This is a genomic window from Segatella intestinalis (genome assembly GCF_029348455.1).
Classification (GTDB): domain Bacteria; phylum Bacteroidota; class Bacteroidia; order Bacteroidales; family Bacteroidaceae; genus Prevotella.
In genome coordinates this window covers 1-48,088 of record NZ_JARJVV010000022.1, presented here as the reverse complement: position 1 = coordinate 48,088, position 48,088 = coordinate 1, and the positions used below count along the sequence as shown (strand labels likewise).

35 protein-coding genes and 1 pseudogene are annotated in these 48,088 nt (G+C 43.9%); 10 read left to right on the top strand and 26 right to left on the bottom strand.

What is annotated here, in order from left to right; all coding sequences use genetic code 11:
• Positions 1-230 precede the first annotated feature (230 nt).
• From P3T48_RS13150 to P3T48_RS13125, 6 genes are all read left to right on the top strand, one after another.
• Entirely contained in the window at positions 231-542 is a 312-nt protein-coding gene (locus P3T48_RS13150) for a hypothetical protein (RefSeq protein ID WP_276506980.1), read from the top strand.
• A 13-nt stretch (positions 543-555) separates the two neighbouring features.
• Entirely contained in the window at positions 556-1,035 is a 480-nt protein-coding gene (locus P3T48_RS13145; RefSeq protein ID WP_117678570.1) for a DUF3408 domain-containing protein, read from the top strand.
• Positions 1,036-1,219: 184 nt separating this feature from the next.
• Positions 1,220-1,633, top strand: a complete 414-nt coding sequence (locus P3T48_RS13140; protein WP_276506979.1) for a plasmid mobilization protein — start codon at positions 1,220-1,222, stop codon at positions 1,631-1,633.
• The gene (locus tag P3T48_RS13135) at positions 1,630-2,580 is read left to right on the top strand and encodes a relaxase/mobilization nuclease domain-containing protein (RefSeq protein WP_276506978.1); all 951 of its coding nucleotides are present in this window, start codon (positions 1,630-1,632) and stop codon (positions 2,578-2,580) included. The genes P3T48_RS13140 and P3T48_RS13135 overlap by 4 nt, the downstream gene beginning before the upstream one ends.
• Positions 2,581-2,612: 32 nt before the next feature.
• Positions 2,613-3,359, top strand: coding sequence for a hypothetical protein (locus tag P3T48_RS13130; RefSeq protein ID WP_276506977.1), 747 nt, complete (start codon positions 2,613-2,615; stop codon positions 3,357-3,359).
• A 204-nt stretch (positions 3,360-3,563) separates the two neighbouring features.
• A complete protein-coding gene (locus tag P3T48_RS13125) occupies positions 3,564-4,097 on the top strand; it encodes a copper resistance protein NlpE N-terminal domain-containing protein (RefSeq protein WP_276506976.1) in 534 nt (177 codons plus the stop codon).
• A 47-nt stretch (positions 4,098-4,144) separates the two neighbouring features.
• Here the strand turns inward: P3T48_RS13125 and P3T48_RS13120 are convergent, their stop codons facing one another.
• The 6 genes and pseudogenes from P3T48_RS13120 to P3T48_RS13095 all read right to left on the bottom strand — a co-directional run bounded on the left by P3T48_RS13120 (position 4,145) and on the right by P3T48_RS13095 (position 19,125).
• Entirely contained in the window at positions 4,145-4,975 is an 831-nt protein-coding gene (locus tag P3T48_RS13120) for a hypothetical protein (protein ID WP_153114141.1), read from the bottom strand.
• Positions 4,972-14,085 (bottom strand): toxin TcdB middle/N-terminal domain-containing protein, encoded by a 9,114-nt coding sequence (locus P3T48_RS13115; protein WP_276506975.1) that lies wholly within the window; start codon positions 14,083-14,085, stop codon positions 4,972-4,974. Before P3T48_RS13115 ends, P3T48_RS13120 begins: the two co-directional genes overlap by 4 nt.
• 17 nt (positions 14,086-14,102) lie before the next feature.
• A complete protein-coding gene (locus P3T48_RS13110; RefSeq protein WP_276506974.1) occupies positions 14,103-17,072 on the bottom strand; it encodes a T9SS type A sorting domain-containing protein in 2,970 nt (989 codons plus the stop codon).
• A gap of 745 nt (positions 17,073-17,817) precedes the next feature.
• Positions 17,818-17,928: pseudogene (locus P3T48_RS13105) on the bottom strand (DpnII family type II restriction endonuclease); the annotation flags it as partial.
• A gap of 6 nt (positions 17,929-17,934) precedes the next feature.
• Entirely contained in the window at positions 17,935-18,909 is a 975-nt protein-coding gene (locus tag P3T48_RS13100; protein ID WP_276506973.1) for a DNA adenine methylase, read from the bottom strand.
• A gap of 12 nt (positions 18,910-18,921) precedes the next feature.
• Entirely contained in the window at positions 18,922-19,125 is a 204-nt protein-coding gene (locus tag P3T48_RS13095) for a helix-turn-helix transcriptional regulator (protein ID WP_276506972.1), read from the bottom strand.
• A gap of 430 nt (positions 19,126-19,555) precedes the next feature.
• Here P3T48_RS13095 and P3T48_RS13090 point away from each other — a divergent pair, with 430 nt between their 5' ends.
• Positions 19,556-19,858 carry an ADP-ribosylglycohydrolase family protein gene (locus P3T48_RS13090; protein WP_346429602.1) on the top strand — a complete coding sequence of 101 codons (303 nt, stop codon included), beginning with the start codon at positions 19,556-19,558 and terminating at the stop codon, positions 19,856-19,858.
• 1,060 nt (positions 19,859-20,918) lie between these two features.
• On the opposite strand, the gene P3T48_RS13085 is transcribed toward P3T48_RS13090, so the two are convergent.
• From P3T48_RS13085 to P3T48_RS13055, 7 genes are all read right to left on the bottom strand, one after another.
• Positions 20,919-22,787, bottom strand: coding sequence for a 4-hydroxy-3-methylbut-2-en-1-yl diphosphate synthase (locus P3T48_RS13085; protein WP_276506971.1), 1,869 nt, complete (start codon positions 22,785-22,787; stop codon positions 20,919-20,921).
• Between the two features lie 5 nt (positions 22,788-22,792).
• Positions 22,793-23,128 (bottom strand): hypothetical protein, encoded by a 336-nt coding sequence (locus P3T48_RS13080; protein ID WP_276506970.1) that lies wholly within the window; start codon positions 23,126-23,128, stop codon positions 22,793-22,795.
• Between the two features lie 3 nt (positions 23,129-23,131).
• Positions 23,132-23,638, bottom strand: coding sequence for a 5-(carboxyamino)imidazole ribonucleotide mutase (gene purE, locus P3T48_RS13075; RefSeq protein WP_276506969.1), 507 nt, complete (start codon positions 23,636-23,638; stop codon positions 23,132-23,134).
• A gap of 65 nt (positions 23,639-23,703) precedes the next feature.
• Complete coding sequence (locus tag P3T48_RS13070; RefSeq protein WP_022252358.1) at positions 23,704-24,312, bottom strand: phosphatase PAP2 family protein; 609 nt, start codon at positions 24,310-24,312, stop codon at positions 23,704-23,706.
• 30 nt (positions 24,313-24,342) lie between these two features.
• A complete protein-coding gene (gene rpoN, locus P3T48_RS13065; RefSeq protein WP_276506968.1) occupies positions 24,343-25,866 on the bottom strand; it encodes an RNA polymerase factor sigma-54 in 1,524 nt (507 codons plus the stop codon).
• 22 nt (positions 25,867-25,888) lie between these two features.
• A complete protein-coding gene (locus P3T48_RS13060) occupies positions 25,889-26,539 on the bottom strand; it encodes a hypothetical protein (RefSeq protein ID WP_276506967.1) in 651 nt (216 codons plus the stop codon).
• Between the two features lie 456 nt (positions 26,540-26,995).
• Positions 26,996-28,048 carry a C1 family peptidase gene (locus P3T48_RS13055; RefSeq protein WP_276506966.1) on the bottom strand — a complete coding sequence of 351 codons (1,053 nt, stop codon included), beginning with the start codon at positions 28,046-28,048 and terminating at the stop codon, positions 26,996-26,998.
• Between the two features lie 138 nt (positions 28,049-28,186).
• On the opposite strand from P3T48_RS13055, the gene ychF reads away from it, so the two are divergent.
• Positions 28,187-29,290, top strand: coding sequence for a redox-regulated ATPase YchF (gene ychF / locus P3T48_RS13050; RefSeq protein WP_022251595.1), 1,104 nt, complete (start codon positions 28,187-28,189; stop codon positions 29,288-29,290).
• Positions 29,291-29,357: 67 nt separating this feature from the next.
• On the top strand, positions 29,358-30,212 hold the full coding sequence (gene lgt / locus P3T48_RS13045; protein ID WP_276506965.1) for a prolipoprotein diacylglyceryl transferase: 855 nt from the start codon (positions 29,358-29,360) through the stop codon (positions 30,210-30,212).
• A gap of 20 nt (positions 30,213-30,232) precedes the next feature.
• Here the strand turns inward: lgt and P3T48_RS13040 are convergent, their stop codons facing one another.
• Genes P3T48_RS13040 through P3T48_RS13030 form a run of 3 tightly spaced genes read right to left on the bottom strand, consistent with a single transcriptional unit; the run spans position 30,233 to position 33,309 of the window.
• A complete protein-coding gene (locus P3T48_RS13040; protein ID WP_276506981.1) occupies positions 30,233-31,336 on the bottom strand; it encodes a glycosyltransferase family protein in 1,104 nt (367 codons plus the stop codon).
• 13 nt (positions 31,337-31,349) lie between these two features.
• Positions 31,350-32,318: a glycosyltransferase gene (locus tag P3T48_RS13035; RefSeq protein ID WP_276506964.1), complete on the bottom strand. Its 969-nt coding sequence runs from the start codon at positions 32,316-32,318 to the stop codon at positions 31,350-31,352.
• Between the two features lies 1 nt (position 32,319).
• Positions 32,320-33,309 (bottom strand): glycosyltransferase family 2 protein, encoded by a 990-nt coding sequence (locus tag P3T48_RS13030; RefSeq protein ID WP_276506963.1) that lies wholly within the window; start codon positions 33,307-33,309, stop codon positions 32,320-32,322.
• 112 nt (positions 33,310-33,421) lie between these two features.
• Here P3T48_RS13030 and P3T48_RS13025 point away from each other — a divergent pair, with 112 nt between their 5' ends.
• Positions 33,422-35,200, top strand: a complete 1,779-nt coding sequence (locus P3T48_RS13025; protein ID WP_276506962.1) for a phosphoethanolamine transferase — start codon at positions 33,422-33,424, stop codon at positions 35,198-35,200.
• A 104-nt stretch (positions 35,201-35,304) separates the two neighbouring features.
• Here P3T48_RS13025 and P3T48_RS13020 read toward each other — a convergent pair whose 3' ends face one another.
• The 10 genes from P3T48_RS13020 to P3T48_RS12975 all read right to left on the bottom strand — a co-directional run.
• A complete protein-coding gene (locus P3T48_RS13020) occupies positions 35,305-36,366 on the bottom strand; it encodes an acyltransferase family protein (RefSeq protein WP_276506961.1) in 1,062 nt (353 codons plus the stop codon).
• A gap of 28 nt (positions 36,367-36,394) precedes the next feature.
• Complete coding sequence (locus P3T48_RS13015; protein WP_276506960.1) at positions 36,395-37,387, bottom strand: acyltransferase family protein; 993 nt, start codon at positions 37,385-37,387, stop codon at positions 36,395-36,397.
• Positions 37,388-37,402: 15 nt separating this feature from the next.
• Entirely contained in the window at positions 37,403-39,415 is a 2,013-nt protein-coding gene (gene porZ, locus P3T48_RS13010) for a type IX secretion system anionic LPS delivery protein PorZ (protein ID WP_276506959.1), read from the bottom strand.
• Positions 39,416-39,448: 33 nt separating this feature from the next.
• The gene (locus P3T48_RS13005; protein ID WP_276506958.1) at positions 39,449-40,348 is read right to left on the bottom strand and encodes a glycosyltransferase family 2 protein; all 900 of its coding nucleotides are present in this window, start codon (positions 40,346-40,348) and stop codon (positions 39,449-39,451) included.
• Positions 40,345-41,412, bottom strand: a complete 1,068-nt coding sequence (locus P3T48_RS13000; protein ID WP_276506957.1) for an acyltransferase family protein — start codon at positions 41,410-41,412, stop codon at positions 40,345-40,347. The genes P3T48_RS13005 and P3T48_RS13000 overlap by 4 nt, the downstream gene beginning before the upstream one ends.
• A gap of 40 nt (positions 41,413-41,452) precedes the next feature.
• On the bottom strand, positions 41,453-42,064 hold the full coding sequence (locus P3T48_RS12995; protein WP_276506956.1) for a non-canonical purine NTP diphosphatase: 612 nt from the start codon (positions 42,062-42,064) through the stop codon (positions 41,453-41,455).
• Between the two features lie 81 nt (positions 42,065-42,145).
• A complete protein-coding gene (locus P3T48_RS12990; RefSeq protein ID WP_158463813.1) occupies positions 42,146-43,099 on the bottom strand; it encodes a YitT family protein in 954 nt (317 codons plus the stop codon).
• A 1-nt stretch (position 43,100) separates the two neighbouring features.
• Complete coding sequence (gene leuS, locus P3T48_RS12985; protein WP_276506955.1) at positions 43,101-45,962, bottom strand: leucine--tRNA ligase; 2,862 nt, start codon at positions 45,960-45,962, stop codon at positions 43,101-43,103.
• Positions 45,963-46,167: 205 nt separating this feature from the next.
• Entirely contained in the window at positions 46,168-47,130 is a 963-nt protein-coding gene (locus P3T48_RS12980; RefSeq protein ID WP_158463815.1) for an aldo/keto reductase, read from the bottom strand.
• A 738-nt stretch (positions 47,131-47,868) separates the two neighbouring features.
• Positions 47,869-48,088, bottom strand: a 220-nt coding sequence (locus P3T48_RS12975; protein ID WP_276506954.1) for a hypothetical protein, incomplete at its 5' end; no start/stop codon positions are given.

The window sequence follows — 48,088 nt, the reverse complement described above, 5'->3', positions numbered from 1 at the left end:
GCAGATGTTGAGCGTCTGACACACGTCCTGCGTGTCGAGCCACTTGTTCATGGTCTTGTCCTCACTGCGCTCACGGATTCTGTCCATGCGCTTCACGAAGTTCTCCAACTGGGCATCAAGATTGTTGAATGCTTCTTCCTCGAATACGATGAATCCCATACTTTTCTTTTTCTAAGTTAATACTATGTTATATGTCGCAAAGCTCCACGCATATGCTGTGCTCCACGTTTGTGAGTGCAAAGATAAGGCACGGCAATCTAAAAACAAGCGTTTTCAATTTCTGTGGCAGTATGTTGCCGGGGTTTGCCGACTTCAACGCCAAAATCAACAAGAAAAACTTGCACGACTGCAACGAATACATGAACAATGATGAGTTGAGAAATACGTTGAAGTTCTCACAGCTATCTCGGTATGCAAATAAGCAAGCCACAACTAAATTGCCACGTTACACCCAATCAGTTGCATGGCTGCACTCAGTACACTTACTTTGCACCCGACAATCGGTCAATGGTGCAAACCGTGACCACTATACTAACAAATAAAACAGCATAAGCTATGGCAAGAACAAAAGAAACGAAAATGTCTCCTGAACAGCAGGAGAAAATGACACAGGAGGTGGTGGCTTCGCTTCAATCATCCACTTATGGTAAAGACTATGCCCAAGAACATAGCTCTTTCTTTGAAGAGGTGGAGAACTCCGATTTAGAAGTTGTGACAGAGAATGTGGCTGCAACAACCTCCTGTATGGAGGACGAGCTAACGAACGAAGCTCTATCGCCACCGAATCCGCAGAAGCGCATCAGTGGCAAGCAGCGCAAGGCGACATTAGAGGAGTATCAGCAGACCTTCCTCCAAGTTCCAAGGATTGACGACCGCAAGCCAGTCTTCGTCAGTTCTGATGTACGAGACCGTCTTGATCGTGTCGTCCGCATCCTCGGAGGGAGACGCATGAGCGTATCGGGCATCATCGAGAACATCGTGCGCCACCACCTAAGCCTTTATGAAGAGGACTTCGAGGCTTGGCGCAAATTGTGAGAATTAAGGTCTGCGACCTTGGACGTGGATAGCTGAAAGGCTGTAGTTCCAACTAACGTGTTCTGAGAGGGAGCGAGGTTATGTTTTGGGAACCCCAAAACGCCTCGCTCCACCATGAGGGCGGAGGAATTTTGCTCCCGACGGTCGCAGAAAGTGAGTGTACCAACTGTAAACAGTGTATAGAATGACAAGCATACATGAACAGGACAAGAAAAAGGGCGGAAGACCGCCCACAGGCAGGGTTCGCAAGCTGTCGAAGTCTGTCACGGTGAAGTTCTCGAAGCCAAGCTACGAGGCTTTGAAACTGAGGGCAAGAAAAGCTAACCGCAAGTTGGCGGAGTACATCCGTGAGTCCGCCTTGAACGGCGAGGTGGTCAGCGGACACAACGCAGAGACGGTAGCCATCGCTAAGAGTCTCATAGGCATGGCGAACAACCTCAACCAACTTACCAAGCTGTCGCATCAGAGAGGCTTCCACGAAACCCATGTGTATGTGGTGGACTTGTTGAGAAGATTGAAAGCCATCCTTGGCGAGTATCGCCAAGCAAGTTATAAACCGAAGCCAAGCAGTATGGGCAGAAAGGAGGATGCCACATGATAGGCAAGCTAAAGAAGGGCAGCTCATTTGCTGGTTGCATCCGCTATGTTACAGGCAAGGACGAGGCGAAAATCCTTGCATCCGATGGAGTGTTACTCGGCACGAATGCCGAGATAGTACAAAGTTTTGAGCTGCAAAGACAGCTAAATCCAAGGATTAAGAAGCCTGTGGGACACATTGCACTCAGTTTCAAGCCCGAGGACAAGCCACGTTTGACGGATGAATTCATGGCTAAGATAGCCCTTGAATACATGCAGATGATGGGGATAAAAGATACTCAATTCATCATCGTAAGGCATCACAACACCGACAATCCACATTGCCATATTGTGTACAACCGCATCAATAACGAGGGCAAGCTCATATCAGACAGGAATGATTACAGGCGTAATGAGCAAGTGACCAAGGCTCTTAAATCCAAGTATGGGCTTACTTACGGAACTGACAAGAGCAAGACTAACACTCGCAAATTACGCAATGCTGAGCGTGCCAAATATGAGATTCACAATGCCGTCAAGGATGCCTTGAAAGGCGCTGATAGTTGGCATAAGTTCAAGAATGAACTTGCAAAGCGAGGTGTTCACTTGGAGTTAGTCTATAAGGACAAGGAGAGAACCAAGGTGCAAGGCATCCGATTCTGCAAGGACGGATATAGTTTCAAGGGTACGCAGATTTGCAGAGAATGCAGCTTTGGCAAGTTGGATGCAAGACTTGGCACAGAGCATAATCGTGTATCGCCAAGAGCCGAATCTATGCAGGGAGGACAACCAAGTTGTCACCAAGTAGAACAGACTCAACCAACGGCAGAACATACCCAAGACCCTTGGAGTGGTATTTCTTCCATCGGCTTGTTCGCTCCGTCTAATGCCCAAACTTATGAGTCATTCCCAGAGGATGAATCCGCCAAGAAGAAAAAGAGGAAACGCAGAAAGGGCTTCAGCCTTTGATGCAAGTTACAAACTTAAAATTAGAATCGAACATGAAAGAAGAACTATTGGAAGCCATCTATGGCACAGTTGAGAGATTGGAGCAGAAAGTCGATAAACTTTCTGCCTCCACAAATAACGCAGGAGCGGAAACCGTTCCTGCAAGTAATGACATAACCAAGTTGGATAAGTCAATCAATGCGATGTTTATCAAAGAAGAGGAAGTCAGAGGTAAAATATCCAAATTAAGAGATGCCATTGTCGTTTTTGCTGACCTTATTAAGGTTGAACTTGGCAAAAATGAGCAGCGAAGCAAGTTCTTGGTTGATGCAGTTAAGCAGATGATACAAGGGAATGATGTTTCCTCGAAGGCATTGCAGGACAAACTTGAAGTACTGAACAAATCACCTCAAAAGAAGGTTGTCACCCACCGCTTTGAGCCAACTTCAAAGTATGTTCTTCTTTTCATTGTTGGCATGGTTCTGTCACTTGTCATATCCATTTGGGGCAATCTTACCCAATGGCGAGAGCACCAAGATTGGGAGGAGGCAGACTTGAAGTATCGGGCATTGAAGATGGTTCTTCCATCTGACGACCCCAATGTTCGATACATCGAAATGAACTTCTCTGTATGCCCTAATAAAGAAGTTATTGAGAATGTGAGAACTCATGTAAATACTTACGAGGACTCAATTCGCTACCATAACGAAATGATACAGATGGCAGCAATTAAAGATAGCATTGCTAATAGCCTATTTAAAGAGGCGAATGAAATTAAAAAGAAAATTAATGAGAAATAATAGACAACGGCCATCGGCTACAAGTGCATCCTTCGCTTCGATAAAGTAAAGACGAACGGACTCCGTATCATGTTCGATGATGCAAGAGGCGTTCCATGCATCAGCAATGTAGCAGCATATTAACTTTTCATTAACTCAACTATTCATTCGTGTCCGTGATGCCATTCGCTTGACATTGCGGACACTTTTTCTTTTATGATGGTTATGAAGAAGAAATTGATAATTATAGCAGTTTTGGTTATCTCACTTGTCACTTCTTATATTTTATGTGATACGAAACAGAATGATGCCGATATTGACCCTGTTAAAGTCGAAGAATATACGGCAATCTTAGAAAACAGTATTGACTTGGATTCCATTGCAGGAATATATTGCGGCGTGTTGCCACCTAATGTTGAAACAACACTCACGCTAAATGCAGATGGTACTTATCGTTTGAAGAAGAAATCTCTAAACGATTCGGATAGTTGCGAAGTGTTGAATGGTGTCTTCAAAGTGCTTGACGGCAGCATTCTGATGCTTGAACATCCGAAAAGTGGTGACAATATATTTTATAATGTGAAGAATGACAGCAGCATTATTCTGATAGACTCGTTTGGGAATGAACCTAAAAGAATGGATGCAAAACACTATGTTCTGAAAAAGAATGTTTTAAAAACCGTGGATTTTCCCTTGGGTAATCCACGGATTTTTAAAACTTATACATTTTGTGATATGTTGCTCAAAATATACCTATAATGTCAAGGACTGAAAATTATAGGAAATTTCCTCCGATTATAGTATTTCTATATAGCGAATCCTTCCGAAAGGGATAGTTCCTTAACGTCTCCATTTGGAAGTATTTCTAATTTCATAGGGTAAGGATAATTCCATTCATCTATAGTTCTATATTTAAAATTTGGTATTCCTAACTTGCTCTTTTTTATCCATGTTTTATCTAATAAATTTTCAGATGCCTCAATTCCGTATATAACTATCAAGTGTCCATCTCGAAGAAAATATCCATCATATTTATTTTTATCATAATATATCATAGAACGTATTATTGCATAGTGTTTACCATTCATTTTTTTAAAACGTAATTCATATAACACATCTATATTATTATAAATATAGGAATTAACAAATTCATTCAATTGCTTGTTAATGACAACATTGTTTCCTTTTATTTTATTCTTTCTGTATAAAGTCTTTTCTGGTCTTTTTAACAATGCTAATTTGCTGTCCTTCATAATTTCATACACATTCAGTCTTGGCTCTGAAGTGACGTTGGAAGAATATATACAATTATAACTAAGTTTTTCCCCTTCATATTTATGCAAAAAATTAGAGTCTATTATATTAGACCGATCGGTTTCGTCAGTTTGGAAATATGTAACCAATTTATTCTTGTATATATAATAACCCTCAATCATTTTAGGATTATAATTGTAAAGACAAGTGATGAAAAGTAATTCATGTCCTTCCAATTTGGATGCCTGAATTTGGATAACATTGTATTCTGGATTTTCATTAATTATCCCATCAAGAACCATAGCCAAGGATGGTGAGAATGGTCCATCCTTAGCTATGCAACTTGTCAATAGAATAAAAAATATAAAAAAAATCTTTTTCATTTCTTATAAATTCTATTTTTTATTTGTTCGTAAGTTGGTGTGAAAAGTGGATTAAATCTTGCACATTTCAAATTATATTCATACAATTGGCTTCTTTGTTTTTTGTCACCAGAGTAGTATATATAAGCTCTTGGATAGTTTTCAAACCTTTTATTAGGATTTGCCTTATGATATTCATTGTAAATATCATTCAGAGTCCAAACATCACCATCTGTATAATAATTGCTAATTGCCCTTCCCGAAGACACCCGATTGTATTCATTATAATTTCCTGATGCTTTAGTCCCATTCGAATTCGTATTCCAAGGATGGCTATGTAGATGGAACAACATGTTTTTTGCATCACTCATGTCGTTAGAAACAGAACCTGTACTAAAGTTTGTACTCAATTTAAATTGAGTACCGGAACTATTTCTAATACCAACTAATCGCCATTCAACCTTAGTATGTTTTGCTGCAAAAGTGAAGAACTTAAAGGCATCATCACCATTTGCCGTTACAGCAAAAGAACCTTGATTACCCTTGTTTTTTACCAACTGATTTACGAGATTTCGCCCAACGACAATACTTGCTTTTCCTATAAATACGCGATGTGTAGATTTTGCATTAGTTCGTCTCCAAAAAACTAAATATCCACTTGCATTCATCTTATAATCATCTTTGCCATCTGGGTCAATGATAACTATTGGACTATTATGACAATATGTATAAGAACTTATGTCTGGATATTTTTCTTTTGAAGGATCTACGCTTATCCACAGACTCAACCTTGGCTCATAATACCTCGCCCCATAGTAATACAATCCCGTCTCCTCATCGAATTCCTTCGCATTGAAAAGATAAGGTGTATTCCAGATGTTGTTGCGTTCCTCTATGAAAATCTCTCCGAAAGGCACATACTCGATATGCTGCACCACCTCACCGTCAAGGTTAGTGATGTAACTACTGCTACCCAAGTGGTCTGGGTGGTAGTAGAACTGCATCTTCTCGTATGTATCGCCTTCTTGGAAGTTGTTCTTTGCAGCTCTCGCTAAAGCTCGTGTCTGAGCAGCCTCCAAGCTGCCGTCATTGCAGCAGAAACCCTTGCCATCGACATAGTCGTTGTTGTCCTCGCCATTGTACGGCACTGCAAAGGTTGCATAATTATCCTTGATAACCTGCAACTGCTGGACATATTTTTGCTTATAGTCAACAGAAAGTCCATCAGTCTCACTACCTGCATACTGGATGCGGCGTGGATCTGAGCCGTAAGAGTCGAAGTCACCAATCTTGGAAACGACACGCTGACTACCTATATAGATATGCTTTGTATAGCGTCCGCCTTGGTTGGCAACGAGATAAGGTGATACATAGAGTGAGAACTTGGCGGTGTTCGTGCGACCTCCTGCAAACTCAGAGTTCACATAAACTTGGTCACTCTCGCCTGATGTCTTCACCGTACGCTCACCGTCTGCATCATACCAATAGTTGGTCACAAAGCCGTTATCGTCAGAAGCAAGGAGACGGTTCTCCTCATCCCATTTGAGTTTGCGCTCTGCGGTCTTCTCGTCAGCCACACCGTCCTTCTTGGTACGGCTTGTGTTGACATAAACAAGATTACCGTTGGCATCATACTCATAGGCATGATTGTTGCTCACATTCTTGCTCTCCGAAGGCGTCTCCTCTGTGCGGTAGTTCACATCCTTCACATTGGCGAGTTGGAACTTCTTGCCAGTCTCTGTTCCATAGGTGTATGACAAATCATAACCTGCATTCAATGTACCGTTGAACTGCACGTTGTTCTGCGTGAGAATCTGACGCTTCGAAGTGATACGGTGCATATTGTCGTAACCCATCGCAAGAGTGTAGCTTGCGGTCTTGTTGTCAGCACCAGTATAAGTGCCAGTTGCGCTGACAATACGATAGAGGGCATCGTATGTATAGGCATGAGCCATCTGTCCGCCAGCCTTTCCACTCTGTGGAACTGACGCACCGTTTACCACGCTGAGCACATTGCTCACCGCATCGTATGTATAGGCATTGTCCATAATGGTGTTGCCACCACTATTCACCGTGAGGTTCTGCAATCTGCGACGCTGTGGGTCGTAAGTGTAGAAGGTCTCAGCACCGTTGCAATACTTCAAGTATGTGCGCTGCTCAAACTTGTCATAGCCTATCTTGCTCACATAGTCGTAGCCGTATGACTTGTAGCCATGAACCTTTTCAAGCTGACCACCGAGATTGTAAGAATAGGTTATTTTCTCCTCATCAGGATAAATCATCTCCAACAGACGGTTGTGGCTGTCATAAGTCCATTGCGTCACGTAGGTTGCTATCGCCTGGTTAGGCACAATCAACGTGCGGCGGGTCTTGGTGACTTCGCCCATCTTGCCATAGAAGTATTCAATGGCACCTGTTCCGTCCTCGCGGAGCATCAAGCGACCGATACGGTTCTGAGAGGCATTGCGACCACCATAGTAATACTTCACGTTGTTCTCCGGATGATCTGGGTAGTTGATACCTGTCAGACGCTGATAGTCGTAATCGTAGGTGATGAACTTGCCTTCCTTGGCAAGGTTGGCAGTCTGCTTAGTCTGCACATTGCCGAGCGCATCGTATGTGAAACTTGTGATGCCGCTTGCAGGATGGTTCACCTCAGTACGGCGGTCACCCATGTCGTAAGTAGAGGTCGTTACATTGCCCTCCGTGTCGGTTACACGAACAAGGCGCTGTATGCCGTCATACTCAAACGAGGTGGTAATCTCACCGTCAGGACCGCTCTTCTGGATGGTCTTCAAGGTCTTGCCACTGCCATTGGTATGGGTAGCCTGCACATTATGGAGTGCGTCTGTTACGGTTGTAACAAGTGCATGAGTGCCGTTGTCAACAGTATATGCCGTAGTTGTCGTAGAGTTGTCCGGCAATGTCACTGAGGTAGCACGGTCGAGCACGTCATAAACAGTAACCGTTGGAGATACATTGTCAAATGACTTGTTGAATGTGGACTTCGATCCGGTTCCTTCCGTTGTAGGATAGAAGGCCTTTGCCACACGTCCGAAAGCATCATACATGTTTCTTCCGCTGACTATCATCACGTTCTCATCCTTGGCAGAGTTGCCCTTTGCAGCACTTGTCACAATACCGTCCTTCTTCACCTGCACGGCTCTTCCGAAACCGTCAACGAAAGTAACGGTCTCCAAGTCGTCGTTAGGGTGCTGGATGTCGTAGTGCTTGGTCACTGCGTATGCAGGAGCGGTAATGCCACTCTCATTGAATGTAGCCAATGGCTGATACTCAAAGGCGATGGCATAAGGCACGCCTGTAGCCAACTCGTTAGGACCACGCACGCCAGTGATGCGACCGAGGTCGTCAACATCAGTCTCGTAGTAGAAGTTGTTGAGGTCACGATGCTCCTTGGCAATGCCATAGCGATAGTCAAAATTGCCTTGCTCGCTGCGGTAGCCCCACGCATCGTCAATACGCTCCACATACATGTTCATTTCCGGCTCATAGCGGTACTTGTACCACATGCGCTGTCCCTTGCTGTTGGCAGGGAGGGTCTTCTGGATGATGTTGCCGTAAGAGTCGTACTTGTAATCAGTAACTGCCGCACCGTCATTCAACTGCTGTGTAATCTGCGTGATGTGGTTGGCGTAGTTGGTATTATACTTCGCCGTCACATGGTGATAGAGTGAGCCGTCACCGCCTGTAACAGTCACATCAACAGGAAGTCCGAAGATGTGCTTGCTTGCATTGTCGGTATATTTGATAGCAGTCGCATAATCGAACTTGCCGTTTCCGTCCTCGCCAAGACTGCCCTTGTCGCTGTACTTGTAGGACTTCAACTCACCATGATAGCCATTGAGGTAGTACTCATTCCATGCCTCGGATGTAACCACACCGTTTGCCGCTCCCTCATACTGCAAGTTTGCCGTATAGCGGAGAGGTACGAATGCAGATGCACGGTCACTCCAAAGGTTCACGTCACGCTTTGCGAATGTGTACTTGTCACCGTCGGCAGTCATATAATAACTGTCGTAACGGTTCTTTGTCTCCGTGTACTTGTTGCCGTTGGCATCCTCTACGGATGTGGCGGTAACATTGCCCTGCGTGTAGTAGTTGGCTACATCGTAGTTCTCAACAGCCTGTCTGTAAACAGAATTGCCATTCTCCGTGTCGAGGTTCTTGGTGATAACCTCACCGAAACCGAGGAACTCACGTTCATGGCGGTCACGCTTGCCGTCCTTATACTCAAAGGCGGTTGTCATGACAGGACCATCGTCATGGATACCATCATCAACGGTAAGGGCAGACATTACCCACTTGCCACCAGGAAGTCCGTAGGTAGGAGTGGTATGCGCATAGTCGAGTGTGAAAGTGCCGCCCAAGGAGTTGGTGACAGACTTCAACATGTTTGTCCTGCCAATGGCAGAGCGTGTAACCTTCAACTCGCTTTCCTTCTCAGACTCAACGATGTCAAGATAGCCGTCACCGTCCACATCCTGCAAAGAATATGTAGGGCGGTTGATGCTATGAGAGGTAGAAGCACCAGGGTTGGTTGAAATCTTGATGCTTATAACAGGTATGTTGATGGTCAGGGTGAACGCTGCATTTGCAGACTCTGAAGTAGATGCCGATTCGCTGAGCGCACTCACACCCTTCCAACTGATAGGCTCGTCAAAGCCGTTACCAGTGTTGAGGGCAACAATGATACCATGGTCGCTCTTCCATACCTTGTCTGGAAGGCCATCGGAGTTGATGTCGATAAGATTGTATTCCTCCTCACTTTCAGAGGTTACGATGCCAAAGCCTGCTGAGAAACTGCCGGAGGCCTTGTTTATAGACTGCTTTGTGCTCTTATTTTGGGTAGTTCCCCAACCAAAATCTTCCCCTGCACCTGCACCAAAATTATAGGAAAGAGACTTACCGCCTTGGATGCGGTCCAGCACCCAGTCAACAGGCTCAGTGAAGGCATAGCCAAGGTTCAGTTTTACTTTCTTGTCTGAAAGAATCTTGTCGGGAAGTCCATCGCCATTGATGTCAATGAAAGATTCAACTGCCTCATCCGTATTCTTTGGCGCACTGCCAGAAATGGAGAATTGAGCCAGCCATGCAGTCTGCTGGTTCAGTATGGTTGCCTTGCCCTTGGAGATTAGATTTGTGATGCTTGACGCTGAAGCCACAGGGTTACCGCCATATCCCCATGCCTGTGAAGCATTGTCGGAGTTGCTGGAGCCGATGCCCTTATAGATTTCGCCGCTCAGTCCACCAAGAGAGTTGGTGTATTGAATCGTACCACCAGCGATGATGTCCGGGAAACCATCACCATTCATGTCCATCATGGTGACCTCTGTCTTGGCACTACCGCTCGCATCGTTGTGTGTGATACCAAGCGCACCGCCTTGCACTACCGTGCTCTTGCTGGACATCACTTGGCTTACTGCCGCAGCACCAGTACCTTGCAAATACTCACCTGCAAGTCCTGCTACCTCGGTATCGTTCTCCAACGGATTGGAGAGAAGAACATCCTGCTCGGTCAGTCGGGCTGTGCTTGCCTCGGTTGCAGTAAGATAGATGTCCTGTCGCTGACCGACCCACTTGTCCATAGAAGTCTGGTCTGTACCCAATGGAGTGAATGCCATCGTGAGAGGGTCAACCTTGTCGTTCTCGTTTTCAGGCAATTTCAGCAATGACTCGTCAATAGGCTTTGCATATCTGCCCTCTGCCGAGTTATAGACAAAACCTCCCCAGCCACGGTAAAGTATACCGAAGCCAAGATTGTCATTCTCTGCATAGAATCCTGCAAGCACATTCTCTGTTACGAGACCTGCCGCATCTTTCAGAATGGAAACAGAGGCTGAAGTAACAGTTTCATTAGAGATTGCTGCCGGATAGCTGTATTCAAACCAGATGTTCTTTCCTGCAGTAGTTGCAAATCGCAGAGTATCGGCTTTCAAGATGCCATTCTCGATATTGAAAGACTTCTTGCCGATGAGTGCATCCTCTGTCTTGGCGGTCAAAGTAACCTGTCCATTGATGGAATTGTCAGAAAGGGTAAGCACTGGCGACACAACCAGAATTGTATCAGTCGCTGTGGTCAAGTATGGCTTGCCCTCTGCCAAGGCTTTTGCGAAAGTCTTGTAATGTGCAGGAACTGCCATGGTATGCTCAACATTGGCAGAATCCTTGTAAGTTACGGACGCTTGCCAACCTATATTCTTCCAATCAACATTTGAGGTGGATGAAATCTCAAAGCTGAAATTGGTCAGTTTTTCTGTATTCTCCAGACTGATGTTGAGTGAATCGCCATTGAAAGTCTCATTAGCCTTCAGTGTACGAGCAAAGACAGTCTTCTCGATATAGTTCGGGTTGTCGTTTCCGGCACTGTCTTTCTTGTCGTTGCTGCCAATGATGCTGAGAACAACATCGTCGGTTGTTACAGGCTTGTGGAAGGCACTGTGAACTTCCACGCTTGAACCATTCTCCACATTGGCGGAGGTGTTCACATCGTAGATGGCACCATCCTCAGGTTTGTACTCTGTTGAAGAAAGCCCGTTAGGCAAGATATTTGACTCGCCAACGTAAGTAATGGTAGGTGACCAATTCACCTTATCAAATGAGCCGTTGCTTGTTTCCTCAGAGCCAGACTGGACACGGAAATAGATTCTGTCACCACGCTTGACGGCAACAGATGATACGGCTGCGCTGTATGGACTGTTGTCACCCTTGGCTATCGTCTTGTTCCAAAGTTCATTGCCTCCCTTTTGGATGGCAATTCTTACGCCGTCTGCCTTCTGATACTCGTCAGCATCATAGTCATCTGTTGGTGCAATGAGGCTAACTTGACCAGTTACGCTGACAGTTCCGTCCTTTGGAGCCTGCCATACACGCACTATGTCCTCCATCGGTGAGTTCTTGATGGCTTCCGCCTGCTCATCCTTACTGACCTCCATGACGGAAGTGTCAACCTTGCCACCATAGATAATTGGGCTTGGCGTGTCGGCACTGCTCAATGTAAATGTAGGCACGGCATTGCCAGATCCGTCAAACTCCAAGTGGTTGAAATAGACCTTGCCATTGGAAACGAGGTCAACAAGTCCGTCACCATTGATGTCGCTGAAATACTGAGTGGTCTTGGTCTTAGTGGTTGACTTGTCCGTTCCGACAACGGCAGTCAGGACATCCCAACCGACAACGGCATTCGCACCGAAAGTGTTGGTAGAACTTTTGGTTGTCGAGAAGTTACTGATGCCCTTTACCTTGATAGGCTCACCATATACGACTTCTCCGTTGTTTGTCTTAATCTGTGGACGATAATAAACAGAACCACCGGACTTGTACACCTTGTCAGGAAGTCCGTCACCGTTCAAGTCAACGAGTGCGGAAAGTCCCTTGCTCGTGTCGCTTGAATAGCTGTAAGAGCCACCCACGGTATTGCTTTTCCAAGGACTTCCGTCCACGACACCCACACCTGCATAGAACGAACCGCTCACGGAAGAGCTTGTCGTTCCGCCAAGTGCAGTTGGCTTGTCGCTGAAACGCTTGCTGACAGCCTTTAACGGATTGATGAACCCTGCGTCAAGTCCATCATCATGGGTGTTCCATTTTTCGGAATCATCCTTGAAAGGAACATAGCCCTTGTCTGCCTGTACGTCATCATAGTAGTCGAAGTTTTGGAAGGAGACCTCCTTGCCGTTGTTGTCATACTGTCTGACACCAGTGAGCATTTCCTTGTGGAATGCACCTTCCTTATAGTCGAAGGCATAGCTGCGCAATGTCTCGCCCTGGAAATTCACGGTCACTTTCTCCAGCAGCTTGTTGGAGGAGGCGAGGAATCCATAGCGGGCATTGTTGGTCTTTACCTGCTTTACCTTGTTGCCATCAAAGAGTACAACGGTGTGCGGTTCCTGTCCTGCATTACCTGCATGAACCTCCTTCAGATATGCAGCCTTGGCCTTCAAGCCGCCACGCACATCCTCATCCACGATGTCATACACATATTCTATATAGTCACCGTGGAGTTCCTCGACACGTTTCAGCTTCCATTCGGCAATCACCTCACGGGTATTGCCAGAAGCATCGGTGACATTGCCCTTTACAACAGCTCCGTCACCGCCATAGATGTACTTGACACCCTGCTTGTCTGTAACCTCCCAATAATAGTTGGCAGGACTGTCACCCTTGCGGATGATACGGCTGAAATCACCGCCTTGGCGGGTGTAGAACTGGCGGTCAGCCTTTCTGTTCATCTTCTCGCCACGGTGTGCGACTCCCATCTGTCCGTTGTCATCCATAGTGGAGAGCATTGAACCGGACAAAAGATAAGTCTCCGTTTCTTTTGATAGGTCATAACGAGGCACGCCCCACCGGGTGTCAAGCGTTATGCTTGGCACGCTGACGTTCCAACCCTCGCCGAGCCAACCGCTACCGCCCTCGCTGCTGTACTGCAAGCCAAGGCTTGGCTGCATACCGTTTCGTGCTGGCGGCATCTCGAACGGATATTGCAGGTTGGCAGAGCCACGGTTGTTTGCGCTTGGAGGCGCAATGACATTTATCTTCGCCGTCGGGTCTGCCGCCTTGATGTCGTTCATCATCGTCGGGGCAAAGCCTTCGGTCTGCGGAGACTCCGGTGCCTGTATCACACCGTTGATCATGTCTGTGAAGTGGGTCGTCTTTGAAACGACACACTCTTCCTTCTTGTCCACACGCACACGTTCCAACGCAACCCAATGCTTCTCGGCCGGGTCATAGTAATAGGTACGGATGTCGTCCTCGGTATAGCCGCTTGGTATTCTCGTGCGGTCATACTTTATCTTGACAGTCGCGCCCTCGCCTGTGAAATGGGTTCCGTGAGGGAGAAAACGGTAGCCATGTCCTCCAGCCGTGACATTGGTCATGGCAAAGTCAAGCTCAGGAACATTCTCCTCTCCGATAGAGTTCACGGAAAGGCTTCTGTTCCGAATGAGGTCTTTCTGAAGAACGACCAGTTTGCTACCTCCTACGGAGATACTGTCAGAGACACCCTTCTTGAAGAGTTTTCTCACGGCTGTCCCGTCCTTTGCCGAAAGGGACAGTGTGGCGGCAAGCAGTAAAACCAATGCCCACGCCACCTTCTGTATATAATTCTTCATGCGTATCTTCCTTTAAGTTACTTTACTGAGATTTTCCTTGTATGCTCCCCATTCTCGGAGATTGCCTTCACGACATACACACCCGATGCGGGAACCTTGAAGTCGGCTTGCTTGACGCTTTCGCCTGTCATTTGGCGTGACACTACCAGTTTGCCTGATACGTCAAACACCATCAATGTGGCTGCAGCAGGCTTGTCCTGTGTGAGTTTAGCCTCGTAGATGCCTGTCGTAGAACCGTTGCCCTTGACAGTGAAATCCTCGTCTTCTCCAGAAATGAAGGTATTGTCAGCCTGTCTGTCCGAGCTGCCCACATGGTTCTCCCTTGCCTGTGTTCCGTTAGGCATACTTGCATCACACTCGCTGCCGACATAGACGGTCATCGTTGTCGTACACTTCTTGGGTGTTTCTATCTGCACGTTGCCCCTTGTGGTGAATGAGGTTACAGGCGTACCGTTTACGGTAAGGTCTGTGATATGCGTCTCGCCCTTTCCGTACTTGATGCAGAACCGCCATGCACGAAGTGACCAGACATATTCATGATGCACGGTCTGTCCGTTCAACTTGTATGTGACCTGCATATTGCGGACTGTAACACTGAGCACATCGCCCGGCTTGATGGTGACATATTTGGTTAGGCTTGTATATCCACCGGTTATGATATGCGCCTTGTCGCCCCGCACGTCGAAGCCATATTGGGTGATCTCGTCCGTGAGGCTTGGCTCCAATCCCACACGGTAGTTTGATTTTGTATCGTTCACCGTCCATGAGATGTCGCCAGACAGATAGGTCCTGGTGTCATGTGAGTATGAGGTGTAGAGTGCGTTGCCAGTGGCATAAATCTCGTTGCCTCCACCTTGGGATACGGACAGCGCATAGGCGCCGGGGGCAAGATTCGTGATTCTATGCGTGTCACCGAAGAATGTTCCTCTGGCAATGGTTTCTCCTTTTACTTTTCCTGCAACGGTGTCAACGCTGAGCACATAGGAATAGACAGGTGTACCGATGTTGATGCCGATGTCGATATACCCGTCATTGCGTGGAACTCCATTCTCGCAACTTGACGGCGTAGGAGTGGCATCATAGGAAATGCCGTCATAATAGGCGAATGTGAACACATCGCTTCCGCTTCCGTCTGCATCCCATAGGATATTGCGGAATATGGTCTTGCCCCTCGTCATATCAGGCTTGGAGCATCTTATGTTGCTATTGCTGTTGATGTCGAAATCACCTTCACCGCTTGGGTCTATGAGCATGACGGTACGCTTGCGGCAATAGTCCGAGAACTCCCTGTCCGGTGTGAGGTCATAGCTCAACTCTGCCATATAACCGACATCATCTATTCCTCCTGTCCTCAAGCCTGCCATGTTCAAGGCGGACTCTGCTCCTTCCGTTCGGATAATGCCCACATTTGTGTCTGTGTCAGTTGCATCCGAAATGGATATGGTTCTTGCCGCACTTCCTGTTCCGTCAACACGCAGATAGATGTTTTTGCCTTCCTTGCGGATGGAAATGTCCGTTCCGTCAACATCCGTGGCGATGTATGAATTTGAGACCGCTCCGTTGATGATCGGATAAACAACTCCAGCATTGGTGAACCGGAATCCATACTTGCATGTGCTGCCACCGATGCTTCCGAAGCCAACGTCAAAAGTCGGGTGACTTGTCGGACAGGTGAACTCAAAGGCACCGCCACCTCCAACAAGGGCTGGGGTCGTGGCATAAGCTCCGGAAGCGGCTTTCTCTTGGATGATATTGTCAGTAAAGCCATTCCTTGACACTTCAAATCCTTGCGCAGTCCATCTTGCCACTGTACTGTCGGGCTTTGACGGCACGTTGGTCTTGACCATCCATGTACGTTTCATGACATGCCACAGGGAATCTGTAGGTGAGGTATATGTTGCAAGTGCCACATCATCGTCGCCCCAGAAAGTAAAGCCTCTGTCCGGCATCGGATTGCCGTTTTCACGTCCCATGACAAGCAGACGGGAAGCGGATGAAGGGTTGTATGGATTTGCGTCATGGTAAGTTCCGTTCTCCTTCAAGGCCGCATATACCGGACTTTCCTCATATGATGTTGCGGAAAGCGGTTGGGAGAGACTTCCTGCCGTGTCGGTTCCAACAGCTGTGACCCTATGGTGGTAGGCTTGGTTCTCCGCCATGTCCCAAGTCAGGTTTCCGTCGCTGTCAAGATACGAGCCTTTGAGGGTGATGCCGTACTTTACCGCAAGATAGCTCTCCACTTTTCTGCGCTCATCGGGTGTAAGCATCCTGCTGAACACAATAAGCTCAGGGGCATATCCACGGATGGAAGCATTACCGAAGAGCGAGGTCGGGAAATCCGTACCGAAACTGCCAGAGGTGGAAGGGGTTCCGATGAATAATGTGGTGTTGGAGTTGTCTCCCCACAATGTTGTTGAAGGATTGCTTACCTTGAAGTAGGACACAACTTGCAGAGCGCTTTCCTTAAAACCGTTCTCGGACAAAGAATCACTTGATTGATAAAGCAGGTCTTCACCCGATGCTGAACCATAGTCCAGTGGTTCAACACCTCTACCCCTTACGGCTTTGTCCTTGCTCAGAATGGCTCCGTCGCCCTTGCGGCCGTCAAGAGCATAGACAACCATATCCTTGCCGATGGTTGCCAGTTCCGGTGAAAAGACACCGATGACGGTAGCCTGTGAGAGGTCGCCGTGCTTGAGTTTGGCACTCAGACTACGGAATCCGTCTGCGAGCCAGAGACTCGGATTGAAGTTGAAGTAATGGACTGAACTGTTCGGAAGAGTAAGTTCAGACTTGACGCCACGGCTGTCCAATAGCATCAGCCGTATGGAATCCCCAGAGAAATCCTGCCAACGGTAATAACCTTGCAGGTCTGAGTTCAAAGGCGCAGTCTTGAACCACAGTTCGCTTCCGCTGACTCCTCCGGGCGTTTGCGCGAAACTGCCGAGAGCGAAGCCTAACAGTAACAAAGAAGTAAACTTTCTCATGCGCTGTCAATTTGGAGTGTTTGAAAAATATAAAAACGTATGCCTCTGCCGCGCAGGGAGAGACCAGTGAGAGAGAACGGACTGTTGCTACGGAGAAGAATTGTGATATAGGCTTGCTCCGTAAAGTCCTATTGTCACGTGGCAGGCCAATAGGCTTTACCACCAAACTAATGCTGCAAATATACAAAAATAATCTTAATAAACGGATATAATCTTTAAGAAATTTGCTGATTTGGTGTTTTTTTCTTATGATTTCGGTCAATTTTGCAGAAATCTTTTACATCTGTTGTATGTACTGGAGTTAGTTTGGCAAAAATACACAAATGTTCACGGCTTCACTTTCTTATATAAGAATGTAAATCATGGTTTGAAACTGTACACACTCGGAGTACAAATGAAAACAAGATATGCTTGTGTCGGAAAGGTATATATGAGCTGATGGTAGAGTCGTCATCAACAACAATGGCCCTGATTTGATAAACTCAGCAGGAATACTTGCTATTCATTTTTTGATGGGGTTATGTTCACAAGTTTGAGATTTCATGTAAAAAAGTCCTAATTTCTATATTTCTCTTCTTGCAAATTATGGGATATTAAGAAAAATATCGTATCTTTGTCGCAAATTTAGGCGTTCTTTGGATATTGCAAAATACAGAAACGAGCAGAAGTCCGCTCGTTTCCATATTGTTACCTATATAATATAGGCAAACGCCCAACTTCTTGATTTTCAATCAAAGTCCAATTTAGAGCGAGTTAGGTTTACTACATTTGCTGCAATTTTATTGAAATCGCAGAAGAAATCAAGTGTTTGGTTTGTCTCTTGAAGTTGAGACATAAATTTGTTAAAGTCATTCATGTTATATCATTGATTTACAGCCATTGCGACAATTTGGGTATTCTCATTTGCTGCAAGTTGGAAAAAGTTTGGCTGATTGTTACTCTTAGTATCTTGATAATTGTGAACAAGTATTTCTGTCAACTTTCCTCGCTTTTCGGGATTTGAGTTGATACTTCTTGAAGCCCAAACTCGTTCTATCTGATATGCCCCATACAACACATCAAAGAAATTGTCTTCTTCATTCTTGCCCTTACAATCCGAGTTACTGAGCATGAAGCGGAAACCTGCTTCATGAATACGGTCACAATACTCCTTCAGACGAATCTGAGCGTCATCATTGAAGGCTTCTTTTGAATAATCATTGAAACTTGATGTATCACTTAATGGACGATATGGAGGATCAAAGTAGAAAAGAGTATCGCCATGTGCATGTTCAAATGTTGCCTCAAAGTCACTATTTAGAATCTCTACACGCTGCAATAATTCACTATCTTTTCTGATAGTTTCAGGATCGCATATCGTTGGATTTGAGTACTTTCCGAAAGGAACATTAAAAAATCCCTTCTTGTTAACTCTATAAAGACCATTAAAACAAGTTCTATTCAAGAAAAAGAACTTTGTAGAATTCTCGATAGGGTCAAGATTCTTTTCGTTGTATCGTTCACGAGCAGCCATGAAGAAGTCTTTTCTTCCATCTTCTGTTTCAATAGCCAAATACGCATTCTCTATATCCCTCAATGACTCTATCAACTGTTCAGGAGTATCTCTGACAGTTCGATAGCATGTTGCCAAATCTGGATTTATGTCATTAATAATAGCGTGTTGGATATTAGGATAACGCTGAAGCATATAGAAGAGCATTGCTCCACCACCCACAAAGGGCTCTATGTACGTTACATTCTCCCAATTACCAAAGTCAGCTGGAAGTTGTGCATCCAGTTGTTCAATGAGCTGACTCTTTCCGCCAACCCACTTGATAAAAGGTTTTGCTTTTGCCATAATATGCTAATTTTATTTTTCAGTTGAGTTCAACAAGTCTTTTACATCAACATCAAGGAGTTTTGCAATCTTGTCAAGCGTATTCAAGTCTGGCTGAATACTATTGCTGCACCATTTACTAACAGTGCACGCTGATTTGCCAACTTGCTCAGCTAACCATTTGCTAGTTTTCTCTTGCTCGGCAAGAATTGCTTTTATTCTATTTAACTTAGCCATAACATCTAAACAAATTAAAGTTTGGCGCAAAGTTAATAAATTTCAGTAAGATTGAAGATTCTCATGCATGAAAAGTTGAACGAATAATTAAATTTTCACAGAAAACACTAAAAAATGCCACTTGAGAAGTCCATTTTGGGCACATTATTTTCTAACTAAAGCTATTTTTACCTAATTCTTTAAGCGACAAGGAGGCTTTTCTTGCGTTAATTTGCACCTTTTGGTACACACAATAAAATGATAGAAAATGACAAAATCCGTTTTTCCCGTGTTAATTTTTGTTTTCTCATACTTTCATTTTGGGGTTTCTTGATTTTATTGTTCCTAATTTGTTCCTTTCATCATTTTGCCATTCCAATTAGTATTGATTATCAGTATATTACGAACAATCAGCAAGATTTCAAGAAGAAGATCATGAAGCCTTGAAAGAATCAAAGAAATAGCAGCAAGCTATTATCCTGACTTCGACACAAGAGCTTACCCCAAGGGACACTTCGATGAGACCTGTATGGATGCAGTTCCCTTGTCATTCCATATCATCACACTATCCTCATCCTTCGAGGATGCCATTCGCCTTGCCATTTCTCATGGTGGCGACAGCGATACCATCGGAACCATCATCGGCTCTATAGCCGAAGCTCGATTTGGTTTTCCTCAAGAAATGGAAGACAAGACTATCAGTTATCTGCTGGATAATATGAAAGATGTATTGAAAATAATTGCTTGCGCATGAGTGTGTTTTTTGCGGGAAAATGTATCAAAGTATCATTATTTAGCACGATATTCTTGTAAACATCTGATACACTGTACAATACAAGAATGATACTTTTTCGTTTATTTTACAAGAAGTATCATAAAAGTATCATAAATCGCAAGAAACATCATTAAATTCGGCTTTGAGTCGATTTAAAAGACTAAAAAAGAAGTGTCTTCTATTCCTGTTTTATAAAAAACTTTAGCACCAACTCTTCCTGTATGTAAAGAATGCCAATACAAACTATGAATAAGAAGAAAGATTGACAAGCTGGATTAGGAATAAAATCACATAAGCTGTTCCGTAAGAGAACATCAGGTGGTCTGTCTTGCCCGTCAAGTGGGCACTCAGTGACCAAGCGTCGGGCATCGACTGACCAAGCGACGGGCATAAACAGACCAAGCGCCGGGCATTTATTGCCCATGCGGTGTTCACAGAGTGCCCAAAAGTCAGGCGATTCTTGGGCACTCCGTGCAGATCGGCGGTTTTGCTTTTATGCATAATGCCTCATGACGATTTTGTGATACTTAGATGACGTTTTTTATGATACTTCTATCAGATTTATGATACTTCTATGATACTTTTATGATACTTCTTGTAAAATAAACGAAAAAGTATCATTCTTCTAACTTATTATATGTCAGTTATTTATCTTTACATTCAGCCAAAGAATGATACTTTGATACTTTTTCATAAAAACTTTTTACGTATGAGCACATGCTCAACGGTAAATCCAAAAAGTATCTGATATGAAATCTTATAGATACAAAAAAATACATCACAATGTAAACTTTACCACCAAAAAAAATAATCCCATATTTTCTGCTTATTTTTTCAATAAATTAGCACCACAACCTCATCAGGGTATTCTCCGAGTACGACTATACGCAGTGGGACAAGGAGATGTTCTTGGAGAAGAAGAAAATCTTTGGCATGAAGAAGTGGTCGGAGTCCCTTTTCGACACTTTCTCCACGCTCTGCCGAGACATGGAGAAAAGTATCTGGGGACATCAGTTCTTAGGTTGATGATGCTGTGGACTCATTTCTTATCCGCATCAATGAGGGCAAGCAGATGCTCTACTGCCACTTCTTGCGGGATATTCTTCTCTATGCAAACCTGCTTGCGGTATAGGCTTACCTTGTTGGGACCGGCACCTACATAGCCATAGTCGGCATCTGCCATTTCACCAGGACCATTCACGATACAGCCCATGATACCAATCTTCAAGCCCTTCAGATGCTTGGTGGCTTCCTTGATCTGGGCAATGGTTTCGCGAAGGTCGTAGAGCGTACGGCCACAACCCGGACAACTGATATACTCGGTCTTGCTGGTACGCAGACGGGCAGCCTGGAGAATACCGAAAGCAGTCTCATCAATGGTCTGGGCAGGGATGTCGCCATTGTTCATCAGCCAGATGCCGTCGGTCAGACCGTCTATCATCAAGGCTCCCATGTCGGCTGCGGCTTCCAACTGGAAGTCGCTCTTCTCCTCCTTGCTGTGCTGATACATCTCTGCGAAGATGACAGGGTTCTTCAATCCTGCATTCATCATCTCGTGTACCAGGGCACGCTGGTCGCCAAGTCGGTTCTGGTGATTGCTCACGCAGATGACTACCACCTCCGGATGATTCTTCAAGCAAGCGATGTATTCTTCGGCTGGAGTACCAAACTGCAAGGTGAGGAACTTGATGTCAGCCCTGATGCTGGCGATGAGCGGCATAGCCATGGCAGGGAAGATAGGATAGAGCTTGGCACCCGTGGTCTCTGGTTTGCTGTTCAGGGTCTCGTAGACATTATAATCTACGATGTAGCTCTGGCCAGGCACAAACTGCTGAGGCTTCTTTCCACCTATATATATATAGTCGGGTTTGGCATCCGCATTGTCGCAAATCGTGCTCTCGCCATTGATACGGTTGCTGATGACTACGGGAACCTGATTTCCGCCAATATTGCCTACAGCCTGAGTCTCTCTGCGCACAGGACGGAGCCAGTCGAACTGGGGGCAAGCCTCGCCAGGAATCAGCAGCTGCCCCTGCTTCTTTCCGATATAATCCACCAGATGGCGGGCTACAGGAATCTCTGCAGCAGGTTCCTCGCTCAGACTTACACGCACGGTATCGCCGATACCATCGGCAAGCAAGGCACCGATGCCCACAGCACTCTTGATTCTTCCGTCCTCGCCTTCACCAGCCTCAGTAACGCCCAAATGCAGCGGATAGCTCATGCCTTCCTTCTCCATCTCGCTGACCAAGAGGCGCATAGAGCGAACCATCACCACGGTATTGGACGACTTGATGCTGATGACCACATCGTGGAAATTCTCTTTCTTGCAGATGCGGAGGAACTCCATACAGCTCTCTACGATGCCTTCGGGAGTATCGCCATAGCGGTTGCGGATGCGGTCGGACAGCGAGCCATGGTTCACGCCGATGCGGATGGCAGTATGATTTTCCTTGCAGATATTGAGGAATGGAACGAATCGGTCTTCTATCTTCTGCAGTTCGTGAGCATATTCCTCATCGGTATATTCCTGCTTGATGAACTTGCGGGCAGGATCAACATAGTTGCCAGGATTGACACGCACCTTCTCGCAGTAGAGAGCAGCAACGTCGGCAACGTTAGGATTGAAGTGAACATCAGCTACAAGCGGTGTCAGATAGCCGTCGGCACGAATGCCGGCATTGATGTTCTTCATGTTCTCTGCCTCCCGTGAACCTTGTGTGGTAAAGCGTACCAACTCGCCACCAGCCTTGATGATTTCCTCTGCCTGACGTATGCAAGCCTCGGTATCATTGGTATTGGTGGTGGTCATCGACTGGATGCGTACGGGATTGTCGCCGCCTAAGTCGAGTGATCCGATATGAGCCACAGAAGAGGCACGGCGAGTGTAATTGAATAAGTCTACCATTATAATTAATCAATATATTCTAATGAAGATTTTGGATAATTTTTGGTTCCGTCTAAAAAACCAGCATCGCATCTAATTTCTTCATCCATAATTTCTTTTACGACCATTTCTTTACCATCATATAATCTTCTAACTTTATCTCCAACTTTTAACAAATTTAGTCGTTCATCATATGATAATTCTTCTTTGTTTTTTTCACATTCTTTTTGTGCTTTTTCTTGACAAAAATGTTGCATTAAAGTATGTACATCATTGGTCATTTTCCACATTTTAAAGAACATAGCAATAGATGCAATGGATGAAAAAAATAGTATTATATTCGTGGTATATTCTATATTCATAACTTAATTACATTTAAATTCAAACTTCACTTCCGCCAAGTCTTTGTTGGCTTTCTCAATCTTGGCACCAAGGCCAGCCTTCCATGCTTCTACCTTCTGAGCCACTTCTTCATCGCAGAGAGCAATCATCTCGGCAGCAAGGATGGCTGCATTTTGAGCAGCATTGACTCCGACAGTAGCTACAGGGATTCCAGGAGGCATCTGGATAATACTGAGCATGGCATCAAGACCATCGAGCATACCCTTGATAGGCACACCGATGACAGGAAGCGGAGTAGATGCGGCAATAACTCCAGGCAGGGCTGCAGCCATGCCGGCAGCTGCGATGATGACCTTCACACCACGAGCCTTGGCTCCCTTGGCAAATGATTCTACTGCATCGGGGGTGCGATGTGCTGAGAGGGCATTTACCTCGAAAGGAATCTGGTTGTCGTTCAACCAGTTACATGCTTTTTCCATAACAGGCAGGTCGCTTGTACTGCCCATGATAATACTAACTAATGGTTTCATTGTTTTCTTATATTTATAATTTTACTGAATTCGTTTTCTATTATTCCTGTTGACAGTTTTTTCCCTCAGATGACGAGGAAGGCGCAGACGAGTCCGATAAAGAATCCTGTTACAACCTGCGACAGGCTGTGTTGGCGCAGTATCATTCGTGCTGTACCTACCATGCCTGCCAGGATGAGTACCAGACAGAGCCACCAGATGGGGTTGAACGAGAAACTGATAGAATAAGCCAGTAAGGCTCCTGCCACACCGCCTATAGCTGCTGTATGGGTGGATATCTTCCACCATATATTGATGAAGGCACACACCATTTGTATAATCAAAGCAGCCACTAAGATGATGCTGATGACACGGGGAGTGTTGCGGTATTCCATCAGGAAAAAGCACCCAAAGTAGCACACGATGGAGATGATGTAGGGCACGATGCGTCGTTCTTTCTTGCCCAGTTCGGTGGTGCTCCATCCCTGGTATCGGCGGTAGATATGGATAAGTACCGAAGGCAGAAGAATGGTAAACAAGTAGACGGTGAGCAGCATGGGCAACTTATAAGCCAAAGGCAGGAGCGACATGTAACTGAACAGAAACAATGCCACAAGTCCTACCAAGGGCAGATAGAACGGTGTGAAAAGCATGCTCATGATGCGTGCTGTCAATATGATATTCTTTTCTTTCATAACAATCTTTTTGTTTTCTAAGCCTTGCATCTATTTTCTAAGCCTTGCTACAGGAATGCCCAACTGCTCTCTGTATTTGGCTACCGTGCGGCGGGCTACAGGGAACCCTTTTTCTTTCAGCACCTTGGAAAGGGCATCATCGCTGAGAGGTTTTTTCTTGTCTTCGTGCTCTATCAGTTCTTTCAGAGTCAACTTGATTTTACGGGTCGACATTTCCTCGCCGTCTTCGGTGGTGTAACTGTCTGTAAAGAAGAACTTCAGCGGAAAAGTTCCCCATTTTGTCTGGGCGTATTTCATGTTGCTGACACGCGATATGGTACTTTTGTCGAGTCCTGTACGTTCTTCTATATCCTTGAGAATCATAGGTTTCAAGTCGGCCTCGTCGCCATCGAGAAAGAATGCTTTCTGTCTTTCGATGATGGCTTTCATCGTGACGATGAGTGTGTGTCGGCGTTGCCTGATGGCTTCGATGAATCCTTGTGCCTTGTCAACTTTCTCCTTGGCATAGAGCAATGCCTCCTTGTCCTGCCGGCTCATGTTCCCCTTGTTCTTTTTGTAGGTGTCTATCATGTCGGTAAATGAGGTGGAGACGGTCAGCTCGGGCATATTGCCCCGGTTGAGCGAGAATGTCACCGTGCCGTCGTCGTTGGTGTCGACGATGAAGTCGGGCGTTATCTGTTGCAGGTTTCTGCCTTCGGTCTCGCCTAACGATGCTCCCGGCTTAGGGTTGAGTTTGCGTATCTCTTCCTGCAGGGTGGCGAGCTGGGTGTCGTTCAGTTCAAGTCCCGTCTTTATCTTGTCCCAATGCTTCTTGGTGAACTCGTCGTAGTAGTCGGTGAATACTTCTTCCATCGACTTTCGCAACACGCCCTTAGGCATGCGTTTCACTTGTAAAAGCAGACATTCCTGCAGGTTTCTTGCTCCGATGCCGGCAGGGTCGAAGGTTTGCAGAATGTGCAATATCTTCTCCAACTTCTGTTCGCTGACGTCTATATTCTGATAGATGGCGAGTTCGTCGCAAATACTGTCGAGGTCTTTGCGCAACAGGCCGTCGTCGTCGAGTGATCCGATGAGATATTCCATGATCTGCTTTTCGGTATCGTCGAGCATCTGCATGTCCATCTGCTCCTTCAACTTGTCGTAGAAGGAGATGGTGTCGCCGTAAACCATTTCCTCGTAGTCGGCATCCTGCTTGTTGTTTCGGTCTGAATTATAGTCGGGCATCAGGTCGTCGCGTCCTATGTTTTCCAGTGCCGAGTCGAGAGCATCTTCTCTTTCCTCCTTTTCTGTCTGTGCCTCGTAGTCGTCCTCCTCGTCATTGTTATGCGAGTCGTTGTCTTCCGGCAAATGATCGTTTTCGTTTGTGTCATTTGCCAGCATGTCGTCTGGATTCTCGCTTTCCAGGGCTGGATTGTCGTCCAGCTCAGCATTGATGCTGTCTTCTAATTCGGTAAGTGGCATTTCCAAGAGTTTCACCTGCAACATTTGCTGGGCAGAGAGCTTTTGCAGCTGTTGAAGCTTCTGTTCTTGTGTCTGAATGAGTTTCTGAGCCATTTTTACTTGGTGTGAGTTGTATTTATTGTTTTTTGAAGTAAATTTTCAGTTCTGTGGCAAGCTGATAGAGTTTGTCAGGATTGCCGTTCCCATATCGTTGCCAGATGGCACTGCAGTCGTTGAGCAGAGGACTGATGAGCACGTCTTCTCGGTTGAGATACGGGTCGCAGAATATGTATATGCTCATCACGTCGGCTATCTTCTCCGGTGTGGTATGTATCAGTTTGGCAAGATTGATAATCTCTGGCGTCTCAGCCACCATGGTGATAGGGGTGAGCTGGAAGTAGAGATCGAGTATGATGATGAGCTTCACGGGCGTGAGGGTGGGGTCAGCCTCAAGCGGCTCCCAGTCGCGCTCGAATGTTTCGTTGAGCTTCACTCCCTGGTAGAATGCCTCTGCATTGCCGTAGCCTTGCATCTTTCTGAGCATCTTGATGTCGTGAGACAGCTTGCCTGGCTTGTTGGCATACTTCTCCCATAGCCGTGTGATGCGAGGTGTCATCATTCTCAGCTTGAACATCTGCTCATGCAGGTAGGTGGGTGGTATGTGCAACTCCAGGCTTAGGTCTACCATACCTTTCGAATAGAGCGGTTTTACACCCATGGGCTTCTTCTGATACAATTGTAGCAGCAAGAGCCAGTATTCTTCATTCCAAAGGGGATGTTTAGCCATAATACATATCTTATTTTAATGTTATGTGCAAAAATACGACTTTTCGTTGGTTAAACAAAATAAAATGATAAAAAAAATACGCAACTCCGAACTTTGTCGAAATTGCGTACTTAGAATACTATATTCCCAAATTTTTCATAACTCAAAAAGTGTTCTGCTTTCGCAAGTTTCACACTCTGTTTCGTCGTCCTTGAATAAACAATCTTTTATTTACCTTACTTTTCTAATACCTGTTGTCCTTGAATAAACAATCTTTTTAATCTACCTTAAATTTACTAACTAAAACCTAAACAACTAACAATCTTAACCTAAAAACCTAATAACCTTTTGTCTTATTGACGATGCAAAGGTACGACGATTAGAGATAACTGCCAAAATAATTGATGGGAAAAGCAAGAAAAACTCCTTTTTTTTGACCTAAATCAACTGTTTGTGTGCGTGCACAAGCAAAAACAGCTATTTTAGTGCTTCTTTACTGATAACTGCAGCTATGGTTTTAAGGCGCAGATAGTCTTCTGAGAGGCAGATGTGTCCTGCCTTGCCCCAATGGTTGCCCCAGGAGTTGCGGCATACATAGTAGTTACGATGGTTCTTGCTGATCATGCCGATGATTTCCATCACGTGGTCGTCGGTGGTTTTCAGACTTTCGAATTCTCTTTGGCGTGACGCCTGTGTGGTGGGAAGCTGAGAAGGCAGAACGTCTACAAAACCATGTCGGGGATGACGAAAACCTTCCTCGCTGATGTCTCCCTCCCAGCAAACTGGATGTCCGTGGCTGATGGCGTTACGGATGTATTGCATCAGCTGGTCGATGGGCACATTAAGAAAAACTTCTTGGGTCTGGTTGTCGGGTGTTTCCAATGCAAATCCCTCGCCGAAGGGATGATGTGTGAAACTGGTGAGCATCTCATATTCGCCAGGGAAGCATACGCTGTTGGCAAACTCTTCGGGCGTATATTCTGCACCGAGCATATATACAGTCTTGGCAGGCATATAGCCCATCTCGTCATCGAAAAGACGGTTGAGCCTGCTTTTCAGTTTCTCTATACCTATTTGTTGGGCAATGGCATTGCGGCACAGAAACTCCACCTTGCGGCGCAGAACTCTCATGTCGATATCCTTCTTGTCCTCATAACTGTCGTAGGGAACTATACCATACTTATTTATATAATGTATCAGCATGGGCGCCATGCCTCTCATGCTGATGGGCTTGGTCCCTTTAGAAAAGTAGTATTCTACGGCCTTCTCCTGCAGCATCATTCTGGCAATATAAGCCACAGACAGGTTGACCGAATCGCCCTTCATGATGTGCTCGCTCTCCATTGTGGCAAGCATGGCGTATGCCCAGCATAGAGGACTTTTGCCTTGATTCTTGACAGGGGTTGTGCTTATCAACTTTGTTTCTTGGACAACAGAACCTTGTGGAGTGTTGCAGGATGTGTGACTACTCTTGTACTGGCAACTGCAGATGCAGAGAGTCAATATGGTGATGATGATTTTATTTTTCATAAGCGCAAAAATACAACAATCTTTCTGAAGTACGCAAGATCCCTATGATTATTTTTCATTTATTTACCATGAATTATTTTGTAGTGTCTGCAAATAAATGTACCTTTGCACGAAGAAATTTAAACGTTTAAAGATAAAATGGCATTAAAATGTGGTATTGTGGGTCTTCCTAATGTAGGAAAATCCACATTGTTCAACTGTCTGTCGAGTGCAAAGGCACAGGCAGCCAACTTCCCTTTCTGTACTATCGAACCAAACTTGGGCGTCATCACCGTACCCGATGAGCGCCTTAACAAATTGGCAGAGATAGTTCATCCAGGTCGTATCGTTCCTGCTACATGCGAGATTGTAGACATCGCAGGATTGGTAAAAGGTGCCAGCAAGGGTGAGGGCCTTGGAAATAAATTCTTGGGAAATATTCGTGAGTGTGATGCTATCATCCATGTTGTACGTTGTTTTGACGATGACAATATTGTTCGTGAAGGTGGTGCTGCCGTAGATCCATTAGAGGACAAGAGTATCATCGATACCGAGTTGCAGCTCAAGGACTTGGAAACTATTGAGTCTCAGCTTTCCAAGCAGCAGAAAACTGCAGCAGCAGGAAACAAGGATGCCAAGGTGATGGTGGCTGTGCTCGAAGCTTATAAGGAAGTGTTGGAGCAGGGAAAGAATGCCCGTGCCGTGACTTTCGAGAGCAAAGAGGAGCAGAAAGTGGCTCACGACCTCTTCCTTCTCACAACCAAACCAGTTCTCTATGTTGCCAATGTGGATGAGGCTTCGGCCAAGACCGGTAATGAGTACAGCAAGAGAGTAGAGGAGATGGCCAAGGAGGAAGGCGCCGAGTGCATGGTTATCGCAGCCAAGACAGAGGAAGACATCGCATCGCTCGAAACTTACGAGGACAAGTTGATGTTCTTGGAGGAGCTCGGTCTGGAGGAGAGTGGCGTGAACCGTCTCATCAAGAAGGCTTATGCCCTGCTGAATCTGGAGACATTCATCACAGCCGGCGAAATGGAGGTGAAGGCCTGGACCTATCACAAGGGCTGGAAAGCTCCACAGTGTGCGGGTGTAATTCACACCGATTTCGAGAAAGGATTTATTCGTGCCGAGGTGATCAAGTACGACGACTATATCAAGTATGGCTCTGAGGCTGCTGTACGTGAGGCAGGCAAGCTCGGTATCGAAGGAAAAGAGTATGTTGTGCAGGATGGCGACATCATGCACTTCAGATTCAATGTATAATAATATAATGTATAATGTGTGGTGATTAACCCTGCGCGTTTTTCACCACTCCTATTATAATATAGAAATGATGGCTAATCTGCTCAATTATATTGTTTGGGATCCAGATCCCATTCTGTTTCATTTGGGTCCGATAGCATTGCGTTACTATGCCACTTGCTGGCTTGTAGGCTTGCTGTTGGGTTATCTGCTGATGCAGCGCCTTTACAGACAGCAGAAGATAGGCGATGAGAAGTTTGAACCACTTTTCATCTATATATTTATCGGTATATTGGCAGGTGCACGTTTGGGGCATTGCCTTTTCTATCAGCCAGAGTATTTTCTCAGTCAGTGGGATCATGTTGTAGAGATGCTGATTCCTATGCACCATCTTCCTGACGGCAGTTGGAAGTTTACTGGCTATGAGGGATTGGCCAGCCACGGAGGAGTGATTGGTTTGTTTGTAGCCATTTGGCTCTATTGCCGTAACTTGAAGGTAAAAGGATGGGTAGTGCTCGACAATATGGGCATTTGCTCGGGCATAGCTGCCGCCTTTATCCGCATCGGCAACCTGATGAATTCCGAGATTATCGGCAAGGTGACCGATGTGCCATGGGCTTTCATTTTTGTCAAGGAAGACCAATATCCCCGCCATCCAGGACAGCTCTACGAGGCTATAGCCTATCTCATCATCTTCCTCCTTATCTTCTTTATCTACAAGAAGAAGGGGCCTAAGAGCGTAGGCTCTGGTCTTTATTTTGGTCTGTGTCTTACTCTTATCTTTACCTTCCGTTTCTTCATCGAATACACGAAGGAGATTCAGGTAGCCTTCGAGGCTGGTCTGCCTATGGATATGGGACAGATTCTCAGCATTCCTCTTATTCTTCTCGGTGTATGGAGCATCGCCTCCAGCTTCAGAAGAGCAAAGAAGATACAGGCATAAGGCGATAACGGAAAGACCTGTTAAGCGAGTATTTTTTGATAAAAAGCTTCATATTCTTTAGCCACCTTCACATAGTCGTGATGGTGGCTAATGTATTCTATACCCTGTCTTTTGAGTTCAGGAATCAGTTGGGGATTCTCGATGAAGTGTTCCAACTGCTGGTAAACACTTTCATAATTGGGCAGTACATTGATGATGGGGCGCAGATGTTCCTCGTGCAGAATCTCGTAGTTTTCGGGTTCTCCTCCTCCTATACAGATGATTCCTCTTGCCATGGCCTCCAGAGGATTCATGGAAGGTGTGTAGCTGTATAATTGATCGAGGATGGCATCGCTACCGTTCATCATCTCAATATATTCGGCAAAGGGAACGCTTTCTGCTATGCGGAGTTCCACCTTTTCAGGGTATTTCTCAGCTATATCTTGTGCAGCTTTCAGCATAATGTCGGTTCCCTTGTATTCACTTCTGTTCTTGTTGATGCCGATGAAAAGTTTTACTTTATCGGGTGTCTGACCTTTGATATCTGCCTGCTGGGCGTAAGGTCGGATGGGGAAGGGAATAAATGTTGTTTTATCTGGAAAAGAAGGCTTATAGCATACCCAATATTCATACAGGCCGGTAACGATTCCGTCGCAGTCCTTTGCTATCATCTTGTTGAGGCGTTCCTTTTCTGTTCCTATCCAGTCTTTTCTTTCTCTCAAGGCGTCAGCATTGGTACGTAGTTGGTTTCCGATGTTGAAGTCGCTGTATCTCAGAGGCTTGTCTTTGCAGCATACATTGACCCAATAATAGTCCATACCGAATCCGCCAAGGATGATTTTCTTGTTGTGCCGGCGAAGGTAACGATAGATGGGGAATATGCGTTCAGCCTTCAATTCTAAGAACATTGGATTGATGAGTTGCACAATGTCGTATCCGCGCAGTTTGGGCAAGACCTTCAGCAACTTGGCTAAATAGATAATACCTCCCTTCTTCCCTGGTTTTCGTACCAGGTCGATGTCTCGTGGATAATTTTTCCAGAAGTCACCATTAGAAAGCACGGTTACCTGATGCCCCAGCTTGCGAAGTCCGTCAGCAAGCGTGGCATGCACATTACTATATTCGCCCAAAAGAAGAATTTTCATCATTGGCTTTCTCTTATTTCAATTTTAAAAGAGTGTAGAATAGGATTTTTCTGGTAATCTTGTTATTGATGGCTTTTGCAAATATCTGATATTTCTTCGTGTATTTTTTATCAGGAAGCGGAAACAATCCTTTATCATGCAATCTCTTGATATTTTTTTCTAAATGTTTGTAGTTCTTTGCCAATACGATAGTATTGTACAGATAGTCCATGGTGAGTTGGGCTATTCGTCGGTTGAGAGCGATACGCTCTGGTTCTGAAAGATAATTTGATTTCTCTTGTAGTTGGAAAATTACCTTCTCCGTATCGGCCAGTCGTTTGAGATAATGACGCTTATCTTCTGTTTTATGCATAATAGAGTCTTCTCTCTCACGATAATAGTAAGCTTTTGTATCTGTTGTTATGATGCGCTCTGCCTTTAAAAAAAGTATAGGAGTAAACTCCTCATCCTCATGCAGAATACCAGGAGTGAAACGTTGTTGCTGCAAGAGATCTCTCTTGAAGGTATAACACCAAGCTGCAGCCCGAAGATTGTTGTTGTATAGATAAGCACTGCCACTTATGGGTTCAGAATACTGATAAGGAACTTCTTTATCAAATGTTTTATTTGAAGAAGTGAAATGTACAATATCAGGATTGTGATAGCGTAAGAGATCCAGACAATGCTCGTACCCTACCTGGATAAGACAGTCATCTCCGTCGACAAACTGGATATATTTGCCAGAAGCATTTTGCAGTCCGGTGTTTCTTGCAATAGACAGACCTTGGTTACGTTGACGTATATAGATAATGTCATCTTGGTATTCCACTAAATCGTTGATGAGCGAAATATCGCTTCCGTCGTCTACCAGAATGATTTCTCTTTCTCTTGAGTTGAGAGAGAGTTGCAGGATGCTTTTCAGACATTCCACAAGATATTCTAATGGCAGGTTGTAAGTTGTGATGATGAAACTTACTAAAGGTATTTGTGTATTTGCAATCATATTATTTTCTTCTATATAATCTGTGTACGAATTTGTTAAGTCTGCATAGGTTATGATAACCTATAATGTTAAGTAATCTTAGTTTAAAAACTTTGATTTTCACCGATTTACCAAGTTTTTCAACATGGTGGATAACTGGTGGATTATTTTCGTATTGTCCCGATAACTCATAGAGGTCGAGCAAGACATTAAGAATTTGTGTCATGAAAATTTGCAGAGAAAGGCTATATTTCTGGATCTGTTTCTCTTGACTCCCGATTTTGTTCATAATGGCTTGAAGACTTTGGGTATGACCATCATACAGATTGTATAAATCCTTGTATGTTGCATTTGCCGTGATGCCTTTGGCATTCCACCGATATTCATAGCAACCAACGTTTGTAGTTCTGATGTTAGGAGTAACGAAACTCCCATGATATGGCAGAAGGCCTATGAGATATGGGACAGTCAGGACATCCTCGAAATTTTTTCCTTTAGGAAAGCATATATGTTCAAATAAAGCACGTTTATATATCTTATTCCAGGCATAAGTGTGTTTGTATGCTTTCTCTTCCAGCCAATAGTCAATGGCATCTTGATATTCTATTTCTTTAAAAAGCAGTAAATGTTCTTTGGAACTGTTTCCTAACCTTTCCATTACTGGATATTCTAAGATATCTGTTTCAGGATACGTGATTATTTTTTCTATGACGAGTGAAAGAGTGTCTTCTGCTATCGTATCATCGCTGTCTATGAAAGTAATATATTCTCCTTTGGCTTGTAGAATTCCAGCATTGCGTGCATCGCTCAATCCTCCGTTTTCCTTGTGGATAACTACGATATTCTTATTTCTTGCTGCATATTCATCACAAATTCTCGGGCACGTATCAGTCGATCCATCGTCTACGAGAATCATCTCATAGTCGGTGAATGATTGTTGCAAGATGCTGTCAAGACATCTTGGCAGCGTGTCTTGCGTGTGATAGACTGGTATGATGATGCTTAGTTTCATGCCTACAAAGTTACTGAAAATCATTGAGAGAAGACAAATATATTAACTTTTCTTTAAAAGTATATTGTTATATTTTGAAATATCGACTTTTTGTACTACCTTTGTAGTAAAAATGAGTAAATTGTTAGTTCATAAAATCATAGGATTTCTTTTTAGACCTTTTCAAAAAGAAAATATTTTATTTTTCTTTTTGATGTATTTGTTAGGGTTAACCAGTATCATATTTGAACTATGGAATGGAAGTCGCTTTTGGATGACTTTTGAACTTTTTTTTGACTTGTATATATATAGTTTATTTGTTTTTTTGTTTTCTAATAAATATAGATATTACATTAGGCTTATATCAGTTTTTGTTTTTTATCTTTTATCTATTATAGATATGGCATGTTATGTACGTTTAGGCATGCCTATAACCCCAATATTATTACAATTGGCATTGCAAAGTAATACTCGTGAAGCAACAGAGGCTTTGGTAAACTATTTAGATTGGAAAATGGTGTGTTCTCCCCTAAGTTTGGTGTTTGTTCAATTTTTATTAGGAATTTATCTTATTTCTCATAAAAAAAGAATGAGCTGCTATACATCTCGATTGTTTTTTTTCAAAAGTATCAAAATAAAGAAGTCGGTTTTTGTATGCGTTTTACTATTAGCTGTTTTTAGTGGAATATCGAGTTTTGAAAATAAAGAATATATGTACTATCGTATTATTCGGCAGTATAGTGAATTGGAAACTCAGAAAGTTAAAGACTTTTCTCAAAAAACTAACTTCTATCTTCCTATTTATCGTTTAGCCTATTCTGTCTCGGAAACCCATAGATTACAAAGAGAGATAAGACAATTTGAAAAAAGTATGGATAAGGCTTATGTTGATGCTGTTGATTATACTTCTCCCCACATTGTCGTTATTATTGGCGAAAGCTATAATAGGCATCATAGTACTTTGTATGGATATGATAAAAATACAACTCCATTTCAACATACAAGATGGAAGAATGGAGAAATGGTTGTTTTTAAGAATATGATAAGTTCTTGGAACACAACATGCGAGTCCTTTAAAAATATGTTTTCAACACAATGTGTTGGTCAAGATGGGACATGGGCTTCAGCTCCACCATTTCCTTTGTTATTTAGAAAAGCAGGTTATCATACGGCATTTATGAGTAACCAATATGTGATAGGAAATGAGGTTTTTAATGCTTTTACAGAGAATGCATTTTTTAACAATCCGAAGACAAGTCAAAAGATGTTTGATAGTCGTAATTCACAAAATCACGATTATGACCTATCTTTAGTGGATGATTATAAGCGTTTGGATATTGGAACCGAACCTTATACATTAGATATTTTCCATTTCTTAGGACTACATGTAGATTTTAGTCAGCGTTATCCACGTAATTATTCTATATTTTCTTCAAAAGACTATTCCCGTACAGATATTTCTGAGGAAGATAAGCAGATATTAGCAGATTATGATAATGCCATCGTTTACAATGATTTTGTGATTGATTCTATTATCAAATTATATGAGAATAAGGATGCTGTCATAATATTTGTACCAGACCATGGTGAACGAGTTTTTGATCATTCTAAAGAGTGGGGGAGAAGCCTTACTTGGGATAAAAATGATATTTGTCAGCAATTTGATATTCCTTTTTGGATATGGAGTTCTTCTATTTATCGAACTAATCATCAAACTTTATGGAAACAGATTCAGGATGGCAGTACCAGACCTGGTATGACAGATGCACTTGCTCAGTTGCTGCTGCATATTGCTGGGATTCATACCCCTTGGTACTTTCCTAAATATGATATATTGAATGGAATGTATAATGTCAATAGAAAGAGAATTATACGAAACGAGCGTGATTATGACAAAATAGTTGGAAATTAATAGCAATCAATTCTAATCACAGTTCCTGATTGAGCACTTTCAATACTTTTAAATACGCCATATTGAAGCATAGAGATAGTCTGGATTATAGGGAGATTCCTTGATTAAATTCTTTTGCCATTCAAGACCAACAAGGCTTTATGAAAAAATCTATCCATACCCCAATAGACTAATACAGAACACATGACGGAGCAGAAAGATATTGCCAAAAAGCACAATATAGGCATGTAACCATTCTGGAAATCTATTTTTGAACATAGATTGAGCCCGATAGATGTAAAGTATCGGTGGATGGCAAAAACAAAGAAACTTGTACCTGAAAGATATTGTGCAATACTTCCTTGTTGTTTGTTTTTTGTTAATAAGTGTACAACATTGAGTATGATGAAAATGAATAGGGTTTCTTCTATGATTTTAATGTCCGATTGGTACACGATTCTTATAGAGAAAAGCACTCCGTAGGCTACCATGAATCCTATCAAACTTTTCTGAGATAACACCCAACTGGAATGATTGATGGAGAAATAAGCACCAAATATAAAGAAGTATAAATAATAGTCATTGAAGCCTGGAACTTCAGGAATCATTCCGCTCAATGCGATAGCTCCCAGTGCGATTACAAATATCATTCTTAGCTTTTGGGTAGCATACCAAATAATAGGTGCCAACAGCGTGTAAACAAGTAGACACTGGATAAACCAAAATTGACCAACCAAAGGGCCTACTTGGTCTGTTTGACAACCTGTAACCTCTCTGATATTCCAAAAAATCAAGATAAAATCTTGTATTCTAAAATCCGCAATTTGTTTATGTAGAAGCAGATTTATATTAGGTTTTATCTGTTGTAATATGAAAATCATTATAAAGCAGATGAGATTCCATAAAATATATGGAATAAGCAGGCTATATACTCTATGAATTATCTTATTTTTAAAAATATCTAAGTTGAAATTTCCTTCACGAAATAGCAAAAAGCCAGAGATAAAGAAGAATAAAGCCAATGAGTAAAAGCAGATATCACCGATAATGTAATTGGATAAGATGTGGATAGAGGTAAATTGGTTGGCAGATGCATTATATAGAGCGATATTAGAGTGTATCATGACGATAACCACGCAAAGCGGAAAACGCAAAATACTGATTGTTTGTGATATAGAAGTTTTCATAAGTCAATATGTGTTGCCTATCAGATTGTTAGGCTTTTATGATATTTTTGTTTGATTTGCCCACCATAAATGGTAAGTATCTATAAATCAACCATGTTATGATTGTGGTTACGATATATACAGTCACGAATGCAGTCATCACGTATAAATAGTTTCCTTGATATACTAATCCTACCTTCGTCAGGAGTTTACTGACAATGAGGGGTACTCCTCCACAAAGGAAGTAATAGACAAGTGAATGTTCTCCAGTCCATTCTATATATTTACAAACTGGTAGTCTCTTGCATAGATGTATAAAGCATAAACTACATATTAAGGCATCCAATAAGAAGAACGCATAGTTATTGATGTCGATATACCATATCATCATATTTACCTCTATGACCTGTTCGGCTATTTTTATGCAGACAAGCAGTATCAGCAACAAGGCTATATATATAGGATGGTTTATAGGGTTGAATACTTTCTCATATCGATGGTAAGTATAGCCAATACAGAGAAAAAGTAAGGCTTGCATACTGTTATCGAGTTGCCATATATAGGGTTGATTACCCTGAGATAAGCTGATGGAGAGAATGAATCCTATTATTCCTGTCATGGCTATGGCTATTATGTTTTCACGACTCATCCATAAGACTAATGCAAAAATACTCTCAGAAAGAATGAGAGTGGCAACAAACCACGAAGATTGACCATAGGCGATTTGTGTGCATATTTCTATCAGGTTGATGCTGTTGTTATATACCCATGCTTTGGATAGGGAAATGAGAAATGAGAAGATAAGATAAGGTAAAAGTAAGGTTTTAGCGATGGATTTGATTTTGTTCTTGAAGTCAAATTTTGATTCTTTATATATCAAGTATCCAGAGATGATAAAAAAGAGGGTAAGAGCGTTTACTACATAGATGTTGTAATCAATGATATTCAAACCTGTGTAGTAAAGCTCTGTATGATCGAGGAGTATAGCTATCATGCAAATACCTCGAAGTAAATCTATCCAATGTTTTCTTTGTTGAGTCACCAATACTCTTTTTTTTTAATTAATAATGGCTATTTTGCAGACTGTTCCTTTGCTTCCGTCGTTGGTCGCCGTTTCTACCATATAGATACCACTTGCAACTCTTTTCCCTTTTTGGTCTTTGGCATTCCAAGTATAAGTACCACCTGTGCTTCTGCCTTGGTTTACTAAGATACCATTGGAGGTTACGATTTTGATGTCAGCATCGAAGGATAGTCCTGTGATGGTAATAAGGCCAGTGTAATCTGGTTTAACGGGATTCGGGTAAGCCCAGACGTTGTCTTTTGTCATCTCACTATTGATACTACCAGCTTCGCTCATGTATGAACAGAGACCTTTGTCTGTACCAAAAAAGACTTCTCCTGTCTTCTCATTAACAGCAATAGACTCAATGTTATTGGATAGTAACTTACTATTGGTGGTAGTAAAGTGATGAATTTGCGTCATACAGTCATCGCTGATAGCATAAACTCCGTTTCCTATGGTTCCAAACCACTTTCTGTTTCCGCCATCGACAGCAATACAGGTGATGTCAATTCCGTTTAAGAGATAATCAGCAAAATTAGTTCCATCATTACGAGGTATTTTTACTTGAACAAAGACAGGTGAGTCTGATGTTATCTCTTTTCTCTGTAACAGCAACGGACCCAAAGAGGTGCCTACCCATATATCGTGATTTTTGTCTTCAGCTAAATATCTTACATAATAAGGTTCTATCTTTGTTCCATCTTGGTTGATGAATGAATGGTACACCTTGATTCCATCTGTAGATATTTGGTAACACACAAGTGCAGGATATGTTGGATGGTTATTGACAAACCAGAGTAATCCACTGCTATCAAATGTGAGGCACTCCATAGAACCTAAAGACATTTGGTCTCTATATAGTTCTGTTTTATGATGCGATACCCATTGTTCTTCCTTTGAAAATTCTATTAGCGACTGGTTGGCTGGTGACTGGCAATTCACCATCCATAGGTTGCCTTCTTGATCAAACTTAATACTACCAATGATTTGATAGCTTTTGCTTTCATTATTGAAAGAAGTAATAAGACTGTTATCTGAATTATAAAACTTGATAAAATTTCCATCTTTGAATTCATAGAGACCATTTCTCGCACCTGCAAATACATGGCTTGCATCTTTGGGGTCTACATCTACACTATTGATATCGATATAGGATAGTCCCGTCTTTTTGCTAATGTTATCATCATAGATTTGCCAGTCTTCACCATTTAAAATCTGGATTGTTCCAGGGCGATTTGCATCAATGACGTGGCCGAAGCCTCCTCCGCATGTGTAGAGTAGATTATCAACGAATCGCATACCCCAGAAATAATTATACTTTGGTCCGCCTGGATTTAGTGTACTGACAAGTTGCTTGAGTTCGCTTTTATCCTCTTGAGTTTTAGCAGCGTAGTTTCCTACCTTACTCCAGTTGTTCTTGTCGAGTAGATTTTGGGAGAGAAGAGCACTATATTGACCATTTGTTTCGCTGTATGCATAGATACGATTATTTTTTATTTCGCACCAATTTACTTTGAATCCCAGATTGTAAGTGTCGCTGACTTCTCCATCTGCTATGTTTATTTTTATAATGCCAAAACCATTGCTCATGTAGGCGTATTTGCCATACATATAGATGTCGTTTACGGCTTTATCGCCTGTGGTTGAGGCGGTGTTGTAATCAGAGAGATTGGTTACCTCAAAGTTACTGACATTCATCAAGTCGATGTTGGAGTTGTTGTAGAGGATAAGCAGTCTCTTGGCAGAATTATTGTAACCGATATGTTGGATATCACAATCGCTCAGATAGTCTGTTTTACTGAATGTTTGAATACTTTGGTCGTTTTTGTTATAGACATAAAGGCTATTGGAAGCCTGTACAAAGATCAGGTTTCCTGCTTGTTCTACTTCTTGCACGTCATGATATGCCATATAGGCTTTCCAATCACCGATGGCTGCTTTTGCTTGATGAGATATGAATACAAACAAAAGAAGCGTGAGCGTATAATATATTTTTTTTATCATAAGAACAAAGTTCTTTATTGGGGTTTCTTATTATCAAGACTCCAAATGTACGTAATACATTAATTTATATATATTAAACCAAAAAATACTTGGTTTATTGCCTGTTAATCGTGTTTTTATTGGTAGGCTGAGCAGCGGGTACAGCTTTTTACATAGATTGGCAAGATGCCAACGATGTAACTTTTTCTCGTAAGCGATGATTTTGGAATAACCTTGCAACTCCTCTCTGAACTGATAAAGCGTGCGGAGACTTTCTTCTGTCTTGATTACAAAACTCCAGTTTTCTATAAAATGTTCATAACCTAATGGATTGTCAATATGCTTAATCTTTATGTGATTGTTTTTTAATGTTTTACCGAAGAGTACGTCTTCGTATCCATATTGGCGAAAGCGTTCATCTAACGGATGTTGCAACATGATGCTGCGTTTGATGATGAAGTTGGAGGTATGAAAGTCGCTGTATGGATTCTTTTGACGTTGTTTATAATCTCCGTTTTGCAGAGCTTTACATTCGAAGATATATCGCAGATTGTGTTTCTTGGTTTTTAGATTTCTTCTTACTTGATAGCCTCCGTAAATGACATCGCATTCTTGTTCTTTTTGGTATTTTGCAAGATATTGGTTGTTAATGACATTCATATTGCTATCAATAAACAGCAGCCAGGGGTGTTTTGCCTCTTGTGCCAAGAAATTACGAATAATAGCCCTTCCTACATTCTCTTTTCTCTCGACATATCTACTATTTTCCAAATCGTTGATTTCTCGATTTTGTTCTATGGTAGTTTTATCGGTAGAACCATCATCGGCAACGATGATTTCATATTCGAATTCAGACGCCGAAGATAATACTGCTGCTTGAGCTTGTAGGTTCTTTACAAGTTCAAAGCATACATTATTATATGTAGGAATCAAAATCGATAGCGAGTTGATCATTTGATGTATTTTTTGAGGTAATTACTACAGGGTGTTACCAGAAATTTCTTTGCCATCCATGATGTGAGGATGGTGAGGGTCAATGCTATTATTAACTTGTACTCCCAATAGGGGTTATCAATACCGAACATCCTTATGAAGATGCTTTGCACGATACGAAAGCAAAGGCTGTGACATATGAATATCTCAAAACTGATGCTACCCAGCCATAATAATGCCTTTTGATGGAATAGGCGGGTGAGCCATCCCTTGCCCTGATCGGAAGCTACGAAATAGAAAATGCTTACGACAGCTGGCAACCAATAAAGGGCAGCACAACGGAAGTTGGGATTAGTATAGATAGAAAGGTAATACATCCCTGCCGACAAGAGGACGATGGCTATATCTGCTATATGTGCCTGCCATGTACCAAGTTGGGTGGTGATGAGCGCATAAACTTGTTTCCCCTTTTCTGAACGATAGAATCGATAGAGTAAGATGCCCAAACAGAAGTCTATCATGCGAAAGGGTGGAGCTGCGTAAATATAGTCAGCCGATTTGTCTTCTTTTATTATCATTGTTAGGGCGATATATGCCATCATGTAGATAATAAAGATTACCAGTGGTAATGCTTTTTTTCTTTGCATTAACCATCGGTATAGATACTTGAAAAGGAAATAGTAGATAATCAGGTCGGATAGAAACCACGTAGGTCCATTGAGACCTCCCATGAATTCATGGATAGGTATCCAACACTGTAGTAAGAACGTGTGAGCTACGGTCTGATACCAAGGACCGAGAAGCCCCAATCGGTTGTCCAAGGGTATTATGATAGCTATAACCAACAGGTGGAGCGGATAAAGTTTGAAGATGCGTGAAAGAAAGAATTTTTTATTGCTCATCTCTTCTTTCACTAATCTTTCACCATAGCTCAGTGATAATACGAATCCGCTGATGATGAAAAATATGACCACAGCATATTCTCCTAAGTAGTCGTTGCAAGCTTGGGAGATGGGAAGTGTGGCATGCGACATCACTATCATTAAGATAAGAATGAATCGCAAGGAGTTGAGGGTTCTAATCATTTCTTGTTATCGTCTGTTGTATTTATTCCGCAGGGTGACCTTATCTCTTCTTCAAGTATTCTGCCAACTTAGCCACGGCTCTTGCTCTGTGGCTGATGCCGTTCTTGATTTCTTCGCCCAATTCAGCAAAACTCTTGTTGTAGCCTTCCGGTACGAAGATAGGGTCGTAACCGAAACCTTCTGTGCCGTGTTTCTCAGTGGCGATGCTGCCGTTTACTATACCCTCGAACTGGTGGATCTTCTTGATGCTGGTACAGCCACAAGGACACACATCCTGCTTCTCTATATAGCAGATGACGGTACGGAAACGGGCTTTGCGGTTCTCTTTTCCATTGAGTTCGCGCAGGAGTTTTGACATGTTGGCCTCGCTGTCGTGGTCGGTTCCTTCTGCATATCGGGCACTGTGAACTCCCGGTGCTCCGTCTAAGGCCTCTACTTCCAGTCCTGTGTCGTCGGCAAAGCAACTGACGTGGTAATGGTCGTATATGTATTGAGCCTTCTGCAGGGCATTCTCCTCTAAGGTGCTGCCTGTTTCGGGAATGTCTGCTTCACAGCCTATCTCTTTCAGCGATACTACTTCGTATTGGCTGCCTAAGATGTCGCGTATTTCTTGTAGTTTGTGCTGATTGTTGGTTGCAAAAACTATTTTCATTTCTATTAGTGTTTAATGTTTAGTGTTTAATGTTTATTTACTTAGCAGATAGGCATAAACTCTAAACACCAAACTTTTCAATTACTTTATCTTTTGAATATCTTTCTCTTTGATCTTCACTTTCATCTCGTCGAATCCTTCTCCATAGACACCGATGACGGAGCTTTGGCTTACGAAGGCGTTAGGGTCGATGATTTTGACGATGCGGAAGATGGTTACACTCTCGTTCTTCTTGGCCAGAATACAGAGCACCTTCATCTCGTCGCCTGTGTACCAGCCATGGCCGTCGAGGATTGTTACGCCATGATCCATCTGTGTGCCGATGGCATTGGCTATCTCCTGATATTTCTTGCTGAATATCATGAACTGCACACTCTCTCGCTGGGCGTTCATCACATAGTCGAGTACCAAATTCTCTATCACCATCGTACAGAGGCCGAATACCACCTTTCTAACGGCATCTATCGTCGTGAAGTCGGGCTTGGCATTGAAGACGAAGAATGAACTGCCTACAATTACCAGGTCGACGAAGATGAGCACTCGTCCCAACGAGATGTTGTGATACTTGTTGACGATGGCTGCTATGATGTCGGTGCCTCCTGTGCTACCATTGTGCAAGAATACGATGGCAAGCGATAGACCCGTGAAGCAGCAACCGATGATGAGCGACATGAAGTCCTGTCCTGGTCCTAATATCTGTATCAACTCGCCATGAGGACCCATCAGGGAGTCTTGTGCCAAAGCCAACAGTACCGAGAGCATGCCGATGGCGTAGATGGTTTTCACCATGAACTTAAGTCCCAATATCTTCAGCGCTGCTACCAACAGAATGGCATTGATAATAAAATAAGAAAAGTAGATGGGGATGCCTGTTCCGTAGTAGATGACGGCAGCGACACCGGTGACACCTCCTGTCACGATTTGGTAAGGTAACAGGAAGAGAGTCCATCCGAATGTATACAACATGAGTCCAAGGGTTATGTAAAAATAATCCTTGAACTCATTTTTTATTTTTGGACTGATTGCTATTTGCATATTACTTTTTCAATACGACGTTGACAATCTTCTTGGGTACGACGATAACCTTCAGTACGTTGAATCCTTCCAGGTACTTCTGGCTCTTTTCGTCGGCCAATACTTGTTTCTGTATTTCCTCGTTGTTGGCATCCACAGGGAAAGTCATCTGGAAACGAGCTTTACCATTGAAGGAAATGGTGAGCTGCATATCGTTCTCCTTCAGATACTGCTCATCATACTTTGGCCATGCTGCGTCGCATACGCTTCCCTGTTCGCCGAGTGCTTCCCACAACTCTTCTGCGATGTGTGGAGCGAATGGAGCGATGAGGATGACGAGATCTGTCAGGAGTTCCTTGTTGTGACACTTCTGCTGACCCAATTCGTTCACGGCAATCATGAAGGCTGAGATAGAGGTGTTGTAAGAGAACTTCTCGATATCCTCGCTTACCTTCTTGATGAGCTTGTGTACGCTCTTCAGGCTCTCTGGCTTCGCTGCCTCGTCGGCTGATGGCAGGAAGTTGTCGGTGCGGTTCTCGTAGAACAGACCCCAGAACTTCTTCAGGAAGCGGTGGCAACCGTCGATACCGTTGGTATCCCAAGGCTTACTTGCCTCTACAGGACCCAGGAACATTTCATAGAGACGCAGGGTGTCGGCACCATACTTCTCGACAATCATATCTGGATTCACCACGTTGAACATGCTCTTAGACATCTTCTCGATCGCCCAGCCGCAGATGTACTTGCCATCTTCCAGAATGAACTCTGCGTTCTGATACTCTGGGCGCCAGGCCTTGAAGGCCTCGATATCCAGAATGTCATTGCTTACGATGTTGACGTCTACGTGGATTGGAGTTACGTCGTAATCCTTCTTCAGATTCAGGCTTACGAATACAGGAGCCTTGTCGTGGTCGTCGCTGTTGATGCGGTAAACGAAGTTTGAGCGACCCTGAATCATTCCCTGGTTCACCAGCTTCTGGAATGGCTCTTCCTTGCAGCTTACGCCGAGGTCGAAGAGGAACTTGTTCCAGAAACGAGAGTAAATCAAGTGGCCGGTAGCATGCTCGCAACCACCTACATAGAGGTCTACGTTCTGCCAGTACTCGTCGGCTTCTTTGCTTACGAGGGCCTGGTCGTTGTGTGGATCCATATAGCGCAGGTAGTAAGCCGAAGAGCCTGCGAAGCCTGGCATGGTGTTGAGCTCCAGTGGGAATACGGTCTTGTTATCTACGAGACTCTTGTCAACCACCTCTTTCTTCTCTGCATCCCAAGCCCACTTCTTGGCTCTGCCCAATGGTGGCTCGCCAGTCTCGGTTGGCTTGTAGGTCTCAATCTCTGGCAATTCGAGTGGCAGGCACTCCTCTGGAACCATCTGTGGCATTCCGTCCTTGTAATATACTGGGAATGGCTCACCCCAGTAGCGCTGACGTGAGAAGATGGCGTCGCGAAGACGATAGTTTACCTTCACTCTACCGATTCCTTTCTCGGTAACAAACTTCTTGGTAGCTGCGATGGCTTCCTTCACGGTGAGTCCGTTCAGAGAGAATCCGTCCATGCTACTCTTGCCTGCCACTGGCGAGTTGGTTACGATGCCTTCCTTGGCATCGAAGCTCTCCTCTGAAACATCAGCACCCTCGATAAGAGGAATGATAGGCAGGTTGAAGTGCTTGGCGAAAGCATAGTCGCGGCTGTCGTGAGCTGGCACTGCCATGATGGCTCCTGTGCCATATCCTGCCAATACATACTCGGAAATCCATACTGGGATTGCCTCGCCGGTGAAGGGGTTGATAGCGTAACTTCCTGAGAATACACCTGTTACGCTATGGTTGGCCATTCGGTCGAGCTCGGTGCGCTTCTTTACGTAGTCGAGATACTTTTCTACCTCTTCCTTCTGCTCGGCAGTAGTCACCTGCTGAACATACTCGCTTTCTGGAGCCAGAACCATGAAGGTTACGCCAAACATGGTGTCGGCGCGGGTGGTGAAGATGGTGAACTTCACGTCGCTGTCTTTTACTGAGAATTCCACCTCAGTACCCTCGGAACGGCCTATCCAGTTCTTCTGTGTCTCCTTGATGCTGTCGCTCCAGTCGATGGTGTTCAGACCGTCGAGCAGGCGCTGAGAGTAGGCTGATGTTCTCAGGCACCACTGCTGCATTTTTTTCTGGATGACGGGATAGCCGCCTCGCTCGCTCACGCCGTTTACTACCTCGTCATTGGCAAGTACTGTGCCCAGTCCTGGACACCAGTTCACCATCGTCTCGCCGAGGTAGGCGATGCGGTAGTTCATCAGTATCTGCTGCTTCTTCACGTCGTCGTAGCTGTTCCATTCCTCGGCGGTGAAGTCGAGCTGCTCATTCTGAGCCACATTCAAGCCCTCTGAGCCTTTTTCCTCGAAGCGCTTGATGAGCTTCTCGATGGGCTGAGCCTTCTGGCAGCTGTTGCAGAAGAATGAGTCGAACATCTTCTGGAAAGCCCACTGAGTCCAATGGTAATACTTTGGATCGCAGGTACGAACCTCACGGTCCCAATCGAAGCAGAAACCTATCTTGTCGAGCTGCTCGCGGTAGCGGTTGATGTTGGCCACGGTAGTTATCTCTGGATGCTGACCGGTCTGGATGGCATACTGCTCGGCTGGCAAACCGTATGCGTCGTAACCCATTGGGTCAAGCACGTTGAATCCGTTCAGGCGCTTGTAGCGGGCATAGATGTCGCTGGCTATATAGCCCAGGGGATGGCCTACATGCAAGCCTGCTCCCGATGGATAGGGGAACATGTTGAGCACATAGAATTTCTTTTTGTTTTCATCCTCGACAACCTTATAGGTCTTGTTCTCGACCCATTTCTGATGCCATTTCTTCTCGATCTCTCTGAAGTTGTATTCCATTGTTTTTTATCTTGTTTATTTTGTTTCCTTTTTCTTTTGTTTCTGATGTCTTGCGAGGGGCTGGCTCCTATATATTAAGGTGTAGCTCCGTTCAAGTTGCAAAATTACCTTAATTTTGTCACACTACAAAATAAAAAGCCATTTTTTTATGGACAACTGTATGAAGTTGGAGGGCAGAAATGCTCGGTTTTGCCCTGCTGCTCTGTTATTTAGCATGCACGCACTTCATGTTCTTTTCCAGTTGTTCTACAGAGCTGGCTCCTACCAGTACGCTGGTTACGCCTTTCTGTTTCAGTATCCATGCCAAAGCTTTTTCGGCCAGAGTTTCGCCCTCTGAGGCTGCCTCGTCGTTCCACTTCTTCAACTGCTCCAGCAGTTCTGGCGTCAGAGCGCTGTGCTTCAGGAAGTGTTCCTTTGCCATGCGGCTGTCCTGAGGGATTCCTTTCAGATAACGGTCGGTGAGAAGTCCTTGTGCCAAAGGCGAGAAGGAGATGAAGCCGATGCCGTTCTCGGCACAGTAGTCGAGAGTGCCCTGCTCCTGTGGCTCCTTGTTCAGCATGTTGAGTTTGTCTTGATAGATGAGCAGCGGACAATCGTGCTCCTTCAGATATTTGTCGGCAAACTTCAAGGCTTCCAAAGGCCAGCGGCTGATGCCTAAGTAGAGCGCCTTGCCTTGTCTCACGATATCGACCATCGCCTGGAGGGTTTCCTCGAGTGGCGTGTTGGGGTCGTAACGATGGCTGTAGAAGAGGTCCACGTAGTCGAGGTTCATGCGCTTGAGGCTTTGGTTGAGGCTGGCCGTCAGATACTTGCGCGAACCCCAGTTGCCGTAAGGCCCTTCCCACATGTCGTATCCGGCTTTGGTGGCAATGAAGAGTTCGTCGCGATAGGGACGGAAGTCATCCTGCATCAGTCGGCCCATGGTTTCTTCTGCACTTCCGTAGGGAGGGCCGTAATTGTTGGCAAGGTCGAAATGGGTAATGCCGTGGTCGAAAGCATAGTGTGTGATGGCACGGCTTCGCTCGTAAGGGTCGACGCCTCCGAAGTTGTGCCAGAATCCCAAACTGATTTTAGGCAGCAAGACTCCGCTCTTGCCGCATCTCTTGTAGAGAGCATCTGCGTCTGCGTAGCGATTGGCAGCTGCGGTGTAGATTCCTTTTACGTCCATATCTTTGTGTTTTAATATTTTGTTGTTTTCCGTCTGCGAAGATACAAAGTTTTTTCCATATAACAATTTTTATTGCGAAAAAATATTGTTCGGCGCTTGTTGAAGTTCTTGTCCTTCTTTCTTTGTCTTGTGAGAATTTGGCCCGATTCTCAATGATGGCTGGCTTCGGTCATAATAGACGACCGGGCTTGGTCTTAATAGATGGCTGGCTTCGGTCATAATAGACGACCGGGCTTGGTCTTAATAGATGGCTGGGCTTGGTCTTAATAGACGACCGAGTTCGGTCTTAATAGATGACCAGAATTGGCCTTGATAGGCGAGGCAAGTCTTTGCCTTGCGGATTTGGCTTAATCAGGAATGTTTTATGAACTCTCAGCAATAATATCCGGAAAACAGTGGCAGGAAAGCTTCTGTATATTTATTCGCGGTTAAGTTGTACTTAACTGTGAGAAAATAATTTCCCAGTTGTGAAAAAATATTTTTCCAGTTGGGGCGATATGGTTTTGCAGTTGGGAACTCGTTTTTCGGCAATTACTGCATGAATATACTGCATGAATATTCGTTGTAAGTCTTCGGCAGGTTTCGGAGAGTCAGAATGTAAGGCTTTGTTTATTGAAAACATCATGTTTCCCTTCGCCTGTGCGCCCGCACACGCGCAGCTCGCGCTCCCGTGTGTATAATATAATGAGAGTGGGGCAGGAAAGTCTCTTATTCTTTACCCTAACTGTTAAATAACTGTTAATTTTCAAACTTTTTCGTCGAAACTCTTGCGTGTTTGGAAAATAGTTTGTACTTTTGCACTCGCTTTTGAGAAATACACTTCTCCCAAGCGACAAAAGAAAAGAGTTCTTTGAAAGATTTCACATAAACAGACAAGTAGTACAAGAAGCGGTCTTGATTACACCTTATTATATTATAGGGCTGTTGATTGAGACTGGGTAAAAGAAACAAGCCGTCA

Excerpts from the sequence above, each read along its gene's own strand:
- P3T48_RS13060 (WP_276506967.1), bottom strand. The coding sequence starts at position 26,539 with ATGGCTAAACATCCCCTTTGGAATGAAGAATACTGGCTCTTGCTGCTA.
- P3T48_RS13020 (WP_276506961.1), bottom strand. The coding sequence starts at position 36,366 with ATGAAAACTTCTATATCACAAACAATCAGTATTTTGCGTTTTCCGCTT.
- lgt (WP_276506965.1), top strand. The coding sequence starts at position 29,358 with ATGATGGCTAATCTGCTCAATTATATTGTTTGGGATCCAGATCCCATT.
- P3T48_RS12995 (WP_276506956.1), bottom strand. The coding sequence starts at position 42,064 with ATGAAAATAGTTTTTGCAACCAACAATCAGCACAAACTACAAGAAATA.
- P3T48_RS13085 (WP_276506971.1), bottom strand. The coding sequence starts at position 22,787 with ATGGTAGACTTATTCAATTACACTCGCCGTGCCTCTTCTGTGGCTCAT.
- P3T48_RS13070 (WP_022252358.1), bottom strand. The coding sequence starts at position 24,312 with ATGAAAGAAAAGAATATCATATTGACAGCACGCATCATGAGCATGCTT.
- P3T48_RS13095 (WP_276506972.1), bottom strand. The coding sequence starts at position 19,125 with ATGGCTAAGTTAAATAGAATAAAAGCAATTCTTGCCGAGCAAGAGAAA.
- P3T48_RS13055 (WP_276506966.1), bottom strand. The coding sequence starts at position 28,048 with ATGAAAAATAAAATCATCATCACCATATTGACTCTCTGCATCTGCAGT.
- P3T48_RS13005 (WP_276506958.1), bottom strand. The coding sequence starts at position 40,348 with ATGATCAACTCGCTATCGATTTTGATTCCTACATATAATAATGTATGC.
- P3T48_RS13040 (WP_276506981.1), bottom strand. The coding sequence starts at position 31,336 with ATGAAAATTCTTCTTTTGGGCGAATATAGTAATGTGCATGCCACGCTT.
- P3T48_RS13100 (WP_276506973.1), bottom strand. The coding sequence starts at position 18,909 with ATGGCAAAAGCAAAACCTTTTATCAAGTGGGTTGGCGGAAAGAGTCAG.
- P3T48_RS13080 (WP_276506970.1), bottom strand. The coding sequence starts at position 23,128 with ATGAATATAGAATATACCACGAATATAATACTATTTTTTTCATCCATT.
- P3T48_RS13130 (WP_276506977.1), top strand. The coding sequence starts at position 2,613 with ATGAAAGAAGAACTATTGGAAGCCATCTATGGCACAGTTGAGAGATTG.
- P3T48_RS13125 (WP_276506976.1), top strand. The coding sequence starts at position 3,564 with ATGAAGAAGAAATTGATAATTATAGCAGTTTTGGTTATCTCACTTGTC.
- P3T48_RS12990 (WP_158463813.1), bottom strand. The coding sequence starts at position 43,099 with ATGCAAATAGCAATCAGTCCAAAAATAAAAAATGAGTTCAAGGATTAT.
- P3T48_RS13110 (WP_276506974.1), bottom strand. The coding sequence starts at position 17,072 with ATGAGAAAGTTTACTTCTTTGTTACTGTTAGGCTTCGCTCTCGGCAGT.
- P3T48_RS12980 (WP_158463815.1), bottom strand. The coding sequence starts at position 47,130 with ATGGACGTAAAAGGAATCTACACCGCAGCTGCCAATCGCTACGCAGAC.
- P3T48_RS13140 (WP_276506979.1), top strand. The coding sequence starts at position 1,220 with ATGACAAGCATACATGAACAGGACAAGAAAAAGGGCGGAAGACCGCCC.
- ychF (WP_022251595.1), top strand. The coding sequence starts at position 28,187 with ATGGCATTAAAATGTGGTATTGTGGGTCTTCCTAATGTAGGAAAATCC.
- P3T48_RS13000 (WP_276506957.1), bottom strand. The coding sequence starts at position 41,412 with ATGATTAGAACCCTCAACTCCTTGCGATTCATTCTTATCTTAATGATA.
- P3T48_RS13145 (WP_117678570.1), top strand. The coding sequence starts at position 556 with ATGGCAAGAACAAAAGAAACGAAAATGTCTCCTGAACAGCAGGAGAAA.
- P3T48_RS13115 (WP_276506975.1), bottom strand. The coding sequence starts at position 14,085 with ATGAAGAATTATATACAGAAGGTGGCGTGGGCATTGGTTTTACTGCTT.
- rpoN (WP_276506968.1), bottom strand. The coding sequence starts at position 25,866 with ATGGCTCAGAAACTCATTCAGACACAAGAACAGAAGCTTCAACAGCTG.
- P3T48_RS13035 (WP_276506964.1), bottom strand. The coding sequence starts at position 32,318 with ATGATTGCAAATACACAAATACCTTTAGTAAGTTTCATCATCACAACT.
- P3T48_RS13030 (WP_276506963.1), bottom strand. The coding sequence starts at position 33,309 with ATGAAACTAAGCATCATCATACCAGTCTATCACACGCAAGACACGCTG.
- porZ (WP_276506959.1), bottom strand. The coding sequence starts at position 39,415 with ATGATAAAAAAAATATATTATACGCTCACGCTTCTTTTGTTTGTATTC.
- P3T48_RS13025 (WP_276506962.1), top strand. The coding sequence starts at position 33,422 with ATGAGTAAATTGTTAGTTCATAAAATCATAGGATTTCTTTTTAGACCT.
- purE (WP_276506969.1), bottom strand. The coding sequence starts at position 23,638 with ATGAAACCATTAGTTAGTATTATCATGGGCAGTACAAGCGACCTGCCT.
- P3T48_RS13135 (WP_276506978.1), top strand. The coding sequence starts at position 1,630 with ATGATAGGCAAGCTAAAGAAGGGCAGCTCATTTGCTGGTTGCATCCGC.
- leuS (WP_276506955.1), bottom strand. The coding sequence starts at position 45,962 with ATGGAATACAACTTCAGAGAGATCGAGAAGAAATGGCATCAGAAATGG.
- P3T48_RS13120 (WP_153114141.1), bottom strand. The coding sequence starts at position 4,975 with ATGAAAAAGATTTTTTTTATATTTTTTATTCTATTGACAAGTTGCATA.